Genomic DNA, 57671 nt, shown 5'->3' with positions numbered 1-57671 from the left:
CGGAAGAGCACGGGTAAGCGGTATGTCCGCCGATGCGGAGAGGCAGGAGGCCATAGCACGTTCCAAAGCGATCCTGGCGCGCGGGCTGGTCAAGCAGCAATTGGCAAGCGCGCTATCGCAGCAGGCCTCGGATCTCGCACGGACTCAGACGGCTTCGGCCGTTGCCAAGAACGACGCACCGGTGTCGCCGGAAACGGTTGCGCATCTGCGCGACGCCACCGCCCTCGCCCTGACGAATGCCGGGAAATCTGTCATGCAGAGCGAGATCGCAGGAGCGGCCGTCTCGATCACGGCCCTCGGCGGTTCCATGCCGCGGTCGGCAGAAGTTGCACTGGGCAAACCCGCAATCCAAGCCGCAGGGCCAAATTTGGCTGCCCTGGATCATCCGGCCAAGGACAGTCTGCCGATCGCAGCGTCCGCAAGCGATGCGGCGCCCACGGAGATGGCATCGGCCGCTCCGTCGGCTGGAGCGATCGACCGTGCGGTTGCGGAAAGCCTCGCGACGACTGCTTCCAGCGATTCGGCTTCGCAGCCTTTCGACATCATCCCAATGCCACGTCCGGATCAGACGGACGCCGGAACCATCGACCTCGCAGAAGCGGAAGACGCGTCTGTTGTCGAGGAACTACCCAGTGTAGTGCCGCTGCCGCGTCCGGCCCATGTCGTTGCAAGGGTCACCGCCTCGGACGCAAGCACGCAGGACGCTGCTGACGAAGCTGACACCTCGCCCACCCGCGCGCTGGCCTATGCCAAGCCGGAGGAAGAGGTCAAGCGGTMACGGCCGTTCCTCAACCCGTTCGCCGCCGTTACCCCGCGCGGCGGAACCGCCATCTACGATATCTCGGCCGGAACCGTCTACCTGCCGGGCGGCGAACGCCTCGAGGCCCATTCCGGCCTCGGTCACATGCGTGACAATCCCCAATATGTCGACCGCAAGAACACCGGCCCGACGCCGCCTGAAACTTATAACCTGACATATCGGGAAAGCCTGTTCCATGGCGTGCAGGCACTGCGCCTGACACCCGCAAACGGCGCCCGCGTCTATGGTCGCGTCGGCTTGCTGGCTCACACGTATATGCTCAGAAGCGGCCGCGGAGAATCGAATGGCTGCGTGGTCTTTAAGGATTACAGCCGCTTCCTGGCAGCCTTCAAGCGCGGTGAGATCAAGCGTATCCAGGTGGTAGCGCGTCTGTCGTCGGCGCCCAGCAATGTTGCGTCGCGCTGAGTTTAGCGAAACACAAGGGCGAGGCGATCATTCGCCTCAGTTCCCCACGGTGATGACGGTCTGGTGCGGATATTCGCCATAGAAACCGCGCCAATTGGCAATGGCGAAGCCGAAGACGATGAGAGCGCCGGCCTGATGGGCCAATGCCAGATGCAGCGGCACCTCCATGAGCAGCGTCGAAATGCCGAGGATCGCCTGGATCAGCACCAGCACGAACAACACGACCGAACGGCGGGCATGCGTCGTCTGTGCGGCAGCGCGCAGCGAGATGATCATGTTGATGGCAACCACAGTGAAAAGCGCATAGGCGCCGAGGCGGTGGACATATTGCACCATCTTCGGGTTCTCGAAGAAATTGATCCAACCCGGCGATTGCGCAAACAGCCCTCCCGGCACCACCGCGCCATCCATCAGCGGCCAGGTATTATAGGAGAGGCCGGCGTCGAGGCCGGCCACCAGCGCGCCGAGATAGATCTGGAACAGCGCCATGAAAGTGATGAGGCCGGCAAGCTTTGCCGAATAGCGCGTCGGCGTCGGATCGTTCGAGTGCGGCGACAGCGCCCGCATGAACCACATGCAGGCGGCAAAGATCAGGCAGGCCGTAACGAGGTGGGTGGCGAGACGATATTGGCTGACATCGGTGCGCGCTTCCAGGCCGGATGATACCATCCACCAGCCGATCGCGCCCTGCAGGCCGCCGAGTACGAAAATGCCGCCGAGCGGCAGCCATAGCTTGCGCTCGACGCGGCCGGTCAAAACGAAGAACAGCAACGGCACGCCGAAGATGACGCCCATGCCGCGGGCAAGCAGCCGATGCGCCCATTCCCACCAGAAGATGCCTTTGAACTCATCGACCGTCATGTCCTTGTTCAACTGCTGGAACTGCGGGATGCGTTTGTAGAGGTCGAATTCCTCCTGCCATTCCTGCGCATTGAGCGGCGGGATGACACCATGGATCGGCTGCCATTCGGTGATCGACAGGCCGGAATTGGTCAGGCGCGTCGCGCCCCCGACGAGCACCAGAGCAAAAAGCGCCAGAAGCACACAGGCAAGCCAGATGCGGATGGCGCGGCGATTGCGGTCCTGGCGGGCCACTTCGTTCAAAACGGCCTGTTCCGACGTGAAATTAGCGACAACCATGGGATCTCCCTTCAATCCGGCTGTTGATTTGCCTGATAGGGGCGTGCAAAACAAGTCCCGAGACTTTGCGGCATGCCGTCGCGGCACGCCGTTGAGAGAGGAGAGACTGCCCTTGCCCCTTCGCCTGCGCAAATTCATCGGGATGATTCTGCTCGTCCTGCTGGTCGTCATCTATGCGATCGTGGCGATGATCGTGGCGGTGCGTACGCTTGGCGATCAGCCAGGCTGGGTGCAGTTCCTCTATTTCGCCGCCAGCGGCCTCATCTGGATACTGCCAGCCATGGGCATCATCAAATGGATGGCCGGGCCTCGCCCGCAATAGGTGTCGACCTATCCAAGCGATTTCGAATTTACGTGGAGATAACCGTGATCAATGGGAAATCCGCCTGATCTTCTCGCCTTAAACCAAAAATAAGCCGCCTGCCCTGAAGACTGCGTGCAAATGCTGTCCGATTGGAGACGCCGAAATGCAGGCGCAGAAGGTGCAAACGCAGAAGCTCGATATCGCAGCCATTCCCGTTGCGGGTGCGGCAGGCGACGGCATGCGCGTCGACATCTTCGACAGCATGGCGCCGTTGGAGGCCGAGTGGCGGGCGCTGGAGCAAGACGATCTCGCCTCGTTTCATCAGAGCTACGACTGGTGCGCCGCCTGGGTCGAGACCTTTCGGTATCCGCTGGCCATCGTCCGCGGCTCTTTCAATGGCCGCACCGCCTTTATCCTGCCTCTCGAAATCATCCGCAGTCACGGCATCCGCCGCGCCGAATTCATCGGCGCCCGTCATAGCAACATCAATACCGGCCTGTTCTCCAGCGAATTTCTCGAAACAGCGGAGAATGGCTTTTCGGCATCGCAGCAGGCAGAGATTGCACGGGCGCTGCAGGGCAAGGCCGACCTGATGCTCCTGCGCAACGTGCCTTTGGACTGGCGCGGCCGCAAAAGCCCCCTCGCCTCGATGCCCGCCGTCGAGAACCAGAACCATGCCTTTCAATTGCCTTTCCTGGGCGCCTTCGAAGCGACCCTGAAGCAGGTGAATGCGAAACGGCGACGCAAGAAATTCAACCACCAGTCCCGTCTTCTCAACGAGAAAGGCGGTTACGAATATGTGATCGCGGCTCCCGATCAGCGGGATGATCTTCTTGACCTTTTCTTCCGGCAAAAAGCGGTCCGCTTCGAAGCGGCTGGCCTGCCGGACGTGTTCCAGGATGCGCCGACCCAAGCTGTGCTGCACAGGCTGCTGGAGCTGGGCAACAAGGAGCGATCCTATGCTGCGCTGGAGATGCATGCCCTACGGCTGAAGGGCGAGCACGAAGGACACATCCCCGCCGTAGCTGCTCTCTCGCGCAAGGGCGATCATGTCATCTGCCAGTTTGCCTCKATCGACGAGGCGCTGGTTCCCGAAGCGAGCCCTGGTGAACTGCTGTTCTGGCTGATGATCGAACGGCTTCATCGCGAGGGTGCCGCCGTCTTCGATTTCGGCATCGGCGACCAGAACTACAAACGCTCCTGGTGCCCGATGGAAACGACGCAGCATGACCTGATCCTGCCGGTTTCCGGGATCGGCCATGCGGCGGCTTTCGCGCAACGGGGGATGACGCGCGCCAAGGCGGCCATCAAGACCAATCCGCAGCTCTATGGATTGATCCAGCGGCTGCGAGCGCGGCAAAGCGGCAAAGAGACCTCAGCCGCAGAGGCCGAGAAGGATTGATCAGGCCGCGTGCTGACGCGCGTCGGGGCCATGTTCCTCACGCCAGCCGGACATCAGGATGATGTGCTCATAGCCAGCCTTCTGGAATTCCGTCATTGCCGTCATGAACTGGTTCTCGTCCGGTTCGGGCATGGAGAGAATGATTTCCGTATCCTTGCTGCGCGTCAGTCTCGCAACCCCCGAGACGTCGGCGGCGCCGCATTCGACCAGGACGATATCATAGGCCGAGCCGAGTGCGTCGAGGATCAGGGACAGGCGGTCAGCGCCGCGCATGGCCCGGCCAAGGTCGCTGGTGCCCTGCGGCACGAGATGGGCATCGGAAAGGCGGTCGGGATGAATGGTATCGGCAAAGGCAGCCTCACCGCAAAGCAGATCGGTTACTCCGGAAAGACCTGCACTTTCGGCCATCAGGCGCGAGKGGCAGCCCGTTCCGGTCATATCGACCAGGACGATGCGGCGTCCGGCATCGGCGATGGTGCGAGCCAGCATCACGGTTGCCGTGGACCCATTGTCACCAGTCGGCGATATGGCGATAGCGAGGCGGGAGTCGCGTTCGATCAGATAATCGGCGACCGACTGGATGGAAAAATCCTCTTCGTCTTCCGCCTCTTCCGGTGGATGGCCAAGATCGACCGCTTTTTCCATCTCCTGCGCCAACGCCTCATMGGCAGCAACGGAGAGCAAGCTTGCCGGCACGTCGCCTTGACGCGCTGCGGGGACAAGTTTGGCGGGAGCGGCTTCGATTGCGGTTTCCGAACGAGCGGTTTCCTTGCGGGCCGGGGCTTCACGCTCGACCGGGCCGACCGGACGCAACGCGCGGCCGCTGAAGAGTTCGGCCAGCATGATGACAATGGAGGTCAGAATAAAGGTTGCAAGCGTGGCGACGACGACGATCGGACCGATCTTCGGGAAATAGGGATCAACCGGTTCGACGGCCTGGGAGACCACGCGGGCATCCGCCGGGCTCGAATTCTTATCGACGCGGGAAGCGGCCTCACGGTAGCGCGCGAGATAGGTTTCCAGCAATTGACGCTCCGCGGCCGCCTCGCGCTCCAGCGCATTGAGGCCGACTGCGTCTTCCCCTGCCCTGGCGCTGTCGGCCTTCAACGTGTTCGACTGGCCGAGGAGCTGCTGCTCGCGCAGTTGTGCCACCTTGGCTTCATTCTCGATGCTGGCAAGGATCTTCTTTGTTTCACGGTCGATCTGCTGACGGATGTCGGCAAGCTGGGCGCGCAGGCTCTTCAGCCGCGGGTGGCCCTCCATCAACGTCGTCGAGAGATCCGAGATCTGCGATTCCAGGCTGGACTCCGTCGCCTTCAGTCGCTGGATAGTCTGCGAGCTTGAAACATCGGCGAGCGTATCGGTGGAACGGCCGGTGGCGAGCGCGTTGCGCACGGCCTGAGCCCGCGCCTCGGCATTGGCCCTTTCGCCGCGCACCTGCGCCAATTGGCCGGAAATATCGGCAAGCTGCTGCGTCGCGAAAGTATTGTTGTCGCTGGTCTGCAGCAGGCCGTTGGCAGAGCGATAGTCGGCGACCTTCTTCTCGGCTTCGTTGACCTTGTTGCGCAGGTTGGCGATCTCGGGCTCCAGCCAGCGCGTCGCCTCGCTGTTGGAATCAAGCTTGGCGCCGCTCTGCATCGATAGGTAGACCTGCGCCATGGCGTTCGGAACGCTGGCCGCCAGATCCGGATCGCGGGAGGTGAAGCTGATGCCGATGACGCGCGAGCTGTTGATCTGATAGACCTGAAGCTTATTGGTGAAGGCGTCGAGCATCCGCTCTTCCGGCGCCTTGTCGAGCGGGCTCTTTTTCAGGTGCAGCATGACAAGAATGTCGGAAAAGGCCGAGCTCTTGGTGGCGGCATCGAACTCGGGGCGCTCGTAGAGCTTCAGGTTGGTAATCACCTGCTTGATGAGATCGGCCGATTGCAGGATCTGTACCTGGCTCGCAATGTTGAGTTCATCGAGCAGCGGAGCGGAGCTGGCATCATTATTCTGTGTCGTGGTTGCAAAAGCCGGGGCGCGCTGTTCGATCAAAATGCGCGTTTCGCTGCGGTATTCCGGCGAGACGATCTTGGCAACCGCAAAGGCCAGGCAAGCGCCGACCAACGTGATGGCGATAACGCGCACACGGCGCTGCCAAACGGCGCGAAAAAGCTGCGCGAGGTCAATATCGACATCCTGCTGGCTGCTGTTGACGCCGGGCATATACAAGAACTCCGTAATATAAAGCCGAATTAAGCGTAAACGACTATGGTAACCCAACCGTTAATAGTATTTCCTGTGTATTATTTTCGTAATTACTAATAAAGAACGTGGAATTTTTCTTCCTCTTTACCGACCGTTAACCCTAACGGATCGATAACGACGACAGTGATTTTCCTCTCCTGTGAGCGCGAAATGCCCTTCGCAACGCCAAAGATTGTCCTGGCACTCGGCATTGCTGCCGTGAGCGCTGCGCTCAGTGGCTGCAACACCTATCAGCCGGCACCGAAAGCCTTCAGTGAAGCAACGATCCAGCCCTATACGCTGGACAGCGGCGACCGTCTGCGCGTCACCGTCTTCGACCAGCAAGGCTTGACGAATACCTATACGGTCGACCAGGCCGGCTACATCGCCTTCCCGCTGATCGGCCAGGTCCCTGCCCGCGGCCGCACGCTGCAGCAACTCTCCGGCCAGATCGCGCAAAAACTTCGTCAAGGCTATATCCGCGATCCCGACGTCACCATCGACGTCGACCGCTACCGCTCCGTCTATATCATGGGCGAAGTCGGCCAGCCTGGTCAGTATTCCTACGTGCCCGGCATGACCATTCAGAACGCCATCGCGGTTGCCGGCGGCTTCAGCAGCCGCGCGAACCAGTCCAATGCCGACGTTACCCGCAAGATCAATGGCCATGTCATKACCGGGCGGGTGGGCATCTCCGATCCTGTGCTCGCGGGCGACACGATCTATGTCCGCGAACGGCTATTCTKACCGTTTCCGATCATGGCAAGACCGCTCCGCATCCTTCATTGCTTCAGGTCTCCGGTCGGCGGGATATTCCGCCATGTCCGCGATCTGGCGGAGGAACAGAGCAAGGCCGGACATGCGGTCGGCATTCTCTGCGACAGCCTCACCGGCGGGGCGCATGAGGACCGGCTGTTCGACGATGTCAGACCGTTCCTCGCGCTCGGCGTGACGCGCCTGCCGATCCGACGTCAGATCAGCCTGTCGGACGCTACGACGCTCTGGGACAGCTACAACAAAGTCAAAAGTTTGCGGCCGGATGTGCTGCATGGGCACGGCGCCAAGGGCGGCCTGCTTGCACGCATCCTCGGCTCAGCCTTGCGGGTGAACAGGTATCGCGTTGCCCGCCTTTATACCGCGCATGGCGGCAGCCTGCATTTCTCGCGCCTCTCGCCACAAGGCCTGCTGGTGCACAGCTTGGAGCGGCTGCTGGAATTTCTGACCGACGGATTGATCTTCATCTGCGAATTCGAGCGCCGAAGTTACGAAAGCAAAATCGGCAAACCGCGGACGCGCACCGTGATGATCTACAACGGCATCAGCGGGCGCGATTTTCGGAACATACCCACCCGATCGGACTCGGTGCACTTCGTCTACATCGGCATGCTCCGGGACCTGAAGGGTCCCGATCTGTTTGTGGATGCCTTTGCCAAGACCGAACGGCGGATCGGCCGGCCTCTCTCCGCTCTGATGATCGGCGACGGACCGGACAAGGACAAATACCGTACCATGATGATCCAGCGCGGCCTTGGTCATCGCATCGGCATGTTGCCGGCCATGCGCGTGCATGAAGCCTTCGCCATGTCGCAGAATGTCGTCGTCCCCTCCCGCGCCGAAGCCATGCCCTATATCGTGCTGGAAGCCCTGGCTGCCGAGAAGACGGTGATCGCCTCGCGCGTCGGCGGCATTGCCGAAGCGCTTGGTGAGCAAAGCCCTGCGCTCGCCGAGGCAGGCAATGCCGACGACCTTGCGCGCGTCATGGCGGCGGCGATCAGCGAGCCGCAATGGCGTCAGCAGACCATGCCGAATCTCGACAGAATCCGGTCAGCATTTTCGGCATCGGTCATGGCGCGAGATACTGTCGACTTATATTATGATATACTTGAATTAGACGGCAAACATTAGAATACAAGCAAGTGTTGTAAACGTTTATTAGCTCATATCTGCTAGGCCATCTCCGGTAACGACCGGATGAATTGCCATGAACCATATTGAAGAGTCCGAGCAATTTAACTTGGACAATATTCGCAAGCAGGTCTCGGAAATTCGCACTCGCGGCACTGAGGAACAGAGCGGCGATCAGGCCAGCGACATCAATGCCTATGCCCGCCAGATCGCCGAGCAATTTCGTGAGAGCAATCAGACGCCGGCAATCATCATCGGGCAATATCGGCTCTTCGAATTCCTGTCATTGCTTGCGGTAGGGCTTGCGGTTCTCTTCTTCCAGACCACACCCGGCATCCACCCCTTCCTGTCGCAGGCGGCGGTGACAATAGCGCTTTGCGGTCTCGCCATCGTCTTCCTGCAAGTCGCTGACGCCTATCAAATCCCGGTCCTGCGCGCGCCGCACCGTTTCCCGCAGCGCATCCTGGCGTCATGGGTGGCCGCGTTTGCGGTTATGGTTCTTGCTCTCCTGCCCTTCGATATCAACCATGTCTATTCGATCCACGCTCTCGGGATCTGGCTTGTTGCCGGCACGGCCTTCCTCGTCGCCGCGCGCGCGGTGTTCGCCTATGGCATCCGCAACTGGGCCCGCAATGGCCTCATGGAAAGACGCGCCGTCATCGTCGGCGGTGGCGAGCCGGCCAAGGAACTGATCCGCGCGCTGGAGCATCAATCCGACAACGATATCCGCATCTGCGGCATCTTCGACGATCGCGGCGAGAAGCGCTCGCCCGTGATGGTCGCCGGCTACCCGAAACTCGGCACCGTCGCCGAACTGGTCGAATTCGCCCGGCTGACTCGCGTCGACATGCTGATCATCGCTCTGCCGATCAGTGCAGAGGAGCGTATTCTGCAGCTCCTCAGAAAGCTTTGGGTACTGCCCGTCGACATCCGACTGGCGGCGCATGCCAACAAGTTGCGCTTCCGCCCGCGTTCCTATTCGCATGTCGGCGCGGTGCCCATGCTCGACATCTTCAACAAGCCGATCCGTGATTGGGATGGCGTTGCCAAGCGCATCTTCGATGTCTTCTTCAGTCTGCTGGCGCTCTGCCTGCTCTGGCCGATCATGCTTGGCGCCGCAATCGCCGTGAAGACCACGTCGAAGGGACCGGTCTTCTTCATACAGAAGCGCCATGGCTTCAACAACGAGATCATCAAGGTCTTCAAGTTCCGCTCGATGTACACCAATATGAGCGACCCGACGGCCCGCAATGCCGTCACGAAGAACGATCCGCGCGTCACGCCGGTTGGACGCTTCATCCGCAAGACCTCGATCGACGAACTGCCCCAGCTCTTCAACGTGTTGCTAGGCGGTCTGTCGCTTGTCGGCCCGCGTCCGCATGCCGTATTGGCGGCAAGTCACAATCGCGTTTATGCCGACGTGGTCGAAGGCTATTTCGCCCGCCATCGCGTGAAGCCCGGCGTTACGGGCTGGGCGCAGATCAACGGCTGGCGCGGCGAGATCGACAGCGACGACAAAATCAAGTTCCGCACGGCTTACGATCTCTACTACATCGAGAACTGGTCGCTGTACTTCGATCTGAAGATCCTGTTCCTGACGCCCTTCCGTCTCCTCAACACGGAAAACGCCTATTGACCGCGATCGATCTCTCCTATCGGCGCGTCGACCGGCCTCAGCTCGCAACATTGCGCCTGATCGGCACGGCTTGCGTCGCTTTCGGGGTCTTTCTGTCAGGTTTCGTCATCGCCGAGCCGGCGCCCTATGAGCTTTGGGTCGCATTCCTCATCGGCACATGGTTCATCCTTGGGCTGAAGATCTCGCGCAATGTCGCACCGCTTCTGGCGCTGTTCCTGACGTTCAACGTCGGCGGCATGCTGTCGCTGACGCAGATGCGCGACCTCGGCGCGAACTCCCATCTCGACGGACCGATCTATATCGCTGTCTCGACCTTCCTGGCGCTGAGCTCGGTCTTCTATGCTGCGATCATCGAAGACAGCGAAAAGCGGTTGAAGCTGATCTTCAATACTTGGGTCATCGCTGCGCTGATCACCGCGAGCCTCGGCATTCTCGGCTACTTCCACGCCTTTCCGGGCGCTGAAATCTTCACCCGCTATGACCGCGCCATGGGCGTGTTCCAGGACCCGAACGTCTTTGGTCCCTATCTGGTGACACCAACCATCTATCTCATGCACGGCATCCTGATCGGTGACCTGAAGAAGGCGCCGATCAAGGGGCTGTGCTTGGCCGTGCTGGCCTTCGGCATCTTCCTCTCCTTCTCGCGCGCTGCCTGGGGATTGTTCTCCTTCGCGTCGGCGATGCTGATCTTCTGCATGCTGCTGAAACACCGCAGCAATGCCTTCCGGCTGCGCATTCTGGTGATGTCGCTGACGGCAATCCTTCTGATGGTCCTCCTCCTGATCATCGCGCTGCAGTTCCATCAGGTGAGCGACCTGTTCTCGACGCGCACACAGCTCGTGCAGGACTACGATGGCGGCCATCTCGGCCGTTTCGAGCGTCATCGCATCGGCTTCATGCTGTCGATGGAACGGCCGCTCGGTATTGGACCACTCGTCTTTTCCACCCTGTTTCGCGAGGACGAGCACAATATCTGGCTGAAAACACTGACCACCTATGGCTGGCTCGGCTTTTTCTGCTGGGTCAGCATGATCTGCTGGACCGTCTATATCGGCTTCCGCAACTTTTTGAAGGAACGCCCCTGGCAGCCCTACTTGATGATCGCCTGGATCGTCATTCTCGGCCATGTCGGCATCGGCAACGTCATCGACACCGATCATTGGCGCCATCTCTACATGCTGATCGGCATCGTCTGGGGCTGCGGGGCGCTTGAACAACATTATCAGCGCAGCTTGGCCCGAAGGGAAGCAGCACCGTGACTATCAATGTCGGCATCAAACGCCTGTCGCTGCTGCAAGTTCTCGAGCCAAGCGGCGGCGGTTCCGGGCGGCATTTCCTCGATCTCTGCCGCGCCATGCAGCGTCGCGGCCATTCGGTGACGGCGATCTATTCGCCTTTGCGCGCCGAAGCGGCTTTCGTGGCTGAACTGGAGGGCATGGGTCTCGACAGCGTCATCTCGCTCGCCATGCGGCGCGCGCCGGGCCCATGGGATATCACCGCTTGGTGGCAAATTCGCAAGATCGTCGCCCAGCACGGGCCGTTTCATCTGATCCATGGCCACAGCTCCAAAGCCGGAGCGCTGACGCGGCTGAGATTGCCGGGCCCGCATATCCCGGTGCTCTACACGCCGCATGCCTTTCGCACCATGGATCCGACGCTCGGGTCCAAAGGCCGGATGATCTATGGCGGCATCGAGAGGCTGCTCGGCAACTGGCTGTCCGACCGGCTGATCTGCGTGTCTCGCGATGAATACAATCACGCGCTGTCGATCGGCATTCCGGAGGAGCGGCTGCGTATCGTCGTCAACGGCGTCAGCGCGCCTCCATCAGGCCAACGCGCCGCTATCCGCGCGCGTTATGGGATACCGCAGGACGCCCTGCTCTTTGGTTTCGTCGGCCGGCTGACGCCGCAGAAGGCGCCGCAGCGACTGGTCGAAGCCTTTGCCCTCATTGCCGCGGACTTGCCGCAAGCGCGTCTGCTGATGATCGGGATCGGCGAGTTGGCCGGCACTGTCGGCGATATGATCAAGGCCGCCGGCTTGGAAGACCGCGCCCATCTCGATAGCTCTATCCCCGGCGCCACCGCCGTCGACGCCTTCGATGTCGTCGTCATGCCGAGCCGCTATGAGGCCATGTCCTATGTCATGCTCGAGGCTGCGGCCGGCGGCAAGCCATTGCTGTTGACCGATGTCGGCGGCGCGCGCACGGTGATCGAGCCCGGCAAGAACGGCTATATCGTTCCCAACAGCGACGATCCCGCGGAGCTGGCCGCGGCGATGACGCGCTTTGCCGATCCGAAATTGCTGCGAAGCTTCACCGCCGAGGCCCGGCGGCGCAAGGATGGCTATACGCTCGCCGGCATGGCCGATGCGACAGAGGCAATCTACTTCGAATTGCTCGGCTATCGCGTTCCTAACTTCCTAAGAACGCCGGAAAAAATCGCGCTGCGCAGCGCGTCGTGAAGACCGCGACCTCATTTTAAGTTCGCGCGTGATTCCAACCTGAAAATCGGTTCCGATTTTCAGGTTTATGCGCTAAATTTCAGAGATGATCACATCAGCGCAACTACGCGGCGCACGCGCCATGCTCGGACTGACGACTGAGACGCTTGCCGCMGAGAGCCACCTCTCTGTAACGACGATTGAAACGCTGGAAAGCGACGTCAGCCTGGCGGATGCTAAGGCGCTTGTCGCCCTGCGTGGCGCCCTCGAAGCCCATGGCATATCGTTCCTCGCCAGCGGGAGCGACGAAGCCGGCGGCGCCGGCATTCGCTTCAAGCATTGGGCGGAAGATGGCGGCATCCGGCCGGAAAACCTGAACGCCACCAACGACGACTGAGGCTTGGAGCAATTCCAGGAAAACTGCGCAGCGGTTTTCCGTCCTGGAATTGCGTAAAAACAATAGGCTAGAGCGATTCCGCGAAGCTCTGAACCGGTCTAGGCCAGCCCCCAATTCCGAACCAGTTGCTCCGGCGCGGAGAGAGCCGCGGGCAAGATGAAGCGTTCGGTATCGTTGGCTGGCTCCCTGCCCTCGGCGACGGGACAGATCGGCAGGCCATGGCCGAAGTCGTTCAAGGTCACCAGCTCCAGCACCACATCGCCATAGTCATTGCGCCATTCGCGCCGCTCGCCGCCTTCGAACAGGCGCAACCGACCCTTGGTCTGTGGACGCTCATGCACGGCCAGCCACTGCGCCACCGACGCTTCGGCATTGCCGAACGAAACGACGTCATCATCGGTGCCATGCCAGATGGAGACCGCTGGAAAACGATCAGCATCCGGCGAAACTTCACGAACGAGTTCGGCCCATTTTTCAGCCGGGCGTGCGGCGGCTCTCTTCATCACATCCAGCGCGGACATGGCATCGCGGGCAGCGCCGAAGGGCAGACCGCCGATGACGGCGCCGGCAGCAAACAGCTCCGGATAGGTGGCAAGCAACGCCGAAGCCATGGCGCCGCCGGCCGATAGGCCCATGACGAAGATCTTGCTGTCGTCGATAGCATGCAGCCGGCGGCTGAAATCAATCATCTCGCGGATCGAACCCAGCTCGCCGCGATCGCGGGTCACCAGGCTCGGGCGGAACCAATTGAAACAGAGATTGGCATTGTTGGACTGCTTCTGCTCGGCATAGAGCACGGCGAAACCGTGCTGGCGCGCCAAGGCCGTCCAGCCGCTGGCGCGATCGAAATCCTCGGCATTCTGATGACAGCCATGCAAGACAACGACGAGCGGCATCGGACCTTTGACGCCCGTCGGCACATATTCCAGCATACGTAGATCGCCAGGGTTGCGCCCGAACCACAGAACCTCCGTCAGACGCTGCGGCGCGAGCTGCGTGGGGACGCGCCGGCGTGCCGGCTGCGATCGCGGCCGCGTCACGGGGAATTTAAGCTGTGGCAGCTCAACGGAATCAACGAGCAAACGGCGAAGCCGGCTCGGAACTTTGAAATTCATCATAGACCTTTCAAATTATCCGCGCCCACCGTAATTGACTTTATTTGGCGGGCGGGCCGCACATCGACCCCGCGGGGCAACGAGATCGAGCAATCGACTCTCCTTGTGCGATGCAGCAAATATAAGGCGGCGACACGCATTCGAGCAGGCACAAAGCGTCATTGCTGCTATGTGAAATCGGCTTAAATCGATTAGATGCCTGGTGGAAAAGGCGTCAGAGATAGGCTTTCGCAAGCGCGAGGAGCTTTGCATCCTCTTTCACGCCCTGACGATAGAGCTGTATCATCAGGGCACCCAGGCGTTCGGCTTCCTGGCTGCGGAGACTGATGCCGCGATCCACACAGACGGCACCCAATACCTTTTCCAAACGATCCAAATCGTCGGAAAACAAGGGTAAATCCTGTGGATGGATGGAGGTTTCTAACATGGCGCCGCCTCGTCCGTCGGGCAGCACGCAGATAAACTCGCCGGTGCCCGTTTGTTAAACCGACGATACAGAAAGTGACTATGCGCCCTGCCCAGAGGCTTGGCAAGCGAGGTTTTATGGGAACGGCTCTTTATCTTGAAGCGCTGCCGATTCGGAGAAATATGCTCCGCAATTCTCACAAGATTACAATTTTAAGTTACCCCATCACTAAGCCTTCACCGATGCCTGAGATAAGGGTTGGAAACGGAGGCCTACCGATGAACAAGCGCCTGATCTCGGCGACACTTTGCATGCTTCTGCTCGGCGCTGCAGGCCCGGCCCTTTCACAATCCTTTTCGGGATTGCCGCTGCGTGGTCAGCACCAGATTCCCGATGGCTATATCTCCGTGCAATCTGGGATATCGCTTTCCATCCCGATCGCTGATGGCAACGATGAAAAGCAGCAGCAGGATGCAATCAAATCCTTCTATCGCATTGCTGCCAGCAACTGCGCCGTACTGCTGGACACCATTGCCGACGATTGCCAGATTACCGGCCTTTCCAGCAACACCGATGCCACCAATATCGACGGCCGCGGGCAGAAGCTGATGGTGCGTGGTCAAATCACCATGGCGATCAAGCTGAAGCCTGCCGCCGGCGCAGGGAAGTGAATAAGGGTTCCGTGTGGCCACTCGGCAACGGGAAGCCAACGGATCGGTAAGAAATCTTGGCGATAATTTCCTCGCAATAGAGGAATGAAGCCATGGCAAAAGCGAAACGACGCACGCGGCGCAAGCCACAGCCTAAATCGGGCAATTCGATGTGGCTATGGGGCATGGTCGGTCTAGCGACAGTGGCCGGCATGTACGCCTATGAGCATCGCCGGGATATGCCTTCACTGCAGGCCCCTTCATTGCAGGCCTATGCCGGCGCCGCCGGCGTTCKGCATGTGCCGCAGGAGGCGCCGGTGCCGACTACCAAACCGAAGGTCAAAACGGCTGCCGTCATTCCCGAACGTCCGGCTTCGACGCTGCCGGTCCCTCCAAACGTAATCCCCGTTGCCATGCCGGCGAATCGGATGCTGGCCGCAGCCGCACCCGAAACCGGTGGACGGTTCGGCCTTTGCGGCGGCGAAACCGGCATCAACTGCGTCGTCGACGGCAACACCTTCTGGCAGAATGGTATCAAGATCCGCCTGGCGGACATCGATGTGCCTGACCTCGAGCCATCGCATTGCGCCGGCGAACGGCAAAAGGCCACCGCCGCGAAGCTGCGGCTGCAGGCCCTTCTCAACAACGACACCTTCGTGCTCTCCGGCAGCGGACGCGGCGACGATCAGCACGGCGGCAAATTCMGCATCGCCATGCGCGCCGGCCGATCCATCGGCGATCAGTTGGTTGCGGAAGGACTGGCCCGCCGCTGGACGGGGCAAGCAACGTCGTGGTGCAGCTAAGTCAATAAGATTTGGCTAGGATTTCAAGGAGATGAATGGTCCTGGCGAGCTGGACCACTAACAGCAGAAAGGCCGAACGATGTCCTCGCCGGCCTTCCTTGCTCCATTTCGATGCTGCCGGTACATCCGCGGTCAGCAATCAGAACTGGTTCATGAGCGAAGTATGGCGCTTCTGCGGGATTGTGCAATAGGTAAATCGGAGTAGGACGGTCGAAGGGCCGCCGTCCTCAGTGCTTCAGAAAGATCTAAGCAGGGATAGTTGTCACAGGTGAGGACGTTTCCGAACGTCGCGGCTTGACTATATTTCCGGCTGTAAAGACTTCAGCCAAATCACTTATCTGGGGCTAAGTGATTGATTTTAATGGTCGGGGCGACTGGACTCGAACCAGCGACCCCTTGACCCCCAGTCAAGTGCGCTACCGGGCTGCGCTACGCCCCGACCTGCCTAAAAGGCCTGATCCTGTTAGACTTTCGGGCATGGCAGCGCAAGAGGTAAAATCGCAGGTCCGGATAAAAATGGTATCGCGAACGCGAAAAGCCCTCGCTCTGCTGATCACCTGCATGCCCGCCGCGGCCCGTGGCTTGGCTGATATGTATTGTCCGAGGCGCGGTATGACGGGTAGCGGTCGGCACAGGCTTGCGCATGGCTGTCGTAATAGCCTTCCGTGCGCTGCCTGTTGAAGAGCGTGCCGGTCACGAAAGACTTGAACAGCACACCGCTGTCGGAATTGTCGTCATAGTAACCGTCGAAACCATGGAATTTATGGCCTTCGTGCCATTGGTTATGGCTGTGGTGTCCATGGTCGTGGACCTGGATGATGTCGGATTGCTCCGGCACCGAGAGCGCCGGCATGGTGATGGCGTCAGCCGGCATAGCGGCGCTTGCTGCCAGCAATGCACTAAAACCCACGACAGCCATCGATCTTGTGATCGTTCGCATCTGTGACTCCTTCGAATTCCAACGGCGGCAGATCAAGCAAATCTGCGTGAAAAATCTTGCCGCAGGCCACTCCGGCATTACTTCTATATAATGGCTTCGAGCCGCGCTCACAGATGCCTTTCTGCCTTTCTTCTCCAACGGATTTTCTTTGAATAAGAAGTGATTAGAAAGTTACGGCGATGAAGTCCCTGATTGCCTTTCTGCTATGTGCGCCGCTGCTTGCCGCGTGCACCACAACCGAACAATCTCTGCAGCCAATTCCCGGCAGCATCACCTATCGCGGCCAGCCGCAATTGAAGCTGACGCTATCGCCTCCAGGCACCCGTTTGCCGCACCATTTCGTCAATCAGTGGGGCCAGGATGTCTACGAAACTTACATCATCCAGCCCGATCGCAGCCTGAAGCTCGTCAGCAGGGAAACGATGACCCGGCCGTTCTAGCGACGGAGAGTTTTGGGCAATTGCTCGGCAAAGGCGTAGAAGCTGCGCCGCTTCATCTCGCGGGGTATTTTAGCTGTATTGAATGCCAGCAATAAATAAATACAATCCGCCGGTCGGGGATTACAATCGTCTGTGGCAACCGCAGTGGCGCAGACGGCTAGATCAGCGGGAAAAGCCTATGTTTTTCAAAATGATAAGCATATCTCTCCTCACCGTCGGCATGGTCACGACGGCAATGGCGGCGTCAAGCGGTCATGGCGGTGATCGCGGCGGCTGGGGCGACAGCCCGGGCGCAGACGACCCCGGCAACTATCGCAACACCATTGTCGGTGATCGCAACACGAGCAGCGCAGTGGAAAAAGACCCCAATGCGTGCTGGACGCTACCGCGCTCCGCTGATGGCAAATCGATCGTTGCGCCGAGCGAGGCGAACCCCACCGTCCCGCGCAAGTGCAACTGAGCCGGTGGGCAGCCGATCAGTGTCTTCGGGTGGCTTTTATCTCACCGCACCTGATCGAGTAGGCGCTTGCATTCCAGCAGGTCGTAAAGCGTTTCCTGCAGCAGCGCCCGATCTTCCTTGCCGACGCTCGACTTGCCGATGGAAACGTCGGGAGCCTCGTCTTCACCGGCGACGAAGTTGAAGAAGCGGCGACTGATCGGCGCTTTGGGACGGCCGACGATTTGGTCGTCGTCTGGCGAGCCGACGCGCGGCTCGGCTACGGCCGGCTCTTGCGTGGTAGCTAGCGCCTCGACGCTTGCGAGATCGCCATGACCGACGGCGATGACGAATTTGTTGCCGTTGGTCTTCAGAAGCTTCTGAACGCCTTTGATCGTATAGCCATGGTCATAAAGCAAATGGCGGATGCCGTTCAGGAGGTCGACGTCCTCAGGGCGATAGTAGCGCCGGCCGCCGCCGCGCTTCATCGGCTTGATCTGCGGGAAACGGGTTTCCCAGAAACGCAGGACATGCTGGGGCAGATCAAGGTCTTCCGCGACTTCGCTGATCGTGCGAAATGCATCCGGGCTCTTGTCCATCGTCATACTCCCACACCATGACCGCGGCGCTATCAGGCCAAATCATGCGAAACCGCATATCCGCACCGCAGCTCATCGCGATACGACTCATCATATTTCAACGGTTTGCGGGGAGAAATTCAAGTCGTCTCTTCAGCTCTTTCGCAAGCAAGCCGAAAAATAACCGCGAATAACCTGGAAAACAGCGCGCCGATGCGCACGGCACCGGCTCCGCCAATGTCTGTTTTGCTGGATCAGGAAACGGGATTTACCGGCCGGGCTTTCGCCTTGCGGCTGGCATGGGCTTTCAGGATGCGCGTCTTGAGGACGTTGGACGCCTTGAACGTCATGACACGGCGCGGAGAGATCGGCACTTCTTCGCCGGTCTTCGGATTTCGACCGATGCGTTCGTTCTTGTCGCGCACCTGAAACGTCGCGAAGGAGGAGAGTTTTACAGTTTCGCCACGCACGATGGCGTTGCAAATTTCGTCGATCACCGTTTCGACCAGTTCCGCCGATTCAGTCCGGGACAGACCGACTTTCCGGAATACCGACTCTGCCAAGTCCGCGCGCGTCACTGTCTTGCCGGTCATAGTTCCCCGCCCATATTGCTACGTAATTATATTCAAGCTGCAAGAGACTATTGCCCTTGCACCAAACGGTCAAGCTCTTGTTAGGAATCGGATTTTAGAGACGAGGCCTACCAGCGCACCAGGACGGCGCCCCAGGTAAAACCGCCGCCCATGGCTTCCAGCATCACCAGATCGCCCTTCTTGATCCGGCCGTCGCCTGCCGCTACGGCAAGCGCGAGCGGGATCGAGGCTGCTGAAGTATTGCCATGGAGATCCACGGTAACCACAACCTTCTCGGGAGCAATTCCGAGCTTTTTAGCCGACCCGTCGATGATGCGGCGGTTCGCCTGATGCGGCACCAGCCAGTCGAGATCATCGGCCGTCACTTTTGCCGCTTCGAAGGTGGCCTGGATGACATCGGTGATCATGCCGACGGCATGTTTGAACACTTCCCGGCCCGCCATATGCAACACGCCGACCGTTCCTGTCGAGGAAGGGCCGCCGTCGACGTAAAGCTTGTCCTTGTGTGCACCGTCGGAGCGCAGGCTGGCCGTCAGCACGCCGCGATCGCTGCTGGCGCCGGTCCCCTCGCCCGCTTCGAGGATGAGCGCACCGGCGCCGTCGCCGAAGAGGACGCAGGTCGTGCGGTCCGTCCAGTCGAGAATGCGGGAGAATGTTTCGGCGCCGATGACAAGCACGCGCTTGGCGACGCCGCCACGAATGTAAGCGTCGGCTGTCGTCACCGCATAGACGAAGCCCGAACACACGGCCTGGAGATCGAAGGCGAAGCCATGATGCATGCCCAGACGGTTCTGGATGTTCACCGCGGTGGCGGGAAAGGTATTGTCCGGCGTCGAGGTGGCGACGATGATCAGGTCGATATCGTCAGTCGTGAGGCCGGCATTGGCAAGGGCTGACCGCGCCGCCTGCTCACCGAGCGAGGCAGTGGTCTCACCTTCGCCGGCAATGTAACGCTGGCGGATGCCGGTGCGCTGGACAATCCAGTCGTCGCTCGTGTCGACGACTTGCTCCAAATCGCGATTGGTCATGACGCGCTTGGGAAGCGCCGATCCAAATCCGCGAACAACTGAACGGATCATTCTTGTTATACCCCGTCGCTCATGCCGCTTCCGGTCCGATCGGCGGCTGCCGTTTGGCATGATATTTTTTCAGATCGTTGTCGATTTTTTGGGTGAGGCCATTCTTGGCCATGTCATAGCCGACATCGATGGCGGCCGCGAAGGCCTCGGCGTTGGCGCCACCGTGGCTCTTGATGACGATGCCGTTGAGGCCGAGGAAGACGCCGCCGTTGACCTTGCTCGGATCAAGCTTCTCGCGCAGCAGATCGAAGGCGCCCTTGGCGAAGATATAGCCTATGCGGGCCAGCAGCGTCCGGCTCATGGCCGCGCGTAGATAAGCGCCGATCTGCTTTGCCGTACCCTCGGCCGCCTTCAATGCGATATTGCCGGAAAAACCCTCCGTCACGACCACATCGACCGTACCCTTGCCGATATCGTCGCCCTCGACGAAGCCGAAATATTCGAGCGATTCGAGGTTGGCTTCGCGGATCAGGCGGCCGGCTTCCTTGACGTCTTCCTGGCCCTTGATTTCTTCGACGCCGACATTCAGGAGACCAATGGTCGGCCGTTCGATTTCGAAGAGTGCGCGCGCCATGGCACCACCCATCAGGGCGAAATCCAGCAATTGCTGTGAATCGGCGCCGATGGTCGCGCMGACATCGAGCACGATGCTTTCGCCGCGCAGCGTCGGCCAGATCGCGGCGATCGCGGGACGTTCGATGTTGGCCATGGTGCGCAAACAGAACTTCGCCATGGCCATCAGCGCACCGGTATTGCCGGCGGAAACGACGACATCTGCATCGCCGACCTTCACCGCCTCGATCGAGCGCCACATGCTGGAGATATAGCGGCCGCGGCGCAGGGCCTGGCTCGGCTTTTCATCCATGCTGATGGCGACATCGCATTCGTGAAAGACGGATTTTTCCCGAAGTTTCGGATATTTGCCGAGGATCGCTTCGCAACGATCCTTCTGGCCGTACATGACGAACGTAATATCGGGATGCCTATCCAGCGCCTTGGCCGCGCCAGGAATGACAACCTCAGGGCCGAAGTCGCCACCCATTAGGTCAAGAGAAATTCTGATCACGCGTCCCTAGTCCTTTTTGTCCGCCGGACCCGGCGAATTTGGCGTCAAAATACCGGTTTCTCCTCGCGTTACAACTGAATTGTGTTCAATTGCCAGAGGGGTCTATTCCTTTTTCCAGTCTTTCAGGACAGCGAAAGGCGACGGTTTCTTGTCATCTTCGCCACTGTCCTCGATGTGGCCTTCGAACTCGATCCCGGGCTTGCGCGGATAGGGATCGATGGCAAGCGCTGCAAATTCTGCGACGACGGCGCCGGCATCGATCGTATCACCGGTGAAGGTTTCCGGAAGATCCGGACCGTCGGGATCGAGCACCATTTCGCCGGCATCCAAGGCCGGCGCCCGGGCCAGCTTCGAATCCTCKGGGATGAAAATGTGTTCGAAATCCTCGTCGATCTCCGATTCGACCGGCTCCAGCGTGACCACGCAAGCCTGAACGATCTTCGCGTGGACATTGCCCTTGATGCGGACACCGTCGCGCTTCCAGCGGGAGATCTTCAATTCCGCTGTGAGTTTCTCGACGGAAAGTACGTCCCAAAGCGCGGCCAAGCCGACAAGCTCTCTCTTGTCGGCCTCGAGATGCACGTCCACCGGGTTGGCGGAGATGTGGCCGACCTTCACGGGATAGGAAAAGGGTGTTTCGTCGGAGTTGGGTCTTTTCATTTTTGTCTCCTAAAGTACGTCTTTGCCGATATCGGATGCGGCCTTGCCGATCTCGGGTGGCTGCGGGAGCGTTGCGGAGCCGGTGGCGATCTCGGTTTCCGCGATCCCCGACAGATGCGCCTCGGCGGTCATCATCCAATCCGCCAGGCCGATCATCGAGGGAGCTTCCTCGCCTGCCTTGGGATAGATATTGCGCCGGAGGGCAGCGGCCAGTGCGTCACGGTCGTTCCCGTCCATCGCGGCAGCGTAGCTTTCCAGCCGTCCGTAAAACATGCCGGCCAGTTTCTTCATCCGCTTCGGTACGCTGTTATCGCCAATTCCGAGTTCGCGGATCGAATAATCGATATCCTCAAAAAAGGCATCGACGATTTCCTGCGCAAGCTCCTGACCGCTGGTTTCCGAAGAACGTGTACGGCGGAAAAACAGGATCATCACCGCCGACAGCAGCTCGAAACGCCCCATGACCGAATCCGGCACATCGTAGTCCGTATAGAAAACCGGCTGGCGCGCCATCGAGGTCAGGGTGTCATATTGCCTGACGACGATGATCTGGTTGTGATTTCTTTTGCGGAAGAGCCCAAAAATCATGAAAATTCCCGGAATTGGCTCATTCAGAGCGCCCCGTTGCGCTTGGCCTTGTTGCATCCACTTGAAAGCTGGTTTACCGAAGCAGGCGCGAATTGCAATGCCGTTTGTGCCCGCTTCAAAGGTCCCGCCCCAAGCCGTCGTCACTCCCGTGCATGATTGGTTATGAAGAGTGCCGAACAACATCGCTGTGTCTTCCGCAATCGCGGAATGGCCACAATGATGTGCACAGCAAGGTCACATCGGCCGTTCGGCCATCGGTTTGATTCATTAGGGGAGATGAGATGTCGTTGACGAGACGGTATTTCAAGTCTGACAGGACTTTCATCAGCAGTGCCGCTATCGCTCTGGTGATTGCCACCGCGGGGCTCGCGGGCTGCCAGACCAGCGAGGTCATGAACAACGGCTACATCTTCGACCAGCAATCGCTCAATCTCGTGCCTGTCGGCTCGAGCCGCGAGCAGGTGCTGCTTTCGCTCGGCACGCCGTCGACGACGGCGACCTTCGATGGCGAAGTCTTCTATTACATCTCCCAGAAGCGCACGCGCGCTGTGGCCTTCATGAAGCCGAAGCTGGTCGACCAGAACATCCTGGCGATTTATTTCGACAAGGACGGCATTGTGAAGCAGGAAGCCAACTACACGCTGAAGGACGGCAAGGTCTTCGACATGATCAGCCGCACGACGCCAACCGGCGGCCGCGACATGACCTTCCTACAACAGATCCTGCAGGGCGGCGGCAACGGCATCAACGGCGCGAAGAACTTCCTCAACAACCTCAACGCCGGCCAGTAAACCGGCGAGATCACATCAAAAAACCCGCGAAGCGCAGGCTTCGCGGGTTTTTCATTTGTATGACGCCCTCGCCCTTATCCGGCGAGAATGGCCAGCAGCAGCAGCGCGACGATATTGGTGATCTTGATCGCCGGATTGACGGCGGGGCCGGCCGTGTCCTTGTAGGGATCGCCGACGGTATCACCCGTGACGGAAGCCTTGTGCGCCTCCGAACCCTTCAGGTGACGCACGCCGTCCTTGTCGACAAAACCGTCTTCGAAGCTCTTCTTGGCATTGTCCCAGGCACCGCCGCCCGACGTCATGGAAATGGCGACGAACAGGCCGTTGATGATGACGCCCAGCAAGGAAGCGCCGAGCGCAGCAAAGGCCGACGCTTTCGAGCCGGAGATCAGCAGCACGCCGAAATAGACGACGATCGGTGCCAGTACCGGCAGCAGCGACGGAACGATCATCTCACGAATGGCGGCCTTGGTCAGAAGGTCGACCGCGCGGCCGTAATCGGGACGCTCAGTGCCCTTCATGATACCCGGCTTTTCGCGGAACTGCTTGCGCACCTCTTCGACGATCGCACCGGCCGCGCGGCCGACGGCCGTCATGGCGATGCCGCCGAAAAGATAGGGAATCAGACCACCGAACAACAGGCCGGCGACGACGTAGGGGTTGGAGAGATCGAAGGAAATCGTGCCCACATCTTTGAAATAAGGGAATAGGTCGCCATGGGCCGCGAAATATTTCAAGTCGTTCGAATAGGCCGCGAAGAGCACCAGCGCTCCGAGGCCGGCCGAGCCGATGGCATAGCCTTTCGTCACCGCTTTGGTGGTATTGCCAACCGCATCCAGCGCATCGGTCGATTTGCGCACTTCTGGCGGAAGATGCGACATTTCGGCGATGCCGCCGGCGTTGTCGGTGACCGGACCGAAGGCGTCGAGCGCAACGATCATGCCAGCAAGGCCGAGCATGGCGGTGACCGCAATGCCGATGCCGAATAGGCCGCCGAGCTGATAGGTGGCCAGAATGCCGCCGACGATGACTATTGCTGGCAGCGCCGTCGATTCGAGTGAAACGGCGAGGCCCTGGATGACGTTGGTGCCATGGCCGGTGACCGAGGCCTGGGCGATGGAATTGACCGGGCGCTTGTTGGTGCCGGTGTAATATTCAGTGATGACGACGATCAGCGCCGTGACGATCAGACCGACGATACCGCAGGCGAACAGCTTCGCGCCGGTGACTTCGTAGCCTGCGGCGGCGCCAACCGAACCCCAGCCGACGGTCAGCGACGTGGCGACCCCGAGACCGATGATCGACAGGAGGCCCGTGGCAATCAGGCCCTTGTAAAGCGCGCCCATGATCGAGCCGTTTGCGCCGAGCTTGACGAAGAAGGTGCCGATGATCGAGGTGATGATGCAGGTGCCGCAGACGGCCAGCGGATAGATCATGGCCGAGGCGAGAGCCGGCGTGCCGGCAAAGAAGATTGCAGCCAGAACMATGGTGGCCACGACGGAGACCGCATAGGTTTCGAAGAGGTCGGCAGCCATGCCGGCGCAGTCGCCGACATTGTMGCCGACGTTATCGGCGATGGTTGCGGGATTGCGCGGATCGTCTTCGGGAATGCCTGCTTCCACCTTGCCGACGAGGTCGCCGCCGACATCCGCACCCTTGGTGAAGATACCGCCGCCGAGACGAGCGAAGATCGAAATCAGCGAAGCGCCGAAACCGAGCGCCACCAACGCATCGATGACGTCGCGCGAGCCCGGCTCATGGCCGAGAATGCCGGTCAGCACATAGAAATAGATGGAGACGCCGAGCAGAGCGAGGCCGGCGACCAGCATGCCGGTGATGGCGCCGGACTTGAAAGCGATGTCGAGACCGGCCGACAGGCTATGCGAGGAGGCCTGCGCGGTGCGGACATTGGCGCGCACGGAGACATGCATGCCGATAAAACCGGCGGCACCAGATAGAATGGCGCCGATCAGGAAACCGATGGCGGCTTCGCCCGACAGGAGCAGCCAGGCCAGGATGAAAACGATGACGCCGACAATGGCAATGGTTCTGTATTGACGCGCCAGATAGGCTTGCGCGCCTTCTCGGATATAGCCTGCAATTTCCTGCATGCGTGCGTTACCCTGATCGGCGGCAAGCACCGACCGGGTTGCCCAGACGGCGTAGATCACCGAGAGCAGTCCGCACGCGATCACTCCTAAAAGAATCGACATTTCGCTTTTTCCCTCCAAAAAAGCCGGCGGTTCACTCCCCCTCCGGCCGCCCGCGACAACGGCCGCCCCCTCCTCCAAAGGGGGTCGGCAAATGTGCAAGGCGAGATTGCGTTTGGGAAAACGTCGCGTCAAGACCGCCCGCGGGTAAAACACCCGAAGGAGGTTCAAAAGAATGTCGCTTGGTGAAATGAGGCGCGAGCGAAGGAAACGAAAATGGCCGGGATCAAGAACCGGCCTGTCATCGGACCTTATTTCTTGGCTTCGCCGCGGACCTGCTTGGCGATTCGATCGAGCACGGCATTGACGAGCTTCGGCTCATCCTCTTCAAAAAAGGCGTGAGCGATCTCGACATATTCGGTGACGATGACCGGGACCGGCACGTCCTTTCGGTCGAGAAGCTCGAAAGTGCCGGCACGCAGGATGGCGCGCACGGTGCTGTCGAGGCGCGACAATGCCCAATCATCCTGCAGGGCGGAGCCGATCAGCGGATCGAGCCGGGTCTGCTCGCGCACGACGCCGGAGACGATGGAGCGGAACCAGGATGCGTCGGCCTTCAGATAGGTCTCGCCGTCCAGCTCCTGTCCGAGACGGTGCGCCTCATATTCGGCCACCACCTCCAACACGCCAGTACCGCCGATATCCATCTGATAGAGCGCCTGAACGGCGGCAAGGCGTGCTGCGCCCCGCTGGTTCGCGGTCTTTGCCGGTCGCTCGTTATCCTGATTGCTCATGTATTATGCACCCAACTTCTCTTTCAGCGCGATCATGGTCAGCGCCGCACGGGCAGCGAAGCCGCCCTTGTCCTTGTCCGAACGGCGCGCACGCGCCCAAGCCTGCTCGTCATTCTCGACGGTGAGGATACCATTGCCGATCGCGAGGGATTCGCTGACAGCCAGATCCATCAGCGCACGCGAGGATTCATTGGCGACGATATCGAAATGATAGGTCTCGCCGCGGATAACCATTCCGAGAGCGACATAGCCGTCATAAACAACGTTACCATTGTCGCCGCCATCGAGCGCCATGGCAATCGCAGCAGGAATCTCCAGGGCGCCGGGCACGGTGACGATGTCATAGCTCGCGCCCGCCTCGTCGAGAGCGGTCTTGGCGCCGTCGAGCAGAGCATCGGCCATATCGTCATAGAAGCGAGCTTCGACGATAAGGATATGAGCATTGGAAGAGCTGGTMATACATCACCTGCGATTTGAGAGGGCGCGGCACCTTGTTAGGCCGGGTCAAACCACGGCGGGCCGCACTTGGCAAGTGTTTTTCGGATGCCTGCGCTGATTCTAACTCCGATTTGAGGAACATTGATCTGTGCCAGAAATTGTATCTTCCGCCAGCTCACTCGCTTCGCTAATAATTTGGTCCTGGCAGGGAGAAACCCGATGGCAGAGAAAACAAGACACGCTGTCAACCTTGGCGAGCTACAGCTCGATCATTGGCAGCAGGGAGATTTTTTTGCGGGCAGTGATGTCTCCTTCGGGGCTCTGCTCGGGCTGAAGGATCTCGGCATCAGCTACAATGAAGTGCCGCCTGGCAAATCCGGCTGTCCATTTCACAATCATCACGTCGAAGAAGAGCTCTTCGTCATCCTCGACGGCGAAGGCGAATATCGCATTGGGAGCGAGCGTATCCTGGTCGCGAAGGGCGATGTATTGGGGGCACCCGCCGGTGGGCATGACACCGCCCATCAGCTCATCAATATCGGCCCGGGCGTGCTGATCTATCTCGTCATCTCGACCAAGGCCCCAACAGAGATCGTCGAATATCCGGACTCCGGCAAGTTCATGGCGAAAACCAATCGGGCCGGCGAGGCGCCGCGGCGCTTCAGCTTCATCGGACGCGAAGGCGGTGCGGTGGATTATTGGGACGGTGAACCGGGAGCATAAACGGATGCGCATGAATGCAGAAATGGCAGACAAGAAGGAAGCCGCTCCCGCCATGACCATAATTCCGACATTGATGACCGAACGCCTCATCCTCCGCTCTCATCGATTGGAGGATTTCGAAGAATATACCGCCTTCTGGTCGCAGGAGGACCTTGTCCGTTATATCGGCGGCGAGACCTCGACGCGCGAACAGGCCTGGTCGCGAATGTTGCGTTATGCCGGCATGTGGCATCATCTGGGTTTCGGTTTCTTTGCTGTCGAAGAGCGTCATAGCGGCCGCTTCATCGGTGAAGTCGGCTTCCTCGACCTGCATCGCGACATGTACCCGACCACTACGGAAGGCACTTTGGAAGCTGGTTGGGGGATCACACCGGCGCTGCAGGGCAAAGGCTATGCGACGGAAGCCGTCAGCGCGGCAATCGCCTGGGCCGAAGAGACATTCCCAGGCCGACGCATGACCTGCATCATCGACCCGGAAAACGCGCCATCACAGCGCGTCGCCGAAAAGGTCGGCTTCCGCCGGATCGGCGAAGTGTTCTACAAGGACAAGCCCAACGTCATGTTCGAGCGGTAATGGCGGAAAGGTCGGTATCTGCAAGGATATCGACGGCACGGTCGAAGATTTTCTGATCGACGTGTCCCGCCCCCGGAACGATTTCCAGCTTCCAGGCAAGGGCCTGATCGAGCTCGCTGGAGATTTGTTTGCAGAGCTCGTAGTGCCACAATCCGCGAGCAAGGCGATGAGGGCCTTGCGCCATAGCCTCTTCAGTGCGGGGAAGATCGAATGCGGTGCTGTCCGCGTCCGCTTCGCCGAGCAAGATCGTCAGCCGCCGTCCGAAATATCGTCTCAGAAAGCTTTCATCCAGATCAAGGCCACCCATGCCACTGGGGTAATCGCGCTTCAGGTCCGGCAACATGTAGATGCCGCAGTTGGAAGCGATTGCTTGATCGACTGCGGTGGCTTGGTTGAGAGCGAGATATCGCAATACGAACTGCGAGCCCGCGGAATTGCCGAACATTCCAAATGTGCTGCGGCTGGAGTTCAATCCGCTTCGAACATATTGGAATAACCGATCGATAATGCCGAACGTCCAGTGCTCCCGTGCCAAGACGATTTTGCGTGGCGGCGCGAGCCTGACATTGCCGTAGTTGTAGGCATAGAAGTCGGGGAACGCATCGCTGTCAAATTCCGGCACCAAGACGATCATCCCATGCTGATCCGCTTGCTTTGCCAGCACATCCCTAAAGTCCGATGCCGCGCGATCAAGCCCATGAAGGGCAATGACAAAGCGGGGATTTGGAACCGATGTCTTTGGCCGGAAATAGAAGATCCTCATTGAGCGTCGCGAGCCTGCGGCTTGATCGGAGAACACAAAATGCCCGGAACCTTCGCCCATTTGAAAGCTGCTCATCTCTATTCCCTTGGAAATTCATAGGTCGTCTTAAAGCAACTCGCGACTATTGCTGATCAAGCGATTTTGCATCCTGTATTGGCGACCGCAGAATAGGGAATTTTGCCATTGCCGCAATGACAGTTCAGAGCGCAATCCAGCCGCTCGTAGTCTTGCGTGGTAGTCAGTAGCTTTGCAGGATAACTCCGACAAAAAAGCCGCCATCGAACTGATGGCGGCGGATAATGCGCGCGATTGAGGGCGTCTTGGATCAGCTTTCGCGCGCGACCGGGAATTCCGCCAGCCGGGCGGCGTAGCGGGCCATGGTGTCGACTTCGAAATTGACGAAGTCGCCGGCCTTGCGTTCGCCCCAGGTCGTGACCTCCAGCGTGTGGCGGATCAGGAGTACGTCGAAATCGGTGCCGTCGACGGCGTTGACCGTCAGTGACGTGCCGTCGAGCGCGATCGAGCCCTTGGGAGCGACGAATTTGGCGAGATGGGAGGGAGCACGCAGGCGAAAGCGGGTGGCGTCGCCTTCCGTCGTCACAGACAGGATCTCCGCCTTGCCGTCGACATGGCCGGAGACGATGTGGCCGCCGAGTTCATCGCCGATCTTCAGCGAGCGCTCTAGATTGATACTGCTGCCGGCCTCCCAGGTGCCGATGGTGGTCAGCCGCAAGGCTTCTTCCCAGGCCTCCACTTCGAACCAGCGGCCGTTGCTGCCGGCTTCGGGCAGGCCGGTCACCGTCAAGCAGATTCCGGAATGGGAGATCGAGGCACCCATATCGATCGTTGCCGGATCGTAATTGGTGGCGACGCGCAGCTTGATGCCTTCTTTGAGAGGGGAAACGGATTCGACCTTGCCGATATCGGTGACAATTCCGGTAAACATCAAAAACCTCTTTCAAATTCGTCGCAGCGATCATCGCCAAACTGGCTCGCGCGGATATGCCTGAAACTGGGTGGGATATTGGTCTTCGTGATCGGCGATTCAATACCGCCCTCGCCGATCGTCGCCGGCCCCTGGTACAGAAGGATGCGGTCGACGAGATCGGCGGCAAGAAAGCGCTGCGCCGTCCTTGCGCCGCCCTCGACCAGCAGAGAGGAGATGCCGCGCGTTCCCAGCGCTTCAAGCAGTTCCCCCGGTTCGCCGGAATTGGATTGCAGCACTTCGGCGCCTGCGGCATCCAGCGCGGCGCGGCGGCCCAGGAAGGCCTTGTCGGTATTCTCATCAAAGGGCGGCGGATCACCGGCGACGACCATGAGACCATACTGAGACGCCGTCTTTACAAGCTTGCTGCCGAGCGGAAGCTGAAGCTGGTCGTCGATGACGATGCGCAATGGGCTACGGCTTTCCAGCCCCGGGAGACGACAGGTMAATTCCGGATCGTCTGCCATCGCCGTGCCGATGCCGACGAGAATGGCGTCACTTTCGGCTCTGAGCACCTGTACCTGAGCGCGGGCGATATCGCCGGTGATGCGCACCTGTCCTTCGCCTGTCTTGCCAATCATCCCATCTGCCGAAACAGCAAGCTTGAGAGTCACATACGGCCGGTTTCTCGTCTGACGCGTGAGGTAGCCGGCAAGCGCGCGCTTGCCTTCCTCCTCGAGAATACCGGCATCAACCTCGATCCCCGCATCTCGCAGCAGCGCGATGCCGCGGCCGGAAACGCGTTGATCGGGATCGGTGACGCTGATGACGACGCGGGCGACGCCGTAGGCGATAAGCGCCTCGGCGCAGGGCGGCGTCTTGCCGTGGTGGGAACAGGGTTCGAGCGTGACGTAAGCCGTGGCTCCCCTCGCCGCCTCGCCGGCCTCGGCCAAAGCCTGCGGCTCGGCATGCGGCCTGCCGCTAAGCGCGGTCACGGCGCGGCCGATGACGGCACCATCCTTGACGATCAGGCACCCGACGGATGGGTTGGTTGAGGTAAGCCCCAGATGCGTGCGCGACAGACGGATCGCCGCGGCCATGAAACGCTCGTCTTCAGGCCGGAGCGCCATGGTCAGGGGTCCAGCGGATCGCGGGCGATCTTGGCGTTGATCTCGGTAATCACCTGCTCGAAATCCTCCGCATGCGAGAAATCGCGATAGACGGAAGCATAGCGCACGAAGGCGACATCATCGAGGCTCTTCAAGGCTTCGAGCACCTGCAGGCCGATCTGTTCCGAGCTGATTTCCGTCTCGCCGGAGCTTTCCAGGCGGCGGACGATGCCGGAGACGGCACGTTCGATGCGATCACGGTCGACGGGGCGTTTGCGCAGCGCGATCTCGAAGGAGCGCACCAACTTGTCCCGGTCGAACGGCACTTTGCGGCCGGTCTTCTTGATGACCATCAGCTCGCGCAGTTGCACGCGCTCGAAGGTCGTGAAGCGGCCGCCGCAATCCGGACAAATACGCCGACGGCGGATGGACGTGTTGTCCTCCGCCGGGCGTGAATCCTTGACCTGGGTATCTTCCGAACCGCAATAAGGGCAGCGCATGCGCTCTCCTTAGCCCATGTAACCATACATGGGGAAGCGGCCAGTGAGGTTGACCACCTTTTCGCGCACTGCAGCCTCGACGGCGGCATTGCCTTCGTCGGAATTGGCGACCTTCAGACCGTCAAGCACTTCGATGATCAGATTGCCGATCTCGCGGAATTCGGCTTCCTTAAAGCCGCGCGTCGTGCCGGCCGGGGTGCCGAGACGGACGCCGGAGGTGACGAAAGGCTTTTCCGGATCGAAGGGGATGCCGTTCTTGTTGCAGGTCACATAGGCGCGACCGAGAGCTGCTTCGGCGCGCTTGCCGGTCGCGTTCTTCTTGCGCAGGTCGACCAGCATCAGGTGGTTGTCCGTGCCGCCGGAGACGACGTCGACGCCACCCGCGATCAGGGTTTCGGCGAGCGCCTTGGCGTTCTTGACGATCTGCGCCGCGTAGTCCTTGAACTCCGGCTTCAGTGCTTCGCCGAATGCCACGGCCTTTGCAGCGATGACATGCATCAGCGGGCCGCCCTGCAGGCCCGGGAAGACTGCGGAATTGAGCTTTTTCGCCAGATCCTCGTCATTGGTGAGGATCATGCCGCCGCGCGGGCCGCGCAGCGACTTGTGGGTCGTGGTCGTGGCAACATGGCAATGCGGGAACGGCGACGGATGCTGGCCGCCGGCAACGAGGCCAGCGATGTGAGCCATGTCCACCATCAGGTAAGCACCGACGCTGTCGGCAATCTCGCGGAAGCGCTTCCAATCCCAGATGCGGGAATAGGCGGTGCCGCCGGCGATGATCAGCTTCGGCTTGTGCTGCTCGGCCTTGCGCTGCACTTCGTCCATGTCGAGCAGGTTGTCGCCTTCGCGCACGCCGTAGGAAACGACGTTGAACCACTTGCCGGACATGTTGACCGGCGAGCCGTGCGTCAGGTGACCACCCGAGTTGAGGTCGAGGCCCATGAAGGTGTCGCCCGGCTGCAGCAGTGCCAGGAAGACCGCCTGGTTCATCTGCGAACCGGAATTCGGCTGGACGTTGGCGAAATTAACGCCGAACAGCTTCTTGGCGCGCTCGATGGCGAGTTCTTCGGCGATATCGACGAACTGGCAGCCGCCATAGTAGCGCTTGCCCGGATATCCCTCAGCATATTTGTTCGTCATGATCGAGCCCTGCGCTTCCAATACGGCGCGGGAAACGATGTTTTCCGAGGCAATCAGTTCGATCTCATGCCGCTGACGACCTAATTCCTTGCCGATCGCGCCAAAGATTTCCGCATCGGTATCTGCGAGCGAGCGATTGAAGAAAAGTTCGGTTGAAGCATTGGTCATCGTAGGAGCTCCTGAACGGGCCGGAACGGCAATGGAGACGGTATTAGCGTCAGGGTCGCACAAGAGCAATACAATCAGCGACATTTGCTGGGCATTCTACGATGAGGACCCCAGCAAAGAAAAAAGCCGCATCAGAGGACGCGGCTTTCTATGGCTATCGTCGCTGTGGCGCCGGGTTATTGAACCGGCTGCTCCATGCCCTGCGTCGTATCGAGCGCGAGCTGGGAATTGCCGTCGAGCTGATAGATATCGTCGCGGAACTGAACGATGCCGTTGCCGGCGCCCCATGCGGAGATATAGACGAAATAGACCGGAACTTCCGTCGCCAATGTGATCGGCGTGTTGACGCGCGTGGAAATCACCTGCTCGATGTGCTGGCGCGGCCAGCCCGGCGTTTCGGCAAGCAGCCAGTTCGTCAGATCGCGCACGTTCTGCACGCGCACGCAGCCCGAGCTGTCGAAGCGCATCAGCTTGTTGAACAGGCCCTGTTCGGGGGTGTCGTGCATATATTCGTTGTTGGGGTTGTGGAAGTTGATCTTCGTGGACGCCATGGCGTTGTTCTTGCCCGGGTCCTGGCGGAACATCAAATCCGGCGCCCTGTCCGAATTCCAGTCGATCGTCTCAGGCGCAACTTCCTGGCCCTTGCCGTCGAGCAGGCGGATATTGTTCTTCGTCAGGTAGGTCGGATCCTTGCGCATCAGCGGCACGATGTCCTTGACGATGATCGAGCGCGGCGCCGTCCAGTACGGGTTGAGAATGACCTCGTAGATCTTCGAATTGATAAGGTGAGTCGGGCGTGAGATGCGGCCGACAATCGCCTCGTGACGCAGCGCCACCTGACCGTCCTCAACGGCTTCGATATAGGTCGCCGGAACATTGACCATGACGTGACGGCGGCCGAGATCGGCCGGGAACGTCTGCAGGCGAACGAGATTGGTGTTCAATTGCTGCAGGCGGACTTCGGCGGGGATATTCATTGCCTTCAGCGTGAATTCGCCGATAACGCCATCCGGCGGCAGGCCGTGGCGGGCCTGAAAGCGCTTGACGGCGCCGTCGACGTAGGAATCGAATGCCGAGGACATGCCGGCTTCCTTCGGCAGGTCGCCGGTGACCATCAAACGCTGGCGAAGCGCCTGCACGGAAGGATCGGTGACGCCAAGCTGGAGCTGTTGCTCACCGGGATTGATCTGCGGCCAGCCGCCATTGGCAGCGATGCTCTGATACTGGGCGATCGCCTGCTGGATGTTCGGTACGGAATTAGGCCCAAGGATCGGCGTGTTGGAAACAACCGCAGCGGCGGTACGCGCGGCGGCCTTCGCATCGAACTGATCGTCCCAGTTGCCGCGAGCGCGATTGTTGATCAGCGCATCAAGAGGCGTCTGGTCCTGTGCAAAGGCCGGGGCTGCCAAAGCGGCCACGCCAAAAGTTGCCGCAGACCGCAGGAAGGAGCGGCGCGAGAAGGGTTCAATTCCGGTTTTCTTCGACATATCCCACCGTTCGACGCTGCGACCAAATTCATCCGCAGCCAAGAGAGAAAGCAGTAAATTACTGCAGCTCGCGCCAAGTAACGCAGCTCTGTGTCGATCCGTTGCCCTTAACGCACCACTAAAAATTCGCTCCGGACCATCACAATATTGCGAGCCCAAAGCGCTAAGGCATGAAGATCAAGACTTGAAAAGCGCCGTTTGCCGTTCGTTTCCGCTGTCATAGCAATATGGCCAATTCGTGTCGTCCGGCATGAAACTTGCTTTGGCCTGCCGTAACGGAAGAAGTACCATTTTGCGTTGCTAAAATACCACTAAATGAAAGTGGTTCATAGCGTTTGCTGATCCGGCGTCAATGGCGCAGATGCAGCATCCACAGTGTGCACCGCAACGTCGCGGCGGGGGCGTGGCAAAAAGCGCACAATTGTAAGCCGGTAAAAAGTTCAAGCCAGACACGCAGGGAAACGTGTCCGGCTTGCTTTTACTGGAGGGTCAAGCGGCAACTCCGCCGCGGTGATTCACAGACGGTACAAAATCTGGTCGTTCCAGAAACGGTCGAGGCGCTGCAGKAGCTTGTTCATCTGGGTGAACTCGTCGGTGCCGATGCCGCCGACCTTGTMGATGGAGGCGATGTGGCGCTCGTAGAGTTTGGCGACGGTTTCGGCGATGTCCTGGCCGGTTTCCGTCAAGCTGATGCGGACCGAGCGGCGGTCGATGCGCGAGCGTTGATGGTTGATGAAGCCGAGGTCGACCAGCTTCTTGACGTTATAGGAAACGTTGGAGCCGAGGTAGAAACCGCGAGAGCGCAGTTCGCCGGCAGTCAGCTCGGAATTGCCGATGTTGAAGAGGAGCAGTGCCTGGACGGCGTTGACGTCGTCGCGGCCTTGGCGGTCGAATTCGTCCTTGATAACATCGAGGAGACGGCGGTGGAGGCGCTCCACCAGGTGGAGCGATTCCATATACAGACCACGGATATCTTCGATCTGCTGGTCCCGAGCATTCGCAACTGCCTGCGGCTTGATTTTCGTGTTCATCATGACTTGGCCTCACTGTTTTGTTTGGCGGTGTCGTTTTCTTCCCGCCTTGAGTGAGACCCTATCGAATACACATAAAATTCTACTTAAACTGCAGGCTTAACAGCACCTTACCAGGAACTCTTGGTGTCTCAGGGTAAATCAACCATTACCTGTTGCTCGCGCCGGCGCTTCTCCAGCCACAGCAAAATACGGAAAATACAGTAGAGCACGGCGACGCCTGCGTGCAGGATTACGATCAATGGATTGGAGCCGAAAATCTGTGGCCAGAGGCCATACATCAGCGCTTGGCTGCCGGCCGCCAGCACCCAGATCACCGGCCCCCAGGAGACCGTCAGCCACAGGCCGAGGGCCGCGACGGGGAAGACCACGGCAAGGCCTGCGCCTGCCACCTTCCAGGGCAGATTGAGGAGATCGAAACGTGCCTGGCCGGCCAGCGAATAGCCGACCAGCATCGACCAATACTGCAGGCCAAGCCAGAAACAGGCGATCGCAATCAGCCGCAGGAACAAGACGAACAGGATATCCGTCAGCGTGCTCTTGGGTATGGTCGGAGAATCGGGTTCCATGCGCGAACAATAAGTAGAAGGCCAAGGGCTCGCCAGCGCTATAATGGCTGCGGCCTTTCGCCGGGTTTTGTTTCCTGGGGACAGCGTGATAGGTACGCTGCCGATACATTAAGGCCATAGATAGACTAAAAAGGATGGCGGCACCATGCAGGACAAGACGCATCTTGTTGACGAGATCACCGGGCACCGGCGCATGCGGCGTAACCGCAAGGCTGATTGGACACGCCGCCTGGTGCAGGAAAACCGCCTGACCGTCGACGACCTGATCTGGCCGATCTTCCTGATTCCCGGCAGCGGCATCGCCGAGCCGATCCCGGCCATGCCCGGCGTCAATCGCATGACCGTGGACAAGGCCGTGGAAGCCGCAAAAGAAGCGGCCGACCTCGGTATTCCAGCGCTCGCCACCTTCCCCAATATCGAAATGGAGCTGCGGGACGAGACCGGCTCGAACAGCCTGGAAAAGAACAACCTCATCAATCTTGCTACCGCGGCCATCAAGAAGGCCGTGCCGAATATCGGCGTCATCACCGACGTCGCCCTCGATCCCTTCACCAGCCACGGCCATGACGGCATTCTGCGCGGCAATGAGATCGTCAATGACGAAACCGTCGAACAGGTGGCGCAGGCTGCGATCTATCAGGCAGATGCCGGTGCCGATATCATCGCGCCATCGGAAATGATGGATGGGCGCATCGGCGTGATCCGTCACGCGCTCGATGCGGCCGGTCACCAGAGCGTCGGCATCATGAGCTATGCCACCAAGTTCAGCTCCGCCTTCTACGGCCCCTATCGCGAGGCGATCTCGACCGGCGGCCTGCTGAAGGGCGACAAGAAAACCTATTATATCGACCCGGCCAACGGCACCGAGGCGGTGCGCGATGCCGCGCTCGACGTCGAAGAAGGCGCCGATATGCTGATGGTCAAGCCCGGCCTGCCCTATCTCGACATCTGTTGGCGGCTGAAGGAGGCATTCGGCCTGCCGACCTTTGCCTATCAGGTCTCTGGCGAATATTCGATGATTAAAGCCGCCGCGGCCAATGGCTGGATCGATGGCGAAAGGGTGATGCTGGAAACGTTGCTCGCCTTCAAGCGCGCCGGCTGCGACGGCATTCTCACCTATTTCGCACCGGAAGTGGCGAGACTGCTGGCAAAGAGGTAATTACCGGCCACAAAGCTTATTGCATTTGCCGGACCTCACACCATATGTTCGGCAAATGTTTCCTACTGCGCCGCGCATCCTGCTGGATGCACAAAAGTCGCAATGGGAATCTTTAACTGCGCATCAGCCTTTCCTTAAATCGGAACGATTGAAGGGGTTATGCGCGAAGGAGAAAGACGATGAGCCTGAACCCAACCCCGCTTTATGCAGCACCGGACGACTGGCGCGCCTATAGCGGTGTGCTGAGCCGGCGCATCTTCGCCTTCATCCTTGACTATGTCATCGTCGGCCTGCTCTGCATACCGGCCGCGGTTGTGCTGTTCTTTGTCTCGATCCTGACGCTTGGGTTGGGCTTCGTGCTCTACCCTGCCCTCTTTCTCATCGTTGCGGGCCTCTATTTCGGCTGGACGCTCGGCGGACCGCATCAGGCCTCGCTCGGCATGCGCGCCATGGGCATCGCCATGGTGCGGATAGACGGCCGGCGGATGGATTTTCTGACCGCGATCGTGCATCTGGCGCTGTTCTGGATCCTGAACTCCGTCCTGACGCCGCTCATCCTGCTTGCAGGCCTGTTCATCGAACGCAGCCGGCTGGTGCATGACCTGCTCCTCGGCACGGTCATCGTCCGAACGGCGTAAACTTGGCTATTCCGCTCAACGTCGTACCAACGATTTGGTTGTCCACCCTATCACCCTAACGAAGCCCGCTTGTTTCTGAAGAAGCTGGGAAACTATGACCTTGGACGAAGGACATAGTTGACGTTTTCTAAACTTGGGCCATGCTTGTGAGAAGTCGAATGCCGAATGGAAGGTTGATCAACGGCAGATGAACACGCAGTCGACGCCATCCCCGCAGTTTTATCTGACGGCACCGGCCGCCTGCCCGTACCTGCCGCGTGAGATGGAGCGTAAAGTCTTCACCCATCTCGTCGGGCCGCGCGCAGCGGAAATGAACGATATATTGACCCAGGGCGGCTTTCGTCGCTCGCAGAACATCGCTTATCGCCCCGCTTGCGAATCCTGCCGCGCCTGCATTTCCGTTCGCATTCTCGCTCAGGAATTCGAGCCCAGCCGGTCGATGAAACGCGTCCTGTCGTCCAATAGCGATATTATCGCCACCGAATTTCCGGCGCAGCCGTCCAGCGAGCAATATTCCCTCTTCCGCCGCTATCTCGATTATCGCCATCAGCAGGGCGGCATGTCCGACATGACCGTGCTCGACTATGCGATCATGGTCGAGGACACCCACGTCAACACCCGCATCATCGAATATCGCCGGCGCGAAGAAGGCTCCGGGCTGGAGCAGCGGCCGAAAGGCGAGCTGCTGGCGGCGGCATTGACCGACGTGATGAGCGACGGGCTGTCAATGGTCTATTCCTATTTCAATCCCGATCTCGACCAACGTTCGCTCGGCACCTTCATGATCCTCGATCATATCAAGCGGACCAAGGCGCTCGGGCTGCCGCATGTCTATCTCGGCTATTGGGTCAAGGGCTCTCGCAAGATGGACTACAAGACACGGTTTCAGCCACAGGAGCATCTGACCCCGCGCGGCTGGGAACGCTTCAATCCCGCCGATGTCAGCGAAGATCCCTCTCGCTAAATGGTCTCCCATCTCTCGGATCACAGAAAAGGCTTGTTGCTGGCCACCATCGGCGGGCTCACGCTGTCGATGGACATCCCGCTGATTCGGCTTTCGAGCGGCGATGTCTGGTCCGTGCTGTCGGCGCGCAGCCTTGCGACGATCGTCGTGGCGCTTATCGCTCTGGTCGTCATCCGCCGGGTTACAGGATCGCTGCGCAACACGCTGCCGGGCTGGATCGGACTTCCCGTCGGCCTCTTTTACGGCCTGACGACCATCACCTTTCTCCTCGCCATCTACTATACGACGGCGGCGAATGTGGTGTTCATCATCGCTCTCAATCCGATGTTTGCGGCACTTCTCTCCTGGATTTTCCTGAAGGAGCGCCCCGCTCTTTCCACCATCGTCACCATGATCGCAATGATCTTTGGCGTCGGCCTGATCGTGCGGGATGGCATGGAGGGCGGTCATTTCCTCGGCGATGCGCTGTCGGTTCTTGCTTCTTTTTCCATCGCCTGCGCCATCACGATCGCCAGAGCTTCGCGCAAGGATATGGGCTTCGCGTCTCTATTGTCCGCCATTATCCCGGCTGCAGTGGGACTTTACCATGTCATGCCTTCGGGCATCGTGATCGATCATCCCGGCTGGATCCTGCTCGATGGGGCGATCCTGATGCCCCTCTCCTTCTGGTGCCTCGCCACCGGCACACGCTTTCTCTCGGCGCCGGAAGTGGCGATGTTCTATCTGCTGGAAACGATCCTGGCTCCGATCTGGGTCTGGCTGATCTTCGCCGAAGCGCCAAGCAACATGACGCTCGCCGGCGGACTGGTGCTGATTCTAGCGCTGGCAGCGCATTCGTTATGGCAGGTGCGTGTCAGGGCAAGAATGGCGGCGGCGGGGTAACGAACTCCATATTGCGGCAGCCAATTCCAGATCTTTTGCTTTCGCTCAGAGCATTCCTCGCTGCAATCGGCCTACCGGGTCGATTGCTCGATTTTGCCCTACTGACCTCAGCCAGAGAACCTGCCGCTTCTGGGGAAGCCCTTCGGCACCGTACGGCCGGCCGAGGCGCGATCGCCGAGCCATTCTATCAGCTCGTCCTTGGTCTTGGTGAAGGTGCGGCCGGCGCTGTCTTCCCATGTCAGGCCGTCGGCGATGGCGAAGCACTTGATATCGCCGACGCCGCCATCCTTGTAGCGCTGCAGGCGCACGCCCTTGCCGCGCGACATTTCCGGGATCTGCGATAGCGAGAACACCACCATCTTGCGGTTCTCGCCGACGACGGCGACGTGATCGCCCGAGACCGGCACGAGCAGCTTCGTCTCATCCGGTGTCGTCAAGTTCATGATCTGCTTGCCCTTGCGGGTGTTGGCGACCAGTTCCACTTCCGGCACGATAAAGCCGTTGCCGGCGGTTGAGACGACCAGTTGCTTGCGCTGCGGATCGTGGACGAAGGCAGTCAGCACGTCCTGATCGTTTTCCATGTCGACCATGATGCGCAGCGGCTCGCCGTGGCCACGGCCGCCGGGCAGCTTGTCGCCGCCGAGCGTATAGGCCTTGCCGCCGGTGGTGACGATCAGGATCTTGTCGGTCGTCTGCGCCGGGAATGCCACCTTCAGCCCGTCGCCCTCCTTGAAGGTGAGCGTCGACGTATCGGAGATGTGACCCTTCAGCGCGCGAATCCAGCCCTTTTCCGAGACGACGACGGTGATCGGCTCCTTCTCGATCATCGCCTGCTGGATCGCAGCATCGTCGGCTTCGGGCGCTTCGGCGAACTGCGTGCGGCGGCGGCCGATCTCGGTCGCCTTGGCAAATTTCTTCTTCACCTCGCCGATTTCCCAGGCGACCGTCTGCCACTGCTTTTCTTCGGAAGCGAGCAAAGCCTCGATATCGGCCTTCTCCTTGGTCAGGCCGTCGAATTCCTTGCGGATCTCGAATTCTTCGAGTTTGCGCAGAGAGCGCAGCCGCATGTTGAGGATCGCTTCGACCTGATTGTCCGTCAGACCGAACCGCTCCATCATGACGGGCTTCGGCTCATCCTCCTCGCGGATGATGGCGATGACCTCATCGATGTTGAGGTAGGCAATCAGGAAGCCGCCGAGGATTTCCAGGCGTTTTTCGATTGCCGCGAGCCGGAAGCGCGAGCGGCGCAGCAAAACTTCCCGCCGGTGATCCAGCCACTCCTTCAGCACGTCGTTCAGCGCCATGACCTTCGGGATGCGGCCCATGGACAGAACGTTCATGTTGAGCGGGAAGCGGCTTTCCAGCTCTGTCAGCTTGAACATCGATTCCATCAGGATCATCGGATCGACGGTGCGGCTCTTCGGTATGAGAACGACGCGGATATCCTCGGCGGATTCATCGCGAACATCTTCAAGCAGCGGCAGTTTGCGCGCCAGCAGCAGCTCGGCGATCTTTTCGATCAGCCGCGACTTCTGCACCTGGAATGGAATTTCGGTAATGACGATCTGATAGCCGCCGCGGCCGAGATCTTCCGTTTCCCATTTGGCGCGAACGCGGAAGCCGCCGCGGCCGGTCTTGTAGCTTTCGATGATGCTGTCGCGATCGTCGATGATGATGCCGCCGGTCGGGAAATCCGGGCCGGGAATGAACTCCACCAGCTTTTCGACGGTCGCGTCGCGATCGCGGATCAGGTGCAGGGCCGCATCACAAAGTTCGTGGGCGTTGTGCGGCGGGATGGAGGTCGCCATGCCGACAGCGATGCCCGAGGAGCCGTTGGCGAGCAGGTTCGGGAAAGCGCCGGGCAGGACGACCGGCTCGGAATTCGACTCGTCGTAGGTATCGCGGAAATCCACGGCATCCTGATCGATGCCTTCGAGCAGCAGTTCGGAGACCGCCGTCATCTTGGATTCAGTGTAACGCATGGCGGCGGGGCTATCGCCGTCGATATTGCCGAAATTGCCCTGGCCGTTGACCAGCGTGTAGCGCTGCGAGAAATCCTGCGCAAGGCGGGCGAGCGCGTCGTAGATCGACTGGTCGCCATGCGGGTGATAGTTACCCATCACCTCGCCGACGATCTTGGCGCATTTGCGGAAGGCGGCGGTGGGGCGCAGTCCCATCTCGCTCATCGCATAAACAATGCGGCGATGGACCGGCTTCAGGCCGTCGCGAACATCCGGCAGGGCGCGATGCATGATCGTCGACAAAGCATAGGCCAGGTAGCGCTCTTCGAGCGCGGCCTTGAGATCGACCGGAAGAATGCTGTCATCGTCGCCGCCACCGGGCGGTAAAAGATTTTGTCCCATGGCCCTTGACTAGCGGAGAAGCCGATTCCCGGCAAGAAATCAGTGGAAAGCACTTGTGGATGACGTCTCAGTTCAGACATGATTTGACGTAACGTCAGACACAATTCTCATACATATATTTGCCATCGCCATTGCCATTGGAATTTTAGGCGAACGTGAATATAACTCGCGGCAGTACACGCTAAATATGTACACCCGCCTACACCAGCTCAATGAGGAAAAGCCACCATGACTTTTTATCGGACAACACGGCTGATGCTGTCCAGTGCCGCCTTACTGTCTTTCGCCAGCTCCGCCTTTGCGCTCGACGGTAACGATCTCCTAAAGAAGATCAATGACGTCTACGCTCAGCAAGGCGGTTCCATCGCGGCCGACAGCATCGATGTCAGCGGTACGACGGTGACGCTGAAAGGCATCAGCGTCAAAGCGGCCAGCGCGTCCGATGGCGTCAAGCTGGGTGACGTCACAATGACCGGCGTCACAGAAGCGGGTGGTGGCTACACGGTCGATCAGATCGCCTTTCCGGACGTTGCCACGACCAAGGACGGCGTCACCATTGCAGCTTCCGACCTCAAGATAAATGGGATCGAAATCCCGGCCGACGTCAACAAGGGCGATATCGATTCGCTGCTGTTCTACAAGAGCGCGCATGCCGGCTCCCTCTCCTTCACCCAGGACGGTACCCAGGTCTTCTCGATCGCCAACGCCGACGCCACGATGAACAAGCGCGCCGACAAGTCCGGTGTCGACTTCGATGCCCAGGTGAACGGCGTCAAGGCCGACCTCAGCAAGGTCAACGATCCGCAGGCCAAAGAAGCGATCAGCCAGCTCAACCTGCAGCAGCTCAACGGCAAGATCGCTATGAAGGGTAGCTGGGAGATCGCGCCGGGTACGATCGACATCACCGAATATTCCTTCGACTTCAAGGATGTGGGCAAGCTGAACATCGCGCTCAGCCTTTCCGGCTATACGCCTGCCTTCGCCAAGTCGCTTCAGGACGCGCTCAAGACCGTTCGCTCCAATCCAAACCAGCAGGATGCTCAGCAATCCGCCGGTCTTGCCATGCTCGGTCTTATGCAGCAGCTAACCTTCAACAGCGCGCAAATCCGCTTCGACGATAGCTCGATCACGTCCCGCGTGCTCGACTTTGCCGGCAAGCAACAGGGCGTTTCCGGCAAGCAGTTGGCCGACACGCTGAAGGCAATGACGCCGATCATGATGGCGCAGCTCAACATTCCGGAGCTGCAGAACGCCGTTTCCGCCGCCGTCAGCGCCTATCTCGACAACCCGAAGAGCCTGACGGTCAAGGCTTCGCCGGACAAGCCGGTGCCGCTGCCGATGATCATCGGCGCCGCCATGGGCGCTCCGCAGTCGATCCCGCAGGTCATCGGCCTCAAGGTTTCGTCCAACGATTGATCGAAGCTTCGATCCTGATCATCAGCAACCCGGCGATTTCGGTCGCCGGGTTTTTCATGTGCCCCATGCGGCCGCCATTGGCTGAACTTGATGATCAACAAAAAACCCAGCGACCGAAATCGCCGGGTTTTGTATGTCCATCGAAGCCTGTAGAGACCTCAGTCCTTCTTCACCGGCGGCACCGGGCGGATCGCCAGTTCGCGCAATTGCGTCGGCGTTGCCGCTGAGGGAGCGCCCATCAAGAGGTCCTGCGCCTGCTGGTTCATCGGGAACAGCGAGATTTCGCGCAGGTTCTTGGCGCCGACCAGCAGCATGATGATGCGGTCGATACCGAAGGCAGCGCCACCATGCGGAGGCGCGCCGTACTGGAAGGCGCGGTAGAGGCCGCCGAAGCGTTCTTCCACATCAGCCTGGCTGAGCCCGACCTTTTCAAAGGCGGCGACCATGGTTTCCGGCGACTGGTTACGGATCGAACCTGAGGCGATTTCGAAGCCGTTGCAGACGGCGTCGTATTGGAAGGCCTTGATCGTCAGCGGATCTTGGTTCTGGAGCGCCTCAAGACCGCCCTGCGGCATCGAGAACGGGTTGTGTGCGAAATCGACCTTCTTTTCTTCTTCGCTCCATTCGAAGAACGGGAAGTCGACGATCCAGCAAAGCTCGAAACGATCGCGGTCGACCAGGTTCAGTTCCTCGCCGGCCCTGGTGCGGGCTTCGCCGGCAAACTTGTAGAACTTGTCCGGATCGCCGGCGACAAAGAAGCAGGCATCGCCATCGCCGAGACCGAGCTGGGTGCGGATCGCGTCGGTGCGCTCCTCGCCAATGTTCTTGGCAAGTGGGCCGGCACMTTCGAGCTTCTCGCCTTCCTTGCGCCAGAAGATATAGCCGAGGCCAGGCTGGCCCTGGCTCTGCGCCCAGGCGTTCATGCGGTCGCAGAACGCTCTCGAGCCACCGGTCTTGGCCGGGATCGCCCAGACCTGCACCTTCGGGTTCGAGGCGATCATGTTGGCGAAGACCTTGAAGCCGGAGCCGGCGAAATGCTCGGTGACGGCTTCCATGACGATCGGGTTGCGCAGGTCCGGCTTGTCGGAGCCATACTTGCGGATGGCTTCGTCATAAGGAATGCGCGGCCATTCCTTGGTKACCGGCTTGCCTTCGGCAAACTCTTCGAACACCTGGGTCATCAGTGGGCCCATCGTGTTCCAGACGTCCTCCTGGGTGACGAAGCTCATTTCAAGGTCGAGCTGATAGAATTCGCCCGGCAGACGGTCGGCGCGCGGGTCTTCGTCACGGAAGCACGGCGCGATCTGGAAGTAACGGTCGAAGCCAGCGACCATCAGGAGCTGCTTATACTGCTGCGGCGCCTGCGGTAGGGCATAGAACGTGCCGGGATGGATACGGCTCGGCACCAGGAAGTCGCGCGCGCCCTCCGGCGACGATGCCGTCAAGATTGGCGTGGTGTATTCGGTGAAGCCGACTTCGCCCATATGGCGGCGCATGGAGGAGATAACCTGCGTGCGCTTGACGATGTTCCGGTGCAGCGTTTCGCGACGCAGATCGAGGAAGCGGTACTTCAGGCGCACGTCTTCCGGATAGTCCGGCTCGCCGAACACCGGCAGCGGCAATTCCTTGGCGGCGGAGAGCACTTCGATCTCCTGCGCGTAAAGCTCGATCTCGCCCGTCGGCATGTTCTTGTTGATCGTGTCTTCGGTACGGGCCTTCACGAGGCCATCGATGCGGATGACCCACTCGCCGCGCACGGTCTCGGCCAGCTTGAAGGCCGGAGAATCCGGATCGGCGACGACCTGGGTGATGCCATAGTGATCGCGCAGGTCGATGAAGAGCACGCCACCATGATCTCGGACGCGATGAACCCAGCCGGAGATGCGGACGGTCGAACCGACGTCGGACTTGCGCAGGGCGGCGCATGTGTGGCTGCGATAGCGATGCATAGTATATATCCTGGACTTGGCGGACGGCGGCGAATGCGGACGAAAGCCCCTCGCCTGCCGACGAGAAAATCGGGCGGAAAAGCGCATGGTGCGCCTGATTTGTCAAGGCTCGAACGCCTGCGAGTCGGTTTAAAGCTGCTTTCGTGAACTCGCAACATCGACAGCCGGAGGTAGGGATGCGGCAATTCAGCCACCCCAGCGCTATTGCTGAACACCACAGTCAACTTTAAACAGACTTACCTACCCCCGCGCCCTCGGAGCCTCACATGCCCATCCTTACCCGCCGCAATCTTTTGAAAGCCTCCGCCGTTGCCGGTGCCTATGGTGTGGGGCTTGGCATCGCCAGCAGGTTTGGCGGCACAGCGGTAGCGGCGCCGGAACCGCAGGTGTTCAAGGCCGCGAAGATCCAAGCCAATTTGATGGATGCCGGAGCGACCAAGGATGTTCTGACCTATGGTGACGCCGGCATGCCGCCGGTCGTGCGCATGAAGAAGGGCGAGCCCTTCGCCGCTCGCCTGATTAACGGCATCGACGATCCGACGACGATCCACTGGCACGGCATCCGCCTGCCGAACAAGATGGATGGCGTGCCCTTCCTGACGCAGCCTTACGTCTATACCGGCGATCACTTCGATTACGCCTTCACGCCTCCGGACGCCGGTACATTCTGGTATCATCCGCATTGCAATACACTGATCCAGATGGGACACGGCATGACGGGCATCATCGTCGTGGAAAATCCGAAGGACCCGGCATTCGATTCGGAATTGGTTCTCAATCTGCGCGACTGGCGGCTGGGTGGCGACGGCCAGTTCATTGCTCCATTCCGCCMGCGCGATACCGCCAAGTCGGGCACCTATGGGACGGTGCGGACGGCCAACTGGCAGCAGCAGCCGCAATATGACGCGCCCTCCGGCGGATTGGTGCGCCTGCGCCTCGCCATCACCGACGTCACGCGCATCTATTCTTTCCGCGTGGATGGAGCCGAGGCGACGGTGATCGCCATCGACGGCAATCCGGTGCCGCAGCGCTTCCCGCTCGACTTGCTGCAGCTCGGGCCTGGTCAGCGTCTGGAATTGGCCGTGCGCATGCCCGATGACGAAGGCGCGATCGTCAAGCTGGAGGATATCAGGGGCACCGATCCGAAAGTGCTCGCGACGCTACGTTCGGTCGGCAGCTCGCTGAAGCGCGATGTTCGCGATCTGGCGCCTCTCGAAGACAATCCAGTCGCCAAGGCCGATATCGGCTCGGCGGCGCATATTCCGCTGATCCTCAGCGCTACCGCGGAGAACACCGCCGACAACAGCATTTGCGGCTCGCTAGGCTACAGCTTCTGGGCCATCAACAAGGTGCCATGGCCGGGCGACTCGTCCGATCCGACTGCGCCGCTCGCCGAATTGAAGCTCGGCAAGAGCTATGTCATCGACATGGAAAACGTGACGCCGCATACGCATCCGATTCATCTGCACGGCATGAGCTTCACCGTGCTCTCCTCTTCGACGCGCCAGGTGCAGCCGTTCGTCTCCGACACCTACCTGATCCAGCCCAATGAAAAGGTGCAGCTCGGCTTCGTCGCCGACAATCCCGGCGACTGGGTGTTGCATTGCCACATCATCGAACATCAGAAGACGGGCATGACCAGTTATGTGCGTGTAGCTTAACCATGGTCGCAAACGTGCCCTATGCTCGCGCAATGCAAGCTATATGCTTTCAGCGATTATACTTAAAAGCGGTGTCAGCCCGGAGCTTCCCCTTTCGACGTATTGACATATCCGGTTGAAAGGAGAAGGAAGGTTAACGAACTATTTTACCATGAATGTGTTGAGATGATCGAAACTACCGCCCAATTGGAGGCGGCCTGCCAAGAGCTGGCCAAGTCAGAATTCATTACCATCGACACCGAATTCCTGCGAGAGACGACCTTCTGGCCGGAGCTTTGCCTGATCCAGATGGCGAGCCCCACGACCGAAGTGCTGGTCGATCCGCTGGCCAAGGGCCTGGACCTGAAGCCTTTTTTTGAGCTGATGGCCAATCCCGCCGTCATGAAGGTGTTCCACGCCGCACGCCAGGACATCGAAATCATCTTCAATCGCGGCAACCTCATCCCGCATCCGATCTTCGACACGCAGGTCGCCGCCATGGTCTGCGGCTTCGGCGACTCGGTCTCCTACGATCAGCTCGTCAGCCGCATCAAGAACGTCCATATCGACAAGTCCTCGCGCTTTACCGACTGGAGCCGCCGGCCGCTGTCGGAGAAACAGCTCGATTATGCGCTTGCCGACGTCACCCATCTGCGCGATGTCTATCTTTCGCTGAAGGAGCAGCTCGAGCGCGAAGGCCGCGCTTCCTGGCTGCTTGAGGAAATGGCGATCCTCGAAGCGCGCGAAACCTACGACCTGCATCCGGATGATGCCTGGCAGCGGCTGAAGATGCGGCTGCGCAAGCCGCAGGAACTGGCCGTGTTGAAATACGTCGCCGCCTGGCGCGAACGCGAGGCGCGCGCCCGCAACGTGCCGCGCGCCCGCGTGCTGAAAGACGATGGCATCTACGAAATCGCCCAGCAGCAGCCAAAGGACATGGAAGCGCTGGGACGCCTGCGCACGATCCCGAAGGGTTGGGAGCGATCCGCCTCCGGCGCTGCCGTATTGGAGGCAATCACTCAGGCCCTGGCATTGCCCAAGGCCGAGATGCCGCATGTGCCGCGTCATCAGCAGGCGCCGGAAGGCACGGCCGCAGCGGCCGAATTGCTGAAGGTTCTGCTGAAGTTGATCGCCGAGAAACACGGCGTCGCCCCGAAGGTCATCGCCAACAGCGAAGATCTGGACAAGATCGCCGCCGAAGGTGAGAAAGCGGAAGTGGCCGCCCTGACCGGCTGGCGACGTGATCTTTTCGGCGATACGGCGCTGCAGCTTATCCAGGGCCAGGTGGCCTTGCGCTTCGTCGGCAAGCGGGTCGAGACGGTCAGCCTGTAGCCCCAACGACCTTGGCGGACACGCGACGATGCCGACGATTTGGCGGTTGCGTGCCATCCAAAAATAGCGATGCTGGTTGCGAACGCGATTGTGCCGCACATCCGACAGAATGGGCCCTTAGCGCAATCACATATTCGATGGCGCACGGGTCTTTTCTCAAACCAATCCTGGTTTGGGGGCATGCGCCGGCTCTTGGCGGATCGGCAGCATGGGAAGATTCCCTTCGGCGCTTAACTGGATTTTGACCGCGGCCGTTGTCGCCGTCAGCGGCATCCTCTATGGCAGGCTGTTTTTCCACGAGGCGCCGCTGTATATCGGTGCAATCTATGCATTGTTCTGCGGCATGCCGGCGCTTGCCTTCGAACGCCGCATGATCCTGCCACGCTTGAACCATTGGATGCATCGCCTGCCCACGCCGGCCTTTATCGTCTCGGCCTTGGTCGTCGATTTCGCCTTGATCGCCATCGGCTTTGCGATGGCCGGCGGCCTGATGAAATCCCTGCACCTGATTACGGATAGCTGGGCTGACGTCATGCTGCTGAAGATAAATGTCTACATCTATGCCGTCATGGTGACCGCGATCATTATTTTCGTCGGGCGCGTGCGGGAACTGCTTGGCCGCGACGTCTTCCTCAGCCTGTTGACCGGCCGCTATCGTAATCCGGTGCAGGAAGAGCGTGTATTTCTCTTCATTGACCTCGTCGGTTCGACGGCTTTTGCTGAAGAGCATGGCGACCTCAGGACGCAGCAATTCCTGGGCTCGGTATTCAGTGCGCTCGCTGAGCCGGTGCGGCGACACAAGGGCGCGATCGATGACTATATCGGCGACGCCGCCATCATCACCTGGCCGCTCCAACGCGGCGTGAAGAATGCGCGCTGCATTCGCTGCGTTTTCGAAATCCTCGCCGATATCGAGGCGAATGCGGAAACATGGTTGAAATCCTATGGCAGGGTGCCGCGTCTGAGGGCAGCCTTGCATGGCGGCGGCATCGTCACTGCCGAAATCGGCATCGACCACCACAAGATCGCCTATTTCGGCGACACGGTGAACACCACCGCGAGGCTGGAATCTCTATGCAAGACGCTGGATCGCCAGGTGCTGATCTCGGCCGACCTTGCAAGACGGATCGAGCTTCCCGACGACATCGCAAAGGAAGACCTCGGCGACCATGCCGTTCGCGGCCGCGACCAGACGCTTGGGGTGATTGCCCTGCATATGGCGAGACAGCAGACGCGGAAGGCGATAGCCAACGGGCAGTAAGGCACGGAGTCATCATCGTCCGTTGCCTATTGCCCAAAACCTACATTCTATCGGTTGTCCACAGTCACCAAAGCTTCACGTGGACGTTAATTCACCGCCATAGCTCGCCTGTTAAGCGAGGGTTGTTTGCCAATCCCCGCCAACAACGTGACACGATGACCCGAATTCTTTTCGCTTCCACGGCACTTTTTGTTCTGATTGCCGCCGCGGCCCATGCCGATGAAACACAGTTTCCCGCCAAGCTGACCTCGCAGGCCATTCTGCCCGCMAACACCATTATCGCTGCGCCGGCCGATGCACCGGATTTCCTGAAGACCTCCGGCAAGTTCACGACGCCGGATCGCAAGCGCACCGAGGCGCTCGGCACGGTTCCGGGCAAGGACGGCGCCCGCGTGACCGATCTGAAGCTGCCTTTCAACGGCCAGGCGATCCAGGGCTTTTCCGGGATCAAGGCGATGCCGGACGGTAGCTTCTGGACGCTGACCGACAACGGCTTCGGCTCCAAGCAGAATTCGAGCGACGCCATGCTCTTCCTGCACCAGCTCAAATTCGACTGGAACAATGGCAAAGTCGACGTCGTCAAGAACCTGTTCCTGTCCGACCCGAACAAGAAGGCCCCCTTCCCGATCGTCCTCGAAGGCACGGATACCCGCTATCTTACCGGCGCCGACTTCGACATCGAGTCGATCCAACCGGTCGCCGAGGGCTTCTGGATCGGTGATGAATTCGGTCCCTACCTCCTGAAATTCGACACGAATGGCCACCTGACCGACGTTTTCCCGACCACACTCAATGGCAAGCCGGTCATGTCTCCCGACAATGCCCTGCTGCAACTGCCCGGCAATCCGACGCAGAAAATGCCGGCCTTCAACTTGAGGCGCTCCGGTGGCTTCGAAGGTCTTGCCATGTCCAAGGATGGCACCAAGCTTTACGGCCTGCTGGAAGGCGCGATCTATCAGGATGACGGTCAGATGGAGAGCGTCGACGGTCATACGGCAATCCGCGTTATCGAATTCGACGTCGCCTCGAAGAGCTGGACCGGCCATAGCTGGCTTTATCCGTTTGCCGACAAGGGCACCTCGATCGGCGATTTCAACATGCTCGACGAAACCACGGCCCTGGTGATCGAGCGCGACAACGGCGCCGGCACGAAGGACAAGGCCTGCGCCGATCCGAAGCAGCCGAAGCCGGATTGCTTCGAGGCTCCGGCCGAGCTGAAGCGCGTCTACAAGATCGAATTCAACGACGCCAATGCCGGCAAGGCTGTCCGCAAGATCGGCTATATCGATCTACTGCACATCGAAGATCCGGACCACAAGCGTCGCCAGGGCGGCGGTGAAGGCTTTTACGACATGCCCTTCGTTACCATCGAAAACGTCGACCGAGTCGATGCCACCCATATCATCATCGGCAACGACAATAACCTGCCCTTCTCGGCCGGCCGCGCTGTCGACAAGGCAGACGACAACGAGTTCAGCATTCTTGAAGTCGGTGATTTCCTGAACGCGAAATAACAGAAATGTTGGACCTTCTCCCCACGGGGAGAAGGTTTTCCTACTCGAACCGGAAAGCTAGCMGTCTATTCGTCAGCCGGCCCAGTTGCTGCAGCCGGCCTTCCAGCCGTTCGCCGGCGAAGTCGTGGTATTCGGCGGGGACGACAAATTCGAGATCCAGGTCCGGGCTCGGCGAACGTCGAAATGTCAGGGCGCGAACGACGCCCGGCATGGAAGCCGAGAAGAGATAGACGACGCGCAGCAGGCCCCCGAGCAGTTTGGCGCGCTCGACGAGTTGCGGTGTGGCGATTGCCGCCAGCGGTTCTGTGGCGCCGTCATCGTGAAGGCCCTCGAAACGATAGTAGTTGGCGAGCGCGATAAAGGCGCGGCCGGCATGGGTGATGCCGACGAAGGACGTGTGGGCAATGATGTTCAATGCCTGCAGGCCGCGATAATCGGGGTGGGCACGCCAACTGATATCGGCAAGCAAGCAAGCGGCCTGGCGATAGCGGCTCTCCTCCTCCGTCTCGGTCACGCCGAAGAACGGCATCATGCGACCGGTCCACTCGGCAAGCTCGCGAGCATGCTCCGGCGAGCGGGCACGCAGGATGGCAAGTTCGCCGGCGGCGACCAGCAACGGGTCACTATGGCGCTCGGCCTCGGTCAGCAGCGAATAGAGGTAGCCCTCTCGCACGCCCTGGGCCGAGAAGGAGATGATGGAGGGCCTCATTTCCGCCAGCACCTCACGCATGGCCACGGCGCCGAAGGGCAGCAGCAAGCGGCGATGCTTGGAGATGGCCAGCAATGCGGGCTCTTTCGATTCCTTGGCTTCGCTGATCTGATCGAGGAAACGCATCATCTCGTCCAGCGGCACCTCGTAGCCCTGCATCATGTGCAGTGCATATTTACGCATTTCCATGTGCAGCTTGGCGATGTTTCGCCACGTGCCGCCGACTGCGTAAAAGGTGCGTCCCTCGCCATTGCTCAGCAATTTCGCCGTTTTGACATGCTTGCGGGCAAAGCTGCGCGCCCTGGCGAGTGAGCCGTTGGCATATTCCGAAAGCCTGAGGCCGCCGAGCGGCAGGGTGATGCCCTTGCCGATCTCCTTGCCCTTGATGTCGATGAGTTCGAGCGAACCGCCACCAAGGTCGCCGGCAATGCCGTCCGGGCTGAAAAAGCCGCTGATGATGCCAAGCGCAGAAAAACGCGCTTCTTCCTCGCCCGAAAGCACCCGCACCTTGCGCTGCAGGATCGATTCCGCCTGATGGATGAATTCCGGACCGTTGCTTGCCTCACGGGCAGCGGCCGTCGCCAGAACATAGATGGTCGATGCGCGCGCCTGATCGGACAGCGCCTTGAAGCGATGCAGGGCTGAAAGCGCGCGCGCGACGCTCTCCTCGTCCATCCTACCGGTCAGTGCTATGCCTTTGCCAAGGCCGCAAAGCACTTTCTCGTTGAAAAGAATGGTCGGCGACCGCGAGTGGCCTTCATAGACGACAAGACGGACCGAGTTCGATCCGATATCGACAACGGAGACAGGGGCTATACCGGGAAGGCGCCCCTGGGCTTCTGATTCAACCATGCAGGTCCAGTTATATTTTGCGGCCCGACAACAGCCCGGCGATCAGTTTCGGCGCACTGGATTTCAGAGCTTCACCACGGCCCGACAGGCTGGGATTGGTCATGAAATACTGCTGCGCGTTGAATGGCTCCTCACCCTTGCGCACCTCCATGCGCCGCGAAGTACCGTCCGGCAATATCTCGTAGCTCTGCTGATTGTCAATGATATTGCCCAGCATGATCTGCGAAAGCACTTGCTCATGCACGGTCTTATTGGTCAGCGGAACGAGGGTTTCGACGCGGCGGTCAAGGTTTCTCGGCATCATGTCGGCCGAGCCGATATAGACCAGCGCCTTCTCCGACGGCAGGCCTTGGCCATTGCCGAAGCAGAAGATGCGGCTGTGTTCGAGGAAGCGGCCGACGATGGACTTGACGCGGATATTCTCCGAAAGCCCCGGCACCTGCGGACGCAGGCAGCAGATGCCGCGAATGACGAGATCAATCTCGACGCCGGCGTTGCTGGCGCGATAGAGCGCATCGATGATATCGGGATCCACCAGCGAATTCATCTTCATCCAGATCGCCGCCGGCTGGCCGTTTCTGGCGTGCTCGATCTCCTCCTCGATGTGCTGGAGGATGCGCGAGCGGAGCGTATAGGGCGAAACTGCGATCTTCATGCCCTCTTCCGGCTCACCGTAACCGGTGATGAAGTTGAAGATGTTCGCCATGTCGTGGGCGATCTTTGGATCGCAGGTGAAATAGGAAAGGTCCGTGTAGATCTTGGCGGTGATCGGGTGGTAGTTGCCGGTGCCGAGGTGGCAATAGGTGCGCAGCTTGCCGTCTTCACGACGCACGACCATCGACATCTTCGCATGCGTCTTGAGCTCGATGAAGCCGAAGACGACCTGCACGCCGGCGCGTTCCAAATCGCGTGCCCAGCGAATGTTCGCCTCTTCATCAAAGCGAGCCTTGAGCTCGACCAGCGCCGTGACCGATTTGCCCATATCGGCAGCATCGATCAGCGCCCGCACGATCGGGCTGTCGTTGGAGGTGCGATAAAGCGTCTGCTTTATCGCCAGAACGTCAGGATCGCGCGCAGCCTGGAGAAGGAACTGGACCACAACGTCGAAGGATTCATAAGGATGGTGGACCACCATGTCCTTTTCGCGGATCGCGGCGAAACAATCGCCGGCATGTTCGCGGACGCGCTCAGGAAATCGGGCATTGTAAGGCTCGAAGCGTAGATCGTCGCGCGGCGCCTTGGCGATTTCGGACAATGTGTTGAGAGCCAGCAGGCCCGGCAGAACGGCGATGCGGTTTTCCGGTACGTTCAGCGATTCCACGACGAACTGGCGCAGCTMCAGCGGCATTTCCGAGTCGGTCTCGATGCGGATCACCGAGCCGCGGCGGCGGCGCTTCAGCGCTGTTTCGAAGAAACGCACCAGATCTTCGGCTTCTTCTTCGACTTCGATATCGCTGTCTCGGATGATGCGGAAGGTACCCGAACCCTTCACCTCATAGCCTGGATAGAGCCGGTKAATGAAGATATTCACGACATCTTCAAGCGTGATGTAGCGAATAACGTTGCTGGCGTCCGGCAAACGGACGAAGCGGTCGAGCGCCGGCGGCAGACGCAGCAGCGCCGTCATCGGCTCGCGGCCGTTCATGCTGTTCAGTTGCAGCGCGATCGAGAAGCCGAGGTTCGGAATGAACGGGAACGGATGCGCCGGGTCGATGGATAGCGGCGTCAGAACCGGAAAGATCGCCTGATCGAATTCGTTGGCAAGCCACTGCTTGTCGACCTCGGAAAGCGCCGGCGGGCGGACGATCAGAATGTCTTCCTTGGCAAGATACTGCTGCAGCACGGCAAGCGACGCCTGCTGCTCCATCTGCAAATTGTCGATTTCGCGCAGGATGTCGTCGAGCTGTTCGGCCGGTGTCTTACCGTCCGGAGTGCGCATCAGAATCTTCTGGCGGACCTGGCCTTCGAGGCCGGCGACGCGCACCATGAAGAACTCATCGAGGTTGGCGGCGGAAATGGAAAGGAAACGGATGCGCTCCAGAAGCGGATGCGCCGTGTTCAGGGTTTCCTCAAGAACGCGGCGATTGAACTGCAGCCAGGAGAATTCGCGATTGATGAAGCGCTCGGGGCTGGTCAGCAACTCGTTGATCGGCGGCGCGGCCTCCGGGGCTTGCTGATTGGCGTCCTGATGTTCCGTTAATGCCGAGTCCATGTTCCACCTGCCCTATCTTAGAACCTTGCGCCACGTATAGCAGTTTGACGACGGAACTGTGACAGTTTCCCGATCGGTCAATCGGCCGGGGCGGAATTACCCAATTCGTTCAATACTTCAGCGGCCAAAATGCGTGTTATCCTGGTGCCACGGCCGAGCGCGAGGCGGTCCAGCCGGTCGACGATCAACTGGGCGGCATTCAGCGAACGCTCCATGCGATTGACGATATAGAGCACAAGTTTGTCATCGATATAAAGCTGGCGGTCGGCGAAGAGCTTTACGATCACCTGCGACAACAATTCCTCATCCGGTTCGCCGATCTCGACCACCGTTGCCGCCTTCAGTCGCGAGCGCAGATCGGGCAGCGTTACCGGCCAGGACATCGGCCAGAGCCTGCTGGTCATCAGTAAGCCCGTGCCGTTTTCCCTAACGCTGTTGATGACGTGGAAAAGCTCGGTGTCGTCGAAGCCCAGGCGATCGACGTCCTCGAAGATGACCGGACTGTTCGCGGCCGCTACTGCCGCTCCGGAGCCGGCTTTCGGATGAATGGCGATTGCGCCACTCCTCTCGCGCCAGATACTGGCAAGATGCGATTTTCCCGAACCGACCGGCCCGGCGAGAATGACGACCGGCGACGGCCAGTGCGGCCATGAATCGACTATCTTTACTGCCGCGCTCAAGGGATCGGCGACCAGCAGATCATCGCGGCCGGTCGCTGCGTCGTGCGTAAAAGCCAGGGGTAGCTGTTCGGCGGGCTTGCGCCTCAAATCAGCGTTCTTCGCGTCGGTCATGCTATTTGTTCTCAGAACTGCCGGCCTTGGTTTTGCGCGTCTTGCCGGCTTCCGAGCGTCCATAATAGAGGTCGCTTTGAAGGTAGCGCGAAAGGGCGAAACGGACAAGGACGCCACACGCGGCCGCGGCCGGAACGGCGACCAGCAGACCGACGAAACCAAAGAGCGCGCCGAAGGCAAAAAGGGCGAACATCAGCCAGACCGGATGCAGGCCGACGCTTTCGCCGACCAGCTTCGGCTGCAGCACGTTGCCTTCCAGGAACTGGCCAGTGAAAAAGACGGCCAGCGTGAGGCCGACCCAGAGATAATCCGGCCAGAACTGCACCAGGGCGACGCTCAGCGCCAGGAAGAGACCGACGAGCGAACCGACATAGGGGATGAAGCTGATCATGCCGGCGAACAGACCGATCAACAGGCCGAAGTTCAGACCCACCAGCGACAGGCCGACACCGTAATAGACGCCCAAGATGATGCAGAGCGAGCCCTGGCCGCGGATGAAGCCGGCGATCGCCTGATCCACCTCCCGGGCGATCTGGCGCACGGTCGAGACATGATCGCGCGGAATCCAGGCATCGACCTTGGCGATCATGCGGTCCCAGTCGAGCAATATATAGAAGGCGACGACGGGAGTGACGATCATCAGCGAAATGATGTTGACCAGCGTCTTGCCGGAACTCCAGATCTGCGCAAACAGGCCGCCGACGAAGCTCAGGCCGTCAGACAAAATGTTGGAGAAATTATCCTTGATGGCGCCGAGCTGATCGCGAATCCAAACCGGCAGCATCGTCGTCTGGGTATGGGCGATGAACTTCTGGAATTGCTGCACATAGCCCGGTATATGTTGAATGAAATCATTGAACTGGTTGATGATGATCGGAATGAAGATCGTCAGCGCCAATGCAAAGACCAGCACGAAGGCAACGAGGATCACCACCGTCGCCATGAAGCGGCTGAGACCGATCCTTTCCAGCCGATCGGCGACCGGATCAAGGAAATAGGCAACCGACATGCCGGCGATGAAGGGCAAGAGAATCGAGCTGAAGAGATAGAGAAAAACGATGAAGGCGACGAGCACGAGCACCCAGAAGATGACCTGGCGCTTGAGGCTCGCTCCGCTGACTTGTTGCTCCATCGACTTCCCCATTCTTCGCCGCCTGTTGCCGCCCGCTTAGGACATAGGATGACGCCGCAATTATGGTCAAGCCTACGGCCGGAAATCGGCCTTGGAGCGCTGTGAAGCGGGGAAAATCGAGGGTTTGCCTGCGCTAGCGCCTTGCATAAAGGTTCCTGTCATGCAATGGCGACCCGATTAAAATTGTTCCAATTGGAACGATGGCCACCGGAGGCGAAAGCATGAGCCAGTCTGGAAAAAACGGTCTGACCTATAGCGACGCGGGCGTCGATATCGATGCCGGCAATCTGCTGGTCGAAAAGATCAAGCCGGCGGTTCGTTCGACCCGCCGCCCCGGCGCCGACGGCGAAATCGGCGGCTTCGGCGGCCTCTTCGACCTGAAGGCGGCGGGCTTCACCGATCCGGTGCTGGTGGCCGCCAATGACGGCGTCGGCACGAAGCTGAAGATCGCCATCGACGCGAATTATCACGACACCGTCGGCATCGATCTCGTTGCCATGTGCGTCAACGATCTCGTGGTACAAGGCGCCGAGCCACTGTTCTTCCTCGACTACTTTGCGACCGGCAAGCTCGATCCCGATCAGGGTGCTGCGATCGTCGGCGGCATTGCGGCCGGCTGCCGCGAGGCGGGCTGCGCGCTGATCGGCGGCGAGACGGCGGAAATGCCGGGCATGTATTCCGATGGTGACTACGATTTGGCCGGCTTCGCCGTGGGCGCGGCCGAGCGCGGGCAGCTTCTGCCCTCCGGCGACATTGCCGAGGGTGACGTCATTCTCGGCCTCGCCTCCTCCGGCGTGCATTCCAACGGTTTCTCACTGGTGCGCAAGATCGTCAGCCTCTCCGGCCTTGGTTGGGATGCGCCAGCCCCCTTCGCCGATGGCAAGGCGCTCGGCGAAGCCCTGCTGACGCCGACGCGCATCTATGTGAAGCCGCTTTTGAAGGCGATCCGCGAGACCCGGGCCATCAAGGCACTCGCCCACATCACCGGCGGCGGCTTCCCGGAGAATATTCCGCGGGTACTGCCGAAGCATCTTGCGGCAGAGATCGACTTGGCGGCCGTCAAGGTTCCGCCGGTCTTCTCCTGGCTTGCCAAAACGGGCGGCGTCGAGGCCAAGGAAATGCTGCGCACCTTCAACTGCGGCATCGGCATGATCGCCGTCGTCGCGGCCGAGAATGTCGAGGCCGTCAAGGCAGCGCTTGAGGCAGAAGGCGAAAGCATCGTTACGCTGGGCCGTATGATCGCCCGCGACGAAGGCGCTGCCGGCACCGTCTACAAGGGCACGCTGGCGATATGAGTTCGGCCCGCAAACGCGTCGTCGTCTTCATCTCGGGCAGCGGCTCCAACATGATGGCGCTGGTCAAGGCTGCTGCGGCGTCGGATTATCCGGCCGAGATCGTCGGTGTGATCTCCGACAAAGCGGATGCCGGCGGTTTGGCGAAAGCCGCTGCAGAGGGCATCGCCACCTTCGCCTTCGTGCGCAAGGATTTTGCCAGCAAGGACGCACATGAGGAGGCGATCCTCGCGCAGCTCAATGCACTATCGCCCGACATCATCTGCCTTGCCGGCTATATGCGCCTGCTCTCCGGCCGCTTCATCCAGCGCTACGAAGGCCGGATCATCAATATCCACCCCTCGCTGCTGCCGCTTTTTCCCGGCCTGCATACA

At 59.9% G+C, this 57671-nt stretch carries 54 protein-coding genes, 1 tRNA gene and 1 pseudogene (2 of these 56 running past the window's edge); 27 read left to right on the top strand and 29 right to left on the bottom strand.

The window, feature by feature from the left end:
• Positions 1 to 1225, top strand: partial view of a tlde1 domain-containing protein gene (locus tag QD357_RS18040; RefSeq protein WP_414124657.1) — the 3' portion only. 290 nt of this gene lie to the left of the window's left edge; 1225 of the gene's 1515 nt are visible here — the last part of the coding sequence; its start codon lies off the left edge, out of view; it ends in the stop codon at positions 1223 to 1225.
• A 36-nt stretch (positions 1226 to 1261) separates the two neighbouring features.
• Here the strand turns inward: QD357_RS18040 and QD357_RS18035 are convergent, their stop codons facing one another.
• Complete coding sequence (locus QD357_RS18035; protein ID WP_107107704.1) at positions 1262 to 2365, bottom strand: COX15/CtaA family protein; 1104 nt, start codon at positions 2363 to 2365, stop codon at positions 1262 to 1264.
• 112 nt (positions 2366 to 2477) lie between these two features.
• On the opposite strand from QD357_RS18035, the gene QD357_RS18030 reads away from it, so the two are divergent.
• Positions 2478 to 2687, top strand: a complete 210-nt coding sequence (locus QD357_RS18030; protein ID WP_107107703.1) for a DUF2842 domain-containing protein — start codon at positions 2478 to 2480, stop codon at positions 2685 to 2687.
• Positions 2688 to 2847: 160 nt separating this feature from the next.
• Entirely contained in the window at positions 2848 to 4071 is a 1224-nt protein-coding gene (locus tag QD357_RS18025; protein WP_414124662.1) for a GNAT family N-acetyltransferase, read from the top strand.
• Here QD357_RS18025 and QD357_RS18020 read toward each other — a convergent pair whose 3' ends face one another.
• Positions 4072 to 6276, bottom strand: a complete 2205-nt coding sequence (locus tag QD357_RS18020) for a GumC family protein (protein WP_414124656.1) — start codon at positions 6274 to 6276, stop codon at positions 4072 to 4074.
• Positions 6277 to 6468: 192 nt separating this feature from the next.
• Here QD357_RS18020 and QD357_RS18015 point away from each other — a divergent pair.
• The 6 genes and pseudogenes from QD357_RS18015 to QD357_RS17990 all read left to right on the top strand — a co-directional run.
• A pseudogene (locus QD357_RS18015) lies at positions 6469 to 6951 on the top strand (polysaccharide biosynthesis/export family protein); the annotation flags it as partial.
• A 105-nt stretch (positions 6952 to 7056) separates the two neighbouring features.
• A complete protein-coding gene (locus QD357_RS18010) occupies positions 7057 to 8202 on the top strand; it encodes a glycosyltransferase family 4 protein (RefSeq protein ID WP_107107699.1) in 1146 nt (381 codons plus the stop codon).
• Between the two features lie 76 nt (positions 8203 to 8278).
• On the top strand, positions 8279 to 9838 hold the full coding sequence (locus QD357_RS18005; protein WP_414124655.1) for an undecaprenyl-phosphate glucose phosphotransferase: 1560 nt from the start codon (positions 8279 to 8281) through the stop codon (positions 9836 to 9838).
• Positions 9835 to 11097 (top strand): O-antigen ligase family protein, encoded by a 1263-nt coding sequence (locus QD357_RS18000; protein WP_107107697.1) that lies wholly within the window; start codon positions 9835 to 9837, stop codon positions 11095 to 11097. The genes QD357_RS18005 and QD357_RS18000 overlap by 4 nt, the downstream gene beginning before the upstream one ends.
• On the top strand, positions 11094 to 12299 hold the full coding sequence (locus tag QD357_RS17995) for a glycosyltransferase family 4 protein (RefSeq protein ID WP_107107696.1): 1206 nt from the start codon (positions 11094 to 11096) through the stop codon (positions 12297 to 12299). The genes QD357_RS18000 and QD357_RS17995 overlap by 4 nt, the downstream gene beginning before the upstream one ends.
• An 85-nt stretch (positions 12300 to 12384) precedes the next feature.
• Positions 12385 to 12675, top strand: coding sequence for a helix-turn-helix domain-containing protein (locus QD357_RS17990; RefSeq protein ID WP_107107695.1), 291 nt, complete (start codon positions 12385 to 12387; stop codon positions 12673 to 12675).
• Between the two features lie 98 nt (positions 12676 to 12773).
• Here QD357_RS17990 and QD357_RS17985 read toward each other — a convergent pair whose 3' ends face one another.
• Both QD357_RS17985 and QD357_RS17980 read right to left on the bottom strand, forming a co-directional pair.
• Positions 12774 to 13790: an alpha/beta hydrolase family esterase gene (locus tag QD357_RS17985; RefSeq protein WP_107108109.1), complete on the bottom strand. Its 1017-nt coding sequence runs from the start codon at positions 13788 to 13790 to the stop codon at positions 12774 to 12776.
• 214 nt (positions 13791 to 14004) lie between these two features.
• Positions 14005 to 14217, bottom strand: a complete 213-nt coding sequence (locus tag QD357_RS17980; protein ID WP_107107694.1) for a hypothetical protein — start codon at positions 14215 to 14217, stop codon at positions 14005 to 14007.
• Between the two features lie 257 nt (positions 14218 to 14474).
• Between QD357_RS17980 and QD357_RS17975 the strand changes: the two genes are divergently transcribed.
• Both QD357_RS17975 and QD357_RS17970 read left to right on the top strand, forming a co-directional pair.
• Entirely contained in the window at positions 14475 to 14867 is a 393-nt protein-coding gene (locus QD357_RS17975; RefSeq protein ID WP_107107693.1) for a hypothetical protein, read from the top strand.
• Between the two features lie 92 nt (positions 14868 to 14959).
• A complete protein-coding gene (locus tag QD357_RS17970) occupies positions 14960 to 15649 on the top strand; it encodes a thermonuclease family protein (protein WP_414124654.1) in 690 nt (229 codons plus the stop codon).
• A gap of 362 nt (positions 15650 to 16011) precedes the next feature.
• Here the strand turns inward: QD357_RS17970 and QD357_RS17965 are convergent.
• Both QD357_RS17965 and QD357_RS17960 read right to left on the bottom strand, forming a co-directional pair.
• Positions 16012 to 16088, bottom strand: a tRNA-Pro gene (locus tag QD357_RS17965).
• A 114-nt stretch (positions 16089 to 16202) separates the two neighbouring features.
• On the bottom strand, positions 16203 to 16589 hold the full coding sequence (locus tag QD357_RS17960) for a BA14K family protein (RefSeq protein WP_107107691.1): 387 nt from the start codon (positions 16587 to 16589) through the stop codon (positions 16203 to 16205).
• A 179-nt stretch (positions 16590 to 16768) separates the two neighbouring features.
• Here QD357_RS17960 and QD357_RS17955 point away from each other — a divergent pair, with 179 nt between their 5' ends.
• Both QD357_RS17955 and QD357_RS17950 read left to right on the top strand, forming a co-directional pair.
• Positions 16769 to 17029: a hypothetical protein gene (locus QD357_RS17955; RefSeq protein WP_107107690.1), complete on the top strand. Its 261-nt coding sequence runs from the start codon at positions 16769 to 16771 to the stop codon at positions 17027 to 17029.
• Between the two features lie 178 nt (positions 17030 to 17207).
• Positions 17208 to 17489 carry a hypothetical protein gene (locus QD357_RS17950; protein ID WP_107107689.1) on the top strand — a complete coding sequence of 94 codons (282 nt, stop codon included), beginning with the start codon at positions 17208 to 17210 and terminating at the stop codon, positions 17487 to 17489.
• A 41-nt stretch (positions 17490 to 17530) separates the two neighbouring features.
• Here the strand turns inward: QD357_RS17950 and QD357_RS17945 are convergent, their stop codons facing one another.
• From QD357_RS17945 to QD357_RS17920, 6 genes are all read right to left on the bottom strand, one after another.
• Positions 17531 to 18070, bottom strand: coding sequence for a MerR family transcriptional regulator (locus QD357_RS17945; protein ID WP_107107688.1), 540 nt, complete (start codon positions 18068 to 18070; stop codon positions 17531 to 17533).
• Positions 18071 to 18297: 227 nt separating this feature from the next.
• The gene (locus tag QD357_RS17940) at positions 18298 to 18636 is read right to left on the bottom strand and encodes an integration host factor subunit alpha (protein WP_107107687.1); all 339 of its coding nucleotides are present in this window, start codon (positions 18634 to 18636) and stop codon (positions 18298 to 18300) included.
• Between the two features lie 107 nt (positions 18637 to 18743).
• The gene (locus QD357_RS17935) at positions 18744 to 19715 is read right to left on the bottom strand and encodes a beta-ketoacyl-ACP synthase III (protein ID WP_107107686.1); all 972 of its coding nucleotides are present in this window, start codon (positions 19713 to 19715) and stop codon (positions 18744 to 18746) included.
• Positions 19716 to 19734: 19 nt separating this feature from the next.
• Positions 19735 to 20781 (bottom strand): phosphate acyltransferase PlsX, encoded by a 1047-nt coding sequence (plsX, locus tag QD357_RS17930; protein WP_414124653.1) that lies wholly within the window; start codon positions 20779 to 20781, stop codon positions 19735 to 19737.
• Between the two features lie 102 nt (positions 20782 to 20883).
• Positions 20884 to 21441 carry a YceD family protein gene (locus QD357_RS17925; protein ID WP_107107684.1) on the bottom strand — a complete coding sequence of 186 codons (558 nt, stop codon included), beginning with the start codon at positions 21439 to 21441 and terminating at the stop codon, positions 20884 to 20886.
• Between the two features lie 9 nt (positions 21442 to 21450).
• Positions 21451 to 22086: a ubiquinol-cytochrome C chaperone family protein gene (locus tag QD357_RS17920; protein WP_181316029.1), complete on the bottom strand. Its 636-nt coding sequence runs from the start codon at positions 22084 to 22086 to the stop codon at positions 21451 to 21453.
• Positions 22087 to 22310: 224 nt separating this feature from the next.
• Between QD357_RS17920 and QD357_RS17915 the strand changes: the two genes are divergently transcribed.
• On the top strand, positions 22311 to 22820 hold the full coding sequence (locus QD357_RS17915) for an outer membrane protein assembly factor BamE (protein ID WP_107107682.1): 510 nt from the start codon (positions 22311 to 22313) through the stop codon (positions 22818 to 22820).
• Positions 22821 to 22894: 74 nt separating this feature from the next.
• Here QD357_RS17915 and QD357_RS17910 read toward each other — a convergent pair whose 3' ends face one another.
• The 3 genes from QD357_RS17910 to ribH all read right to left on the bottom strand — a co-directional run bounded on the left by QD357_RS17910 (position 22895) and on the right by ribH (position 26166).
• Positions 22895 to 25033 (bottom strand): sodium-translocating pyrophosphatase, encoded by a 2139-nt coding sequence (locus QD357_RS17910; protein ID WP_414124652.1) that lies wholly within the window; start codon positions 25031 to 25033, stop codon positions 22895 to 22897.
• 248 nt (positions 25034 to 25281) lie between these two features.
• Positions 25282 to 25764: a transcription antitermination factor NusB gene (gene nusB, locus QD357_RS17905; protein ID WP_107107680.1), complete on the bottom strand. Its 483-nt coding sequence runs from the start codon at positions 25762 to 25764 to the stop codon at positions 25282 to 25284.
• 3 nt (positions 25765 to 25767) lie between these two features.
• Positions 25768 to 26166 (bottom strand): 6,7-dimethyl-8-ribityllumazine synthase, encoded by a 399-nt coding sequence (gene ribH / locus QD357_RS17900; RefSeq protein ID WP_414124651.1) that lies wholly within the window; start codon positions 26164 to 26166, stop codon positions 25768 to 25770.
• A 255-nt stretch (positions 26167 to 26421) separates the two neighbouring features.
• Here ribH and QD357_RS17895 point away from each other — a divergent pair, with 255 nt between their 5' ends.
• Positions 26422 to 26925, top strand: a complete 504-nt coding sequence (locus tag QD357_RS17895; RefSeq protein ID WP_107107678.1) for a cupin domain-containing protein — start codon at positions 26422 to 26424, stop codon at positions 26923 to 26925.
• Positions 26926 to 26929: 4 nt separating this feature from the next.
• Positions 26930 to 27499, top strand: a complete 570-nt coding sequence (locus QD357_RS17890) for a GNAT family N-acetyltransferase (protein ID WP_107107677.1) — start codon at positions 26930 to 26932, stop codon at positions 27497 to 27499.
• Here the strand turns inward: QD357_RS17890 and QD357_RS17885 are convergent.
• The 8 genes from QD357_RS17885 to QD357_RS17850 form a co-directional block, all read right to left on the bottom strand.
• Positions 27483 to 28337, bottom strand: a complete 855-nt coding sequence (locus tag QD357_RS17885; protein ID WP_107107676.1) for a hypothetical protein — start codon at positions 28335 to 28337, stop codon at positions 27483 to 27485. The genes QD357_RS17890 and QD357_RS17885 overlap by 17 nt on opposite strands.
• Positions 28338 to 28587: 250 nt before the next feature.
• The gene (locus QD357_RS17880; RefSeq protein WP_107107675.1) at positions 28588 to 29208 is read right to left on the bottom strand and encodes a riboflavin synthase; all 621 of its coding nucleotides are present in this window, start codon (positions 29206 to 29208) and stop codon (positions 28588 to 28590) included.
• Positions 29208 to 30317: a bifunctional diaminohydroxyphosphoribosylaminopyrimidine deaminase/5-amino-6-(5-phosphoribosylamino)uracil reductase RibD gene (gene ribD, locus QD357_RS17875; RefSeq protein WP_414124650.1), complete on the bottom strand. Its 1110-nt coding sequence runs from the start codon at positions 30315 to 30317 to the stop codon at positions 29208 to 29210. Before ribD ends, QD357_RS17880 begins: the two co-directional genes overlap by 1 nt.
• A gap of 2 nt (positions 30318 to 30319) precedes the next feature.
• Complete coding sequence (gene nrdR / locus QD357_RS17870) at positions 30320 to 30796, bottom strand: transcriptional regulator NrdR (RefSeq protein WP_028753312.1); 477 nt, start codon at positions 30794 to 30796, stop codon at positions 30320 to 30322.
• A 9-nt stretch (positions 30797 to 30805) separates the two neighbouring features.
• The gene (gene glyA / locus QD357_RS17865) at positions 30806 to 32104 is read right to left on the bottom strand and encodes a serine hydroxymethyltransferase (RefSeq protein ID WP_107107673.1); all 1299 of its coding nucleotides are present in this window, start codon (positions 32102 to 32104) and stop codon (positions 30806 to 30808) included.
• A 176-nt stretch (positions 32105 to 32280) separates the two neighbouring features.
• The gene (locus QD357_RS17860) at positions 32281 to 33591 is read right to left on the bottom strand and encodes a L,D-transpeptidase family protein (protein WP_107107672.1); all 1311 of its coding nucleotides are present in this window, start codon (positions 33589 to 33591) and stop codon (positions 32281 to 32283) included.
• 515 nt (positions 33592 to 34106) lie between these two features.
• Positions 34107 to 34622 carry a transcriptional regulator LdtR gene (gene ldtR / locus QD357_RS17855; RefSeq protein ID WP_414124649.1) on the bottom strand — a complete coding sequence of 172 codons (516 nt, stop codon included), beginning with the start codon at positions 34620 to 34622 and terminating at the stop codon, positions 34107 to 34109.
• 131 nt (positions 34623 to 34753) lie between these two features.
• The gene (locus QD357_RS17850; RefSeq protein ID WP_107107671.1) at positions 34754 to 35191 is read right to left on the bottom strand and encodes a DUF6163 family protein; all 438 of its coding nucleotides are present in this window, start codon (positions 35189 to 35191) and stop codon (positions 34754 to 34756) included.
• Positions 35192 to 35336: 145 nt separating this feature from the next.
• Between QD357_RS17850 and hemB the strand changes: the two genes are divergently transcribed.
• From hemB to QD357_RS17830, 4 genes are all read left to right on the top strand, one after another.
• Positions 35337 to 36350 carry a porphobilinogen synthase gene (gene hemB, locus QD357_RS17845; protein WP_107107670.1) on the top strand — a complete coding sequence of 338 codons (1014 nt, stop codon included), beginning with the start codon at positions 35337 to 35339 and terminating at the stop codon, positions 36348 to 36350.
• A gap of 179 nt (positions 36351 to 36529) precedes the next feature.
• Positions 36530 to 36988: an RDD family protein gene (locus QD357_RS17840; protein ID WP_107107669.1), complete on the top strand. Its 459-nt coding sequence runs from the start codon at positions 36530 to 36532 to the stop codon at positions 36986 to 36988.
• Positions 36989 to 37175: 187 nt separating this feature from the next.
• Positions 37176 to 37952 (top strand): arginyltransferase, encoded by a 777-nt coding sequence (locus QD357_RS17835; protein ID WP_107107668.1) that lies wholly within the window; start codon positions 37176 to 37178, stop codon positions 37950 to 37952.
• Positions 37953 to 38834 (top strand): DMT family transporter, encoded by an 882-nt coding sequence (locus QD357_RS17830; protein ID WP_107107667.1) that lies wholly within the window; start codon positions 37953 to 37955, stop codon positions 38832 to 38834.
• 107 nt (positions 38835 to 38941) lie between these two features.
• Here the strand turns inward: QD357_RS17830 and parC are convergent, their stop codons facing one another.
• The gene (gene parC / locus QD357_RS17825) at positions 38942 to 41197 is read right to left on the bottom strand and encodes a DNA topoisomerase IV subunit A (protein WP_107107666.1); all 2256 of its coding nucleotides are present in this window, start codon (positions 41195 to 41197) and stop codon (positions 38942 to 38944) included.
• Positions 41198 to 41425: 228 nt separating this feature from the next.
• Between parC and QD357_RS17820 the strand changes: the two genes are divergently transcribed.
• Positions 41426 to 42613, top strand: coding sequence for a hypothetical protein (locus QD357_RS17820; RefSeq protein WP_107107665.1), 1188 nt, complete (start codon positions 41426 to 41428; stop codon positions 42611 to 42613).
• Positions 42614 to 42771: 158 nt separating this feature from the next.
• Here the strand turns inward: QD357_RS17820 and aspS are convergent, their stop codons facing one another.
• Positions 42772 to 44562: an aspartate--tRNA ligase gene (gene aspS / locus QD357_RS17815; protein WP_414124648.1), complete on the bottom strand. Its 1791-nt coding sequence runs from the start codon at positions 44560 to 44562 to the stop codon at positions 42772 to 42774.
• Positions 44563 to 44828: 266 nt separating this feature from the next.
• Between aspS and QD357_RS17810 the strand changes: the two genes are divergently transcribed.
• The 4 genes from QD357_RS17810 to QD357_RS17795 all read left to right on the top strand — a co-directional run bounded on the left by QD357_RS17810 (position 44829) and on the right by QD357_RS17795 (position 50309).
• The gene (locus tag QD357_RS17810; protein WP_414124647.1) at positions 44829 to 46223 is read left to right on the top strand and encodes a multicopper oxidase domain-containing protein; all 1395 of its coding nucleotides are present in this window, start codon (positions 44829 to 44831) and stop codon (positions 46221 to 46223) included.
• A 165-nt stretch (positions 46224 to 46388) separates the two neighbouring features.
• The gene (gene rnd, locus QD357_RS17805) at positions 46389 to 47534 is read left to right on the top strand and encodes a ribonuclease D (protein WP_107107662.1); all 1146 of its coding nucleotides are present in this window, start codon (positions 46389 to 46391) and stop codon (positions 47532 to 47534) included.
• Between the two features lie 208 nt (positions 47535 to 47742).
• Positions 47743 to 48795: an adenylate/guanylate cyclase domain-containing protein gene (locus tag QD357_RS17800; protein ID WP_107107661.1), complete on the top strand. Its 1053-nt coding sequence runs from the start codon at positions 47743 to 47745 to the stop codon at positions 48793 to 48795.
• Between the two features lie 155 nt (positions 48796 to 48950).
• Entirely contained in the window at positions 48951 to 50309 is a 1359-nt protein-coding gene (locus QD357_RS17795) for an esterase-like activity of phytase family protein (RefSeq protein ID WP_107107660.1), read from the top strand.
• Positions 50310 to 50349: 40 nt separating this feature from the next.
• Here QD357_RS17795 and ppx read toward each other — a convergent pair whose 3' ends face one another.
• The 4 genes from ppx to QD357_RS17775 all read right to left on the bottom strand — a co-directional run bounded on the left by ppx (position 50350) and on the right by QD357_RS17775 (position 56005).
• The gene (ppx, locus tag QD357_RS17790) at positions 50350 to 51870 is read right to left on the bottom strand and encodes an exopolyphosphatase (protein ID WP_414124646.1); all 1521 of its coding nucleotides are present in this window, start codon (positions 51868 to 51870) and stop codon (positions 50350 to 50352) included.
• 10 nt (positions 51871 to 51880) lie between these two features.
• A complete protein-coding gene (locus tag QD357_RS17785) occupies positions 51881 to 54082 on the bottom strand; it encodes an RNA degradosome polyphosphate kinase (RefSeq protein ID WP_414124645.1) in 2202 nt (733 codons plus the stop codon).
• Between the two features lie 77 nt (positions 54083 to 54159).
• The gene (hdaA, locus tag QD357_RS17780; protein WP_107107657.1) at positions 54160 to 54873 is read right to left on the bottom strand and encodes a DnaA regulatory inactivator HdaA; all 714 of its coding nucleotides are present in this window, start codon (positions 54871 to 54873) and stop codon (positions 54160 to 54162) included.
• Position 54874: 1 nt separating this feature from the next.
• Positions 54875 to 56005, bottom strand: a complete 1131-nt coding sequence (locus QD357_RS17775; RefSeq protein WP_107107656.1) for an AI-2E family transporter — start codon at positions 56003 to 56005, stop codon at positions 54875 to 54877.
• A 221-nt stretch (positions 56006 to 56226) separates the two neighbouring features.
• Here QD357_RS17775 and purM point away from each other — a divergent pair, with 221 nt between their 5' ends.
• Both purM and purN read left to right on the top strand, forming a co-directional pair.
• On the top strand, positions 56227 to 57300 hold the full coding sequence (purM, locus tag QD357_RS17770) for a phosphoribosylformylglycinamidine cyclo-ligase (protein WP_107108108.1): 1074 nt from the start codon (positions 56227 to 56229) through the stop codon (positions 57298 to 57300).
• Positions 57297 to 57671 carry the 5' portion of a phosphoribosylglycinamide formyltransferase gene (gene purN, locus QD357_RS17765; protein ID WP_107107655.1) on the top strand. The gene runs 303 nt beyond the window's last position, so only the first 375 of its 678 coding nucleotides appear in the window; its start codon is at positions 57297 to 57299; the stop codon falls past the right edge of the window. Before purM ends, purN begins: the two co-directional genes overlap by 4 nt.

It is taken from the genome of Rhizobium sp. BR 317, assembly GCF_047445835.1.
Classification (GTDB): Bacteria; Pseudomonadota; Alphaproteobacteria; order Rhizobiales; family Rhizobiaceae; genus Rhizobium; species Rhizobium paranaense.
The sequence above is the reverse complement of the archived record's forward strand: the minus strand, read 5'-3'. Positions and strand labels throughout refer to the sequence as shown.

Excerpts from the sequence above, each read along its gene's own strand:
- QD357_RS18035 (WP_107107704.1), bottom strand. The coding sequence starts at position 2,365 with ATGGTTGTCGCTAATTTCACGTCGGAACAGGCCGTTTTGAACGAAGTG.
- QD357_RS18010 (WP_107107699.1), top strand. The coding sequence starts at position 7,057 with ATGGCAAGACCGCTCCGCATCCTTCATTGCTTCAGGTCTCCGGTCGGC.
- QD357_RS18005 (WP_414124655.1), top strand. The coding sequence starts at position 8,279 with ATGAACCATATTGAAGAGTCCGAGCAATTTAACTTGGACAATATTCGC.
- QD357_RS17985 (WP_107108109.1), bottom strand. The coding sequence starts at position 13,790 with ATGAATTTCAAAGTTCCGAGCCGGCTTCGCCGTTTGCTCGTTGATTCC.
- QD357_RS17980 (WP_107107694.1), bottom strand. The coding sequence starts at position 14,217 with ATGTTAGAAACCTCCATCCATCCACAGGATTTACCCTTGTTTTCCGAC.
- QD357_RS17975 (WP_107107693.1), top strand. The coding sequence starts at position 14,475 with ATGAACAAGCGCCTGATCTCGGCGACACTTTGCATGCTTCTGCTCGGC.
- QD357_RS17960 (WP_107107691.1), bottom strand. The coding sequence starts at position 16,589 with ATGCGAACGATCACAAGATCGATGGCTGTCGTGGGTTTTAGTGCATTG.
- QD357_RS17955 (WP_107107690.1), top strand. The coding sequence starts at position 16,769 with ATGAAGTCCCTGATTGCCTTTCTGCTATGTGCGCCGCTGCTTGCCGCG.
- QD357_RS17950 (WP_107107689.1), top strand. The coding sequence starts at position 17,208 with ATGTTTTTCAAAATGATAAGCATATCTCTCCTCACCGTCGGCATGGTC.
- QD357_RS17945 (WP_107107688.1), bottom strand. The coding sequence starts at position 18,070 with ATGACGATGGACAAGAGCCCGGATGCATTTCGCACGATCAGCGAAGTC.
- QD357_RS17940 (WP_107107687.1), bottom strand. The coding sequence starts at position 18,636 with ATGACCGGCAAGACAGTGACGCGCGCGGACTTGGCAGAGTCGGTATTC.
- QD357_RS17935 (WP_107107686.1), bottom strand. The coding sequence starts at position 19,715 with ATGATCCGTTCAGTTGTTCGCGGATTTGGATCGGCGCTTCCCAAGCGC.
- QD357_RS17920 (WP_181316029.1), bottom strand. The coding sequence starts at position 22,086 with ATGCAACAAGGCCAAGCGCAACGGGGCGCTCTGAATGAGCCAATTCCG.
- QD357_RS17915 (WP_107107682.1), top strand. The coding sequence starts at position 22,311 with ATGTCGTTGACGAGACGGTATTTCAAGTCTGACAGGACTTTCATCAGC.
- nusB (WP_107107680.1), bottom strand. The coding sequence starts at position 25,764 with ATGAGCAATCAGGATAACGAGCGACCGGCAAAGACCGCGAACCAGCGG.
- ribH (WP_414124651.1), bottom strand. The coding sequence starts at position 26,166 with ATGGCCGATGCTCTGCTCGACGGCGCCAAGACCGCTCTCGACGAGGCG.
- QD357_RS17895 (WP_107107678.1), top strand. The coding sequence starts at position 26,422 with ATGGCAGAGAAAACAAGACACGCTGTCAACCTTGGCGAGCTACAGCTC.
- QD357_RS17890 (WP_107107677.1), top strand. The coding sequence starts at position 26,930 with ATGCGCATGAATGCAGAAATGGCAGACAAGAAGGAAGCCGCTCCCGCC.
- QD357_RS17885 (WP_107107676.1), bottom strand. The coding sequence starts at position 28,337 with ATGAGCAGCTTTCAAATGGGCGAAGGTTCCGGGCATTTTGTGTTCTCC.
- QD357_RS17880 (WP_107107675.1), bottom strand. The coding sequence starts at position 29,208 with ATGTTTACCGGAATTGTCACCGATATCGGCAAGGTCGAATCCGTTTCC.
- nrdR (WP_028753312.1), bottom strand. The coding sequence starts at position 30,796 with ATGCGCTGCCCTTATTGCGGTTCGGAAGATACCCAGGTCAAGGATTCA.
- glyA (WP_107107673.1), bottom strand. The coding sequence starts at position 32,104 with ATGACCAATGCTTCAACCGAACTTTTCTTCAATCGCTCGCTCGCAGAT.
- QD357_RS17860 (WP_107107672.1), bottom strand. The coding sequence starts at position 33,591 with ATGTCGAAGAAAACCGGAATTGAACCCTTCTCGCGCCGCTCCTTCCTG.
- QD357_RS17850 (WP_107107671.1), bottom strand. The coding sequence starts at position 35,191 with ATGGAACCCGATTCTCCGACCATACCCAAGAGCACGCTGACGGATATC.
- hemB (WP_107107670.1), top strand. The coding sequence starts at position 35,337 with ATGCAGGACAAGACGCATCTTGTTGACGAGATCACCGGGCACCGGCGC.
- QD357_RS17840 (WP_107107669.1), top strand. The coding sequence starts at position 36,530 with ATGAGCCTGAACCCAACCCCGCTTTATGCAGCACCGGACGACTGGCGC.
- QD357_RS17835 (WP_107107668.1), top strand. The coding sequence starts at position 37,176 with ATGAACACGCAGTCGACGCCATCCCCGCAGTTTTATCTGACGGCACCG.
- QD357_RS17830 (WP_107107667.1), top strand. The coding sequence starts at position 37,953 with ATGGTCTCCCATCTCTCGGATCACAGAAAAGGCTTGTTGCTGGCCACC.
- parC (WP_107107666.1), bottom strand. The coding sequence starts at position 41,197 with ATGGGACAAAATCTTTTACCGCCCGGTGGCGGCGACGATGACAGCATT.
- QD357_RS17820 (WP_107107665.1), top strand. The coding sequence starts at position 41,426 with ATGACTTTTTATCGGACAACACGGCTGATGCTGTCCAGTGCCGCCTTA.
- rnd (WP_107107662.1), top strand. The coding sequence starts at position 46,389 with ATGATCGAAACTACCGCCCAATTGGAGGCGGCCTGCCAAGAGCTGGCC.
- QD357_RS17800 (WP_107107661.1), top strand. The coding sequence starts at position 47,743 with ATGGGAAGATTCCCTTCGGCGCTTAACTGGATTTTGACCGCGGCCGTT.
- hdaA (WP_107107657.1), bottom strand. The coding sequence starts at position 54,873 with ATGACCGACGCGAAGAACGCTGATTTGAGGCGCAAGCCCGCCGAACAG.
- QD357_RS17775 (WP_107107656.1), bottom strand. The coding sequence starts at position 56,005 with ATGGAGCAACAAGTCAGCGGAGCGAGCCTCAAGCGCCAGGTCATCTTC.
- purM (WP_107108108.1), top strand. The coding sequence starts at position 56,227 with ATGAGCCAGTCTGGAAAAAACGGTCTGACCTATAGCGACGCGGGCGTC.